Origin of the sequence: Streptomyces similanensis, from assembly GCF_039543625.1 — a bacterium.
Classification (GTDB): Bacteria; Actinomycetota; Actinomycetes; order Streptomycetales; family Streptomycetaceae; genus Streptomyces; species Streptomyces similanensis.
Genome location: NZ_BAABKC010000084.1, coordinates 1 through 52,179, shown reverse-complemented (window position 1 = coordinate 52,179; position 52,179 = coordinate 1). Strand labels below are relative to the sequence as shown.

46 protein-coding genes, 1 pseudogene and 1 riboswitch are annotated in these 52,179 nt (G+C 74.6%); of the genes and pseudogenes, 20 read left to right on the top strand and 27 right to left on the bottom strand.

Annotated features, from left to right (window positions below; all coding sequences use genetic code 11):
- Positions 1-600: SbcC/MukB-like Walker B domain-containing protein (locus ABEB07_RS26525; RefSeq protein ID WP_345670611.1), on the top strand; the 600-nt coding region annotated here is incomplete at its 5' end.
- A gap of 21 nt (positions 601-621) precedes the next feature.
- Here ABEB07_RS26525 and ABEB07_RS26520 read toward each other — a convergent pair.
- Complete coding sequence (locus ABEB07_RS26520; RefSeq protein ID WP_176148131.1) at positions 622-1,068, bottom strand: Lrp/AsnC family transcriptional regulator; 447 nt, start codon at positions 1,066-1,068, stop codon at positions 622-624.
- 124 nt (positions 1,069-1,192) lie between these two features.
- On the opposite strand from ABEB07_RS26520, the gene ABEB07_RS26515 reads away from it, so the two are divergent.
- The gene (locus tag ABEB07_RS26515; protein WP_176148130.1) at positions 1,193-1,699 is read left to right on the top strand and encodes a rhodanese-like domain-containing protein; all 507 of its coding nucleotides are present in this window, start codon (positions 1,193-1,195) and stop codon (positions 1,697-1,699) included.
- 78 nt (positions 1,700-1,777) lie between these two features.
- On the opposite strand, the gene ABEB07_RS26510 is transcribed toward ABEB07_RS26515, so the two are convergent.
- Together ABEB07_RS26510 and ABEB07_RS26505 are read right to left on the bottom strand one after the other, a co-directional pair.
- A complete protein-coding gene (locus tag ABEB07_RS26510; RefSeq protein ID WP_345670610.1) occupies positions 1,778-3,466 on the bottom strand; it encodes a DUF885 domain-containing protein in 1,689 nt (562 codons plus the stop codon).
- A gap of 42 nt (positions 3,467-3,508) precedes the next feature.
- Positions 3,509-4,048: an Lrp/AsnC family transcriptional regulator gene (locus ABEB07_RS26505; protein WP_345670609.1), complete on the bottom strand. Its 540-nt coding sequence runs from the start codon at positions 4,046-4,048 to the stop codon at positions 3,509-3,511.
- A 59-nt stretch (positions 4,049-4,107) separates the two neighbouring features.
- Here ABEB07_RS26505 and ABEB07_RS26500 point away from each other — a divergent pair, with 59 nt between their 5' ends.
- Positions 4,108-5,328, top strand: a complete 1,221-nt coding sequence (locus tag ABEB07_RS26500; RefSeq protein WP_176148127.1) for a trans-sulfuration enzyme family protein — start codon at positions 4,108-4,110, stop codon at positions 5,326-5,328.
- A gap of 534 nt (positions 5,329-5,862) precedes the next feature.
- Here the strand turns inward: ABEB07_RS26500 and ABEB07_RS26495 are convergent.
- The 3 genes from ABEB07_RS26495 to pdxR form a co-directional block, all read right to left on the bottom strand.
- On the bottom strand, positions 5,863-7,317 hold the full coding sequence (locus tag ABEB07_RS26495) for a GNAT family N-acetyltransferase (RefSeq protein WP_345670608.1): 1,455 nt from the start codon (positions 7,315-7,317) through the stop codon (positions 5,863-5,865).
- Positions 7,318-7,524: 207 nt separating this feature from the next.
- Positions 7,525-9,108, bottom strand: coding sequence for an alkaline phosphatase D family protein (locus tag ABEB07_RS26490; RefSeq protein WP_345670607.1), 1,584 nt, complete (start codon positions 9,106-9,108; stop codon positions 7,525-7,527).
- Between the two features lie 101 nt (positions 9,109-9,209).
- Positions 9,210-10,652, bottom strand: coding sequence for a MocR-like pyridoxine biosynthesis transcription factor PdxR (gene pdxR / locus ABEB07_RS26485; RefSeq protein WP_345670606.1), 1,443 nt, complete (start codon positions 10,650-10,652; stop codon positions 9,210-9,212).
- 14 nt (positions 10,653-10,666) lie between these two features.
- Between pdxR and ABEB07_RS26480 the strand changes: the two are divergent.
- Positions 10,667-11,536: pseudogene (locus ABEB07_RS26480) on the top strand (DMT family transporter); the annotation flags it as partial.
- Between the two features lie 63 nt (positions 11,537-11,599).
- Here the strand turns inward: ABEB07_RS26480 and ABEB07_RS26475 are convergent.
- Complete coding sequence (locus tag ABEB07_RS26475; protein WP_176148123.1) at positions 11,600-12,430, bottom strand: alpha/beta fold hydrolase; 831 nt, start codon at positions 12,428-12,430, stop codon at positions 11,600-11,602.
- Between the two features lie 328 nt (positions 12,431-12,758).
- On the opposite strand from ABEB07_RS26475, the gene ABEB07_RS26470 reads away from it, so the two are divergent.
- Complete coding sequence (locus ABEB07_RS26470) at positions 12,759-13,520, top strand: GntR family transcriptional regulator (protein WP_345670605.1); 762 nt, start codon at positions 12,759-12,761, stop codon at positions 13,518-13,520.
- A 118-nt stretch (positions 13,521-13,638) separates the two neighbouring features.
- On the opposite strand, the gene ABEB07_RS26465 is transcribed toward ABEB07_RS26470, so the two are convergent.
- Positions 13,639-14,796 (bottom strand): ROK family transcriptional regulator, encoded by a 1,158-nt coding sequence (locus ABEB07_RS26465; protein ID WP_345670604.1) that lies wholly within the window; start codon positions 14,794-14,796, stop codon positions 13,639-13,641.
- A gap of 222 nt (positions 14,797-15,018) precedes the next feature.
- Between ABEB07_RS26465 and ABEB07_RS26460 the strand changes: the two genes are divergently transcribed.
- On the top strand, positions 15,019-15,459 hold the full coding sequence (locus ABEB07_RS26460; protein WP_345670603.1) for a hypothetical protein: 441 nt from the start codon (positions 15,019-15,021) through the stop codon (positions 15,457-15,459).
- 66 nt (positions 15,460-15,525) lie between these two features.
- Here ABEB07_RS26460 and mug read toward each other — a convergent pair whose 3' ends face one another.
- The 9 genes from mug to ABEB07_RS26415 all read right to left on the bottom strand — a co-directional run bounded on the left by mug (position 15,526) and on the right by ABEB07_RS26415 (position 26,230).
- The gene (gene mug / locus ABEB07_RS26455; RefSeq protein ID WP_343235805.1) at positions 15,526-16,056 is read right to left on the bottom strand and encodes a G/U mismatch-specific DNA glycosylase; all 531 of its coding nucleotides are present in this window, start codon (positions 16,054-16,056) and stop codon (positions 15,526-15,528) included.
- Between the two features lie 44 nt (positions 16,057-16,100).
- A complete protein-coding gene (gene purB, locus ABEB07_RS26450; protein WP_176148119.1) occupies positions 16,101-17,543 on the bottom strand; it encodes an adenylosuccinate lyase in 1,443 nt (480 codons plus the stop codon).
- A 175-nt stretch (positions 17,544-17,718) separates the two neighbouring features.
- A complete protein-coding gene (locus ABEB07_RS26445; protein WP_345670602.1) occupies positions 17,719-18,525 on the bottom strand; it encodes an SGNH/GDSL hydrolase family protein in 807 nt (268 codons plus the stop codon).
- A 70-nt stretch (positions 18,526-18,595) separates the two neighbouring features.
- Positions 18,596-19,609, bottom strand: a complete 1,014-nt coding sequence (locus ABEB07_RS26440) for a hemolysin family protein (RefSeq protein ID WP_164585593.1) — start codon at positions 19,607-19,609, stop codon at positions 18,596-18,598.
- On the bottom strand, positions 19,606-21,024 hold the full coding sequence (locus tag ABEB07_RS26435) for a hemolysin family protein (RefSeq protein ID WP_345670599.1): 1,419 nt from the start codon (positions 21,022-21,024) through the stop codon (positions 19,606-19,608). Before ABEB07_RS26435 ends, ABEB07_RS26440 begins: the two co-directional genes overlap by 4 nt.
- Positions 21,025-21,174: 150 nt before the next feature.
- A complete protein-coding gene (locus tag ABEB07_RS26430) occupies positions 21,175-21,609 on the bottom strand; it encodes a GNAT family N-acetyltransferase (RefSeq protein ID WP_345670598.1) in 435 nt (144 codons plus the stop codon).
- 160 nt (positions 21,610-21,769) lie between these two features.
- Positions 21,770-22,657 carry an LLM class F420-dependent oxidoreductase gene (locus ABEB07_RS26425; protein WP_345670597.1) on the bottom strand — a complete coding sequence of 296 codons (888 nt, stop codon included), beginning with the start codon at positions 22,655-22,657 and terminating at the stop codon, positions 21,770-21,772.
- A 46-nt stretch (positions 22,658-22,703) separates the two neighbouring features.
- On the bottom strand, positions 22,704-25,271 hold the full coding sequence (locus ABEB07_RS26420; protein ID WP_345670596.1) for an ABC transporter permease: 2,568 nt from the start codon (positions 25,269-25,271) through the stop codon (positions 22,704-22,706).
- A 5-nt stretch (positions 25,272-25,276) separates the two neighbouring features.
- Complete coding sequence (locus tag ABEB07_RS26415) at positions 25,277-26,230, bottom strand: ABC transporter ATP-binding protein (RefSeq protein WP_345670595.1); 954 nt, start codon at positions 26,228-26,230, stop codon at positions 25,277-25,279.
- A gap of 221 nt (positions 26,231-26,451) precedes the next feature.
- Between ABEB07_RS26415 and ABEB07_RS26410 the strand changes: the two genes are divergently transcribed.
- Entirely contained in the window at positions 26,452-26,703 is a 252-nt protein-coding gene (locus ABEB07_RS26410; RefSeq protein ID WP_164587346.1) for an antitoxin, read from the top strand.
- 4 nt (positions 26,704-26,707) lie between these two features.
- Positions 26,708-27,082: a fic family toxin-antitoxin system, toxin component gene (locus ABEB07_RS26405; protein WP_164587347.1), complete on the top strand. Its 375-nt coding sequence runs from the start codon at positions 26,708-26,710 to the stop codon at positions 27,080-27,082.
- Between the two features lie 58 nt (positions 27,083-27,140).
- On the opposite strand, the gene ABEB07_RS26400 is transcribed toward ABEB07_RS26405, so the two are convergent.
- The 4 genes from ABEB07_RS26400 to bioB form a co-directional block, all read right to left on the bottom strand.
- Complete coding sequence (locus ABEB07_RS26400) at positions 27,141-27,836, bottom strand: class I SAM-dependent methyltransferase (RefSeq protein ID WP_345670593.1); 696 nt, start codon at positions 27,834-27,836, stop codon at positions 27,141-27,143.
- Between the two features lie 95 nt (positions 27,837-27,931).
- The gene (gene bioD, locus ABEB07_RS26395; RefSeq protein ID WP_345670592.1) at positions 27,932-28,660 is read right to left on the bottom strand and encodes a dethiobiotin synthase; all 729 of its coding nucleotides are present in this window, start codon (positions 28,658-28,660) and stop codon (positions 27,932-27,934) included.
- A gap of 1 nt (position 28,661) precedes the next feature.
- Positions 28,662-29,960 carry an adenosylmethionine--8-amino-7-oxononanoate transaminase gene (locus ABEB07_RS26390; protein ID WP_345670591.1) on the bottom strand — a complete coding sequence of 433 codons (1,299 nt, stop codon included), beginning with the start codon at positions 29,958-29,960 and terminating at the stop codon, positions 28,662-28,664.
- Positions 29,953-31,254 carry a biotin synthase BioB gene (bioB, locus tag ABEB07_RS26385; protein WP_345670590.1) on the bottom strand — a complete coding sequence of 434 codons (1,302 nt, stop codon included), beginning with the start codon at positions 31,252-31,254 and terminating at the stop codon, positions 29,953-29,955. Before bioB ends, ABEB07_RS26390 begins: the two co-directional genes overlap by 8 nt.
- Before the next feature lie 147 nt (positions 31,255-31,401).
- Here bioB and ABEB07_RS26380 point away from each other — a divergent pair, with 147 nt between their 5' ends.
- Entirely contained in the window at positions 31,402-32,529 is a 1,128-nt protein-coding gene (locus ABEB07_RS26380; protein WP_345670589.1) for an 8-amino-7-oxononanoate synthase, read from the top strand.
- A gap of 63 nt (positions 32,530-32,592) precedes the next feature.
- Here ABEB07_RS26380 and ABEB07_RS26375 read toward each other — a convergent pair whose 3' ends face one another.
- Positions 32,593-32,823 carry a DUF397 domain-containing protein gene (locus tag ABEB07_RS26375; protein ID WP_164589880.1) on the bottom strand — a complete coding sequence of 77 codons (231 nt, stop codon included), beginning with the start codon at positions 32,821-32,823 and terminating at the stop codon, positions 32,593-32,595.
- A gap of 27 nt (positions 32,824-32,850) precedes the next feature.
- Positions 32,851-33,711, bottom strand: a complete 861-nt coding sequence (locus ABEB07_RS26370; protein ID WP_176148108.1) for a helix-turn-helix domain-containing protein — start codon at positions 33,709-33,711, stop codon at positions 32,851-32,853.
- A gap of 278 nt (positions 33,712-33,989) precedes the next feature.
- Here ABEB07_RS26370 and ABEB07_RS26365 point away from each other — a divergent pair, with 278 nt between their 5' ends.
- Positions 33,990-34,436 carry an ATP-binding protein gene (locus tag ABEB07_RS26365; protein WP_345670588.1) on the top strand — a complete coding sequence of 149 codons (447 nt, stop codon included), beginning with the start codon at positions 33,990-33,992 and terminating at the stop codon, positions 34,434-34,436.
- A 310-nt stretch (positions 34,437-34,746) separates the two neighbouring features.
- Here the strand turns inward: ABEB07_RS26365 and ABEB07_RS26360 are convergent, their stop codons facing one another.
- Positions 34,747-35,220 (bottom strand): C40 family peptidase, encoded by a 474-nt coding sequence (locus tag ABEB07_RS26360; protein ID WP_164586119.1) that lies wholly within the window; start codon positions 35,218-35,220, stop codon positions 34,747-34,749.
- Positions 35,221-35,223: 3 nt separating this feature from the next.
- Positions 35,224-35,359: riboswitch (cyclic di-AMP (ydaO/yuaA leader) on the bottom strand.
- Positions 35,360-36,311: 952 nt separating this feature from the next.
- Between ABEB07_RS26360 and ABEB07_RS26355 the strand changes: the two genes are divergently transcribed.
- From ABEB07_RS26355 to ABEB07_RS26320, 8 genes are all read left to right on the top strand, one after another.
- On the top strand, positions 36,312-36,671 hold the full coding sequence (locus ABEB07_RS26355; protein ID WP_164585342.1) for an ANTAR domain-containing protein: 360 nt from the start codon (positions 36,312-36,314) through the stop codon (positions 36,669-36,671).
- Between the two features lie 559 nt (positions 36,672-37,230).
- Positions 37,231-37,533, top strand: a complete 303-nt coding sequence (locus ABEB07_RS26350) for an urease subunit gamma (protein ID WP_164589332.1) — start codon at positions 37,231-37,233, stop codon at positions 37,531-37,533.
- Between the two features lie 14 nt (positions 37,534-37,547).
- Positions 37,548-37,859 carry an urease subunit beta gene (locus ABEB07_RS26345; RefSeq protein WP_164589331.1) on the top strand — a complete coding sequence of 104 codons (312 nt, stop codon included), beginning with the start codon at positions 37,548-37,550 and terminating at the stop codon, positions 37,857-37,859.
- The gene (locus ABEB07_RS26340) at positions 37,852-39,573 is read left to right on the top strand and encodes an urease subunit alpha (protein WP_164589330.1); all 1,722 of its coding nucleotides are present in this window, start codon (positions 37,852-37,854) and stop codon (positions 39,571-39,573) included. Before ABEB07_RS26345 ends, ABEB07_RS26340 begins: the two co-directional genes overlap by 8 nt.
- Positions 39,574-39,584: 11 nt before the next feature.
- Complete coding sequence (locus tag ABEB07_RS26335; RefSeq protein ID WP_345670584.1) at positions 39,585-40,259, top strand: urease accessory protein UreF; 675 nt, start codon at positions 39,585-39,587, stop codon at positions 40,257-40,259.
- Between the two features lie 86 nt (positions 40,260-40,345).
- Positions 40,346-41,029 carry an urease accessory protein UreG gene (gene ureG / locus ABEB07_RS26330; protein ID WP_345670583.1) on the top strand — a complete coding sequence of 228 codons (684 nt, stop codon included), beginning with the start codon at positions 40,346-40,348 and terminating at the stop codon, positions 41,027-41,029.
- A complete protein-coding gene (locus tag ABEB07_RS26325) occupies positions 41,026-41,964 on the top strand; it encodes an urease accessory protein UreD (RefSeq protein WP_345670582.1) in 939 nt (312 codons plus the stop codon). The genes ureG and ABEB07_RS26325 overlap by 4 nt, the downstream gene beginning before the upstream one ends.
- Before the next feature lie 120 nt (positions 41,965-42,084).
- The gene (locus tag ABEB07_RS26320; protein WP_345670581.1) at positions 42,085-43,683 is read left to right on the top strand and encodes an alpha/beta hydrolase; all 1,599 of its coding nucleotides are present in this window, start codon (positions 42,085-42,087) and stop codon (positions 43,681-43,683) included.
- 96 nt (positions 43,684-43,779) lie between these two features.
- On the opposite strand, the gene ABEB07_RS26315 is transcribed toward ABEB07_RS26320, so the two are convergent.
- The 3 genes from ABEB07_RS26315 to ABEB07_RS26305 all read right to left on the bottom strand — a co-directional run bounded on the left by ABEB07_RS26315 (position 43,780) and on the right by ABEB07_RS26305 (position 50,735).
- Positions 43,780-44,517: a lysophospholipid acyltransferase family protein gene (locus ABEB07_RS26315; RefSeq protein WP_176148100.1), complete on the bottom strand. Its 738-nt coding sequence runs from the start codon at positions 44,515-44,517 to the stop codon at positions 43,780-43,782.
- A 144-nt stretch (positions 44,518-44,661) separates the two neighbouring features.
- Positions 44,662-45,528, bottom strand: coding sequence for a hypothetical protein (locus ABEB07_RS26310; protein WP_345670580.1), 867 nt, complete (start codon positions 45,526-45,528; stop codon positions 44,662-44,664).
- The gene (locus ABEB07_RS26305) at positions 45,525-50,735 is read right to left on the bottom strand and encodes a caspase family protein (RefSeq protein ID WP_345670579.1); all 5,211 of its coding nucleotides are present in this window, start codon (positions 50,733-50,735) and stop codon (positions 45,525-45,527) included. Before ABEB07_RS26305 ends, ABEB07_RS26310 begins: the two co-directional genes overlap by 4 nt.
- Positions 50,736-50,922: 187 nt before the next feature.
- Between ABEB07_RS26305 and ABEB07_RS26300 the strand changes: the two genes are divergently transcribed.
- The gene (locus tag ABEB07_RS26300) at positions 50,923-51,552 is read left to right on the top strand and encodes a DedA family protein (RefSeq protein ID WP_164582587.1); all 630 of its coding nucleotides are present in this window, start codon (positions 50,923-50,925) and stop codon (positions 51,550-51,552) included.
- Positions 51,553-51,611: 59 nt separating this feature from the next.
- A partial coding sequence (locus ABEB07_RS26295; protein WP_345670578.1) for a hypothetical protein occupies positions 51,612-52,179 on the top strand: 568 nt, incomplete at its 3' end.

Below are 52,179 nucleotides of genomic sequence, written 5' to 3'. Positions count from 1 at the left end.
GCCCGCGCGGCCACCGGCGTGCGCCGCCTGGCGCCACTGCGCGAGGAGTACGACCGGGTGGCCCGGCTCGCCGCCCTCACCGCGGGCACCTCCGCCGACAACGAGCGCAGGATGCGCCTGGAGTCCTACGTCCTCGCGGCCCGGCTGGAACAGGTGGCCGCCGCCGCCACCGTACGGCTGCGGCGCATGTCGTCCGGGCGCTACACCCTCGTCCACTCCGACGACCGGGCCGGGCGCGGTCGCAGCGGCCTCGGGCTGCACGTGGTCGACGCCTGGACCGGCCGGGAACGGGACACGGCGACCCTGTCCGGCGGCGAGACGTTCTTCGCCTCGCTCGCCCTCGCCCTCGGCCTCGCCGATGTCGTCACCGACGAGGCCGGCGGGGTCCGGCTGGACACCCTCTTCATCGACGAGGGCTTCGGCAGCCTGGACGATCAGACCCTCGACGAGGTCCTGGACGTGCTGGACTCGCTGCGCGAACGCGACCGCAGCGTGGGCATCGTCAGCCACGTCGCCGACCTGCGGCGCCGCGTCCACGCCCAACTGGAGGTGGTGAAGGGGCGGTCGGGCTCGGCGGTGCGGCAGCGGGGGCCGGCCTGACGCCCGCGGCCTTGCGTCGGTCTAGCGGCCGAGGGGACGCCTCGGCAGGGGCGAGGAGTAGACGACGCTCGTCGTCACCGATCCCAGCGCGCCGATCCGGCCGGACACCTCCTCCAGGTGCCGCATGGAGCGCGCGGCGACCTTGATGACGAAGCAGTCGTCGCCCGTCACATGGTGCGCCTCCAGTATCTCGGGGGTGACGGCGACCAGGTCGTGAAAGGGCTTGTAGTTGCCGTTCGGGTAGCGCAGCCGGACGAAGGCGAGGATCGGCAGCCCCAGCCGGTCCGGGTCGACGACGGCCGCGTAGCCCTGGATGACGCCCGCCTCCTCCAGCCGGCGCACCCGCTCGGTCACCGCGCTGGGCGACATCGACACGGCCCGAGCCAGCTCGGCGAAACTGGCCCGGCCCTCCCGCTGGAGGACGTCGAGAATGCGCCAGTCGGTGGCGTCCGGGGAAAACGCGGTCATGAGCGAGGGATAGCAGGCGGATCCCCGGCGGATCAAGAGGCGGGCCGTGGATCGCCCCTTCAGGGCGGTGCTTCGCGGCCATAGATTTCAGGCTGTCGCACCGAACCACGGAAGGACCCACCCGATGACCCTCCCCGCCGCGGCCCCCTCGACCGTCCGCGAGGCGGCCGCCCATCCCGTGCTGGGCGTCGCCCCCGCCTCCCCGGCCGAGGCCGCCGCCCACTTCCGGGCGAGCCTCGCCTTCCACACCGATGTCTCGGACGTCGCCGCCGCGCTCGCGGCCGGCGGCGAGGCCGGGTTCGTCCTGGTCGACACGCGCTCCGCCGAGGCATGGGACCAGGGCCACGTCCCCGGCGCGCTGCACCTGCCGACCGCGCTCGTTCCGCAGCGGGCCGAGGCGCTGCTCGACCGGTCCGTCCCCGTCGTCGTCCACTGCTGGGGCCCCGGCTGCGACGGCGCCGCCCGCGCCGCGCTGGCCCTCGCCGAACTCGGGTACCGCGTCAAGGAGATGCTCGGCGGCTTCGAGTACTGGGTGCGCGAGGGCTTCGCGTACGAGACCCGGGAGGGCGGCGAGCGCCGCGCGGCCGACCCGCTGACCGCCCCGGCCGAGGGCGGCGCCTGCGGCTGCTGACCCCGGACCGGCGGCCCGGGAAGCCGGGGTGGCGCAGCAGCGCGGGGCGGCCGGAGTGCGGCCGCCCCTGAGCCGGGCTCAGAGCCGCGACAGCTCGTCCAGCAGGTCGTCCAGGCCCAGTGAGCCCTGCGACAGGGCCGCCATGTGCCAGGCCTTCGCGTCGAACGCGTCGCCGTGCCGCCTGCGGGCGTTCTCCCGGCCCAGCAGCCAGGCCCGCTCGCCCAGCTTGTAGCCGATCGCCTGACCCGCCATGGACAGATAGCGGATCAGCTCGCTCGCCACGAAGTCCCGCGGGCGGCTGCTGTGCGCGCCGAAGAACTCCAGCGCCAGTTCCGGCGTCCAGCGCTCACCCGGGTGGAACGGCGAGTCCGCCGGGATCTCCAGCTCCAGGTGCATGCCGATGTCGATGATGACGCGGACCGCGCGCATCATCTGCGCGTCCAGGTAGCCGAGCCGGCGCTCCGGGTCGGTGAGGAAGCCCAGCTCGTCCATCAGCCGCTCCGCGTACAGCGCCCAGCCCTCGGCGTTGGCGCTGACGATGCCGACCGTGGCCTGGTAGCGGGAGAGGTCCTCCGCCACGTGCGCCCACTGGGCCAGCTGGAGGTGGTGGCCGGGGACGCCCTCGTGGTACCAGGTCGACACCAGGTCGTACACCGGGAAGCGGGTCTCCCCCATGGTGGGCAGCCAGGTCCGGCCCGGCCGGGAGAAGTCGGCGGACGGCGCGGTGTAGTACGGCGCCGCCGCGCCGCCGGGGGGCGCGATGCAGGACTCCACCTTCCGCACCCGCTCGGCGAGTTCGAAGTGGGTGCCGTCCAGCGCGTCGATCGCCTCGTCCATCACCTCCTGGAGCCAGGTGCGGACCTCGTCCACGCCCTCGATGTGGGCGCCGTGCTCGTCGAGGTGCGCGAGGGCGACCCACGGCGTCTCGGCGCCCGGCAGGACCTTCTCGGCCTCCTTCTTCATCTCGCCGAGCAGCCGGTGGAACTCCGACCAGCCGTACGCGTACGCCTCGTCCAGGTCCAGGTCGGTGCCGTTGTAGTAGCGGGAGAAGCGGGCGTAGCGCTCCCGGCCGACCGTGTCGGGCGCGCCCTCGATCGCGGGCGCGTACACGTCGCGCATCCAGTCGCGCAGCTCGGCGACGGCCGCGGTGGCCGCCCGGCCGGCCTCGCCCAGCTCGCCGCGCAGGGACTCGGGGCCGTCGGCGGCGAAGTCCTCGAACCAGCCGCGGCCCTGCCCGGTGTCCGACCACTCGGTGAGCTGTTCGACGAAGGTGGCCGTCGGCCGCGGGCCCGCGTACAGCTCGCGCTCCAGGCCGAGCGCCAGCGACGCGCGGTAGCCGCGCAGCGCCTCCGGCACGGCGCGCAGCCGCTCGGCGACCGCCGCCCAGTCCTCCTCCGTGTCGGTGGGGGTGATGGTGAAGGCCTCGCGCACCGAGTGCACCGGGCTGTGGATGTTGCTCACCGCCCGCAGCGGCTCGCCGGCCTCGTGCACGGCGAGCTCCGCGGTCAGGCGCTCGCGCAGCAGGCGGGCGCAGCGCCGCTCGACGTCGCTGTCCGCGCCGGGCCGGCTCTCGGCCTCCGCGAGCCGCGCCAGCGTGGTGCGCGCCAGCTCCGCCAGCGCCTCCTGGCCGGCCGGCGAGTTGTCGGGCAGTCGGCTCGAACACTCCTTCACGCCGAGGTAGGTGCCGGTGATCGGGTCGAGGGCGATGAGGTCGTCGACATAGGCGTCGGCGACCTGACGGGGCAGCGGGCTCTTGGTCTGAGACATGCCGTCCATCCTCGTACGACCACACCGTCCGCGTCAGCCCGGTTACCGGACCACGGGCGGCATTGCGTCCGATATGCGGTCCGGTTTCGCCGACAGCGTCGCCGGTTCCGCGCCCGGCGGCAGCAGCGGGCCGCAGTCCCACTGCTGGAAGATCAGCCGGGTCTCCACCCGCGCCACCTCGCGCCGGGCCGTGAACTCGTCCAGCACGAGCCGTTGCAGGTCGGCCATGTCGGCGACCGCGACGTGGACGAGGTAGTCGTCCGGACCGGTCAGGTGGAACACGGTCCGCGACTCCGGCAGCGCCCGGATCCGCTCCACGAACGGCCCCACCAACTCCCGCCGGTGCGGCCTGACCTGCACCGACAGCAGGGCCTCCAGGCCCCGGCCCAGCTTCGCCGGGTCCAGGCGCAGCTGATGGCCGAGGATCACCCCCGAGCGGCGCAGCCGGTTGACCCGGTCCAGACACGTCGACGGCGCGACCCCGATCAGCGCGGCCAGATCGCGGTAGGTGGTCCGGGCGTCGTTCTGCAGCAGCCGCAGCAGATGGAGATCCACCGGGTCCAGTACGACGGATTCGGCCATGCGCCGAACGTAGCACGGAGTCCGCGCCGCCCGGCCCGTCCGGTGTTCACCCTTCGGTCATGGACACGCCCTTCAACCCAGCGAGCACGTCCGCGTACGACGCCGTACGCCCCGCACCCCGCGCACTGGCCACCGAGGCCGTGCACGCCGGCCGTGAGGACCTCGCCCGGCAGGGACTGCACGCCCCGCCGATCGACCTGTCCACCACCTATCCCTCCTACGACAGCCGGGCCGAGGCCGCCCGGATCGACGCCTTCGCCGCCGACGGCGCCGAACTCGACGGGCCGCCGGTCTACGGCCGGCTCGGCAACCCGACCGTCGCCCGCTTCGAGACCGCGCTGGCCCGGCTGGAGGGCACCGAGTCCGCGGTCGCCTTCGCCAGCGGCATGGCCGCGCTCAGCGCGGTCCTGCTGGTGCGCTCCGCCCTCGGCCTGCGGCACGTGGTCGCCGTGCGCCCGCTGTACGGGTGCAGCGACCACCTGCTGACCGCCGGACTGCTCGGCAGCGAGGTGACGTGGACCGACCCGGCCGGGATCGCCGACGCGCTGCGCCCGGACACCGGACTGGTGATGGTGGAGTCCCCGGCCAACCCGACGCTCGCCGAGGTGGACCTGAGGGCCGTCGCCCACGCCTGCGGCTCGGTCCCGCTGCTCGTCGACAACACCTTCGCCACGCCGGTGCTCCAGCGCCCGGCCGGGCAGGGGGCGCGGCTGGTGCTGCACAGCGCCACCAAGTACCTCGGCGGGCACGGCGACGTGATGGCGGGCGTGGTGGCCTGCGACGAGGAACTCGCCGGGCGGCTGCGGCAGGTGCGGTTCGCCACCGGCGGGGTGCTGCACCCGCTGGCCGGCTATCTGCTGCTGCGCGGGCTGTCCACCCTGCCGGTACGGGTGCGGGCCGCCTCCGCCACCGCCGCCGAGCTGGTCGCCCGGCTGACGGCCGACCCGCGCGTCGCGCGCGTGCACTATCCGCGGATCGGCGGCGCGATGGTCTCCTTCGAGGTGCACGGCGACCCGCACGCGGTGATCGGCGCGGTCCGCCTGATCACACCCGCCGTGAGCCTCGGCAGCGTGGACACGCTGATCCAGCACCCGGCCTCCATCAGCCACCGCATCGTGGACGCGGCGGACCGGCGGGGCGCCGGGGTCGGCGACCGGCTGCTGCGGATGTCGGTCGGCCTGGAGGACGTGGACGACCTGTGGTCCGACCTGGACCAGGCCCTGGACCGCGGTCGCACGCAGGCGCCGGACGTGAAGGGCCTGCACGAGGCGCTGAACTGACGGACTGTGGACCTGCGGTCCGGCGCATGGATCCTGGGCCGGTGGCCCGGCCTGCGGGCCGTGGACCGGCGGCCCGACCCACGGGCCCCGGACCGGCGGCTCGGCCCACGGACTCTGGACTGGGGGTCGCGCGCGGGCGCCGGACGTGCAGGGCCCGCACGAGGCGCTGAACCGGCGGGCCCTGGACCGGCGGTCCAGCCCACGGGCCCCGGGGCCGGCGGCCCGATCCACGGGGGCGGGCCGGCGGCCCCGGGGTCCGTGACGCGGTCGGCCGGGGCGGGGGCCGAGGCCGCCGGCCGCGGGGGAGCCCGCCGGGGCGGTTCTGAGCAGGGCTGCTTCTCGGGCTGGCCCGCCGGCCGATCCATGGGCCGGGCCGGGCCGGTAGGCCGGTGCGGTGCCTGGCCGGCGCGGCCGGGCTGATTCCGCCCGGCGCGGCCGGGCTGGTGGCCGGTCCGGCGGTCGGGGTCTCGGGCCGCGGCGGGGACTTTCCGGCCGCGGCCGGGGAGGTCCGGGCCGCGGCCGGGGGGGGCCGGGTCAGTCGGGCAGGGCGGGGGAGTCGTCGTACTGGCGGCGGAGGGTGTCGTGGGGGAGCCGGGCGGGGACCGCGGGCTTGGTCAGCCGGGCGGTGATCACCAGGGTGCCCTCCTCGATCTGGTAGTCCAGCGGGAGACCGAGGCCGCGCATCGCGGTGACCATGCCGGTGTTCGACGCCTGCGTCACGGCGTACACGCTCCCGCAGCCCGCCTCCGCGGCCATCGCCACCAGGCGGCCGAGCAGTTCGGCGCCGATGCCGCGCCGCTGCCACTCGTCCTCGACGAGCAGCGCGACCTCCGTCTCGTCGCCGTCCCACAGCAGATGACCGAGGCCGACGATCCGCCCGGAGGCGGTCTGAGCGGCGAGGGTCCGTCCGAAACGCGGGCTGAGCAGGTGGTTCAGGTACCGGTCCGCGTCGCCGACCGGCCCGTGGTAGCGCATGCCCAGAGTGCGGGGCGAGCATCGCTCGTGCATCCGCCGGGCCTCCGGCAGATCGCCCGTGTCCGCCCGGCGCACGGTGATCGCGTTGCCCTCGGGCAGCGTCAGCACGTCCTGGCCCGACGGGATGCGCGGCCCGAGCAGGGTGTCCAGCTCCACCAGCGCCCGGGCCCGGGCGAACTCGGTGGGCGTGAAGGGCAGGTACGGCCGCTCGACGGTGATCACGCCGCCCTCCGGCGCGCGCAGCCGCAGCACGGTGTCCTCCATGACCCCCTCGGCCGGCACCTCCTCCGGGCCCCGGCCACCGCCCGCCGGCTTGCCGGGCAGCGAACGGATGGTGCACCGGCCCAGCAACTGCCGAAGCGCCAGCGGCAGTTCCGCGGCGTCCAGCGCGGTGCGCGTGGCCAGACCGAGGACCCGGGTCGGCGCGTCGACCAGATCGTGCGCGTCGGCCCGCTCGATCCAGGTGTCGGCGCCGCCGGCCGACGCGACCGCCTCGGTGATCCGGGACGCCTCGATCCGGTTGGGCGCGCGCAGCAGGAACTCGTCCACCGTGCCCTCGGCCAGCGGGTGCGTCTGAAGGCTCAGGATGTCGACGTGCCGGGCGGCCAGCGCCGCGCACAGCGTGGCCAGCGAGCCCGGCGCGTCCCGCACCGTCGTCCGCAGCCGCCACAGCGCGTTCGCGGTCATCCCGTCGTCCGCCGTAGCCGGGGCGGGCGACGACGGCCCGGCCGCCCGCCGTTCGGCGGCGAGCGGCCGGGCGCCGGTATCGTGCGCCGGGGGAGCGTGCCCGTGGCGCCGTGCCCACCAGGTGTGGAACGCCGCCGTCGCGATCAGCGACAGCGCCGAGATCAGCAGCAGCGCCGGCCCGCCGGGTCCGTGGCCGATCAGGTTCGCCACGCCGTCGGCCACCGCCACCGCCGTGAACAGCGCGGCCAGTTCGACCACGTCACGCCGCCAGTGGTGCACCGGCCGGCCGTGCTTCGTCCGTGTCACATCAGACAGTTCTCGAGTCATACGGCCACTGTGGAGGACCGGTGTTGCGCGGTCGCGAACGTCCTGTGACTTACTGGTAAAGCATTGATTTGCCCGGCTTTGGGCACCCTTTGCACCGCCGCGTGCGACCAGCGCCACGGACTGCGAAAACGGCGGAGCCAAAAGGGAGTTGGCGCCGCGCACCGGGGGATGACGCCGATGCGCGGCCCGGATGAAGAGTAGCGGGCGTCACTGCCCCACCCGCCCCGGCCGCAGCGTCCGGGTGAAGAGGACGGCGCCGTCCTGCTCACGCAGCCGGACCGTCAACTCCCCGCTGTCGCCGTCGATGTCGACCTCGCCGAAGAACTGGTAGCCCTCGGCCGGCGAGACGTTCGAGGCGGTCGGCGCCTTGACGAACACCCGGTCCGGACCGAACGTCCCGTCCAGCGGGCTGGCCGGGAACGCGCCCGCGTTCAGCGGCCCGGACACGAACTCCCAGAACGGCTCGAAGTCCTTGAACGCCGCACGCGACGGATCGTAGCGCTGGGCCGAGGTGTGGTGGACGTCGGCCGTCAGCCACACCGTGCCGGTGATCCGCCGGTGCTTGACGAACCGCAGCAGTTCGGCGATCTGGAGCTCGCGGCCGAGCGGTGCGCCCGGGTCGCCCTGCGCGACGGCCTCGAAGTTCGGCTTCCCCTCGACCCCGTCGGGCACCACCAGGCCGAGCGGCATGTCGGCGGCGATGACCTTCCACACCGCCCGCGACCGGGCCAGTTCGCGCTTGAGCCACGCCAGCTGGGCGCGCCCCAGGATGCCCTGCGGGTCGCTCGCCTGGTCGTCGGGCGAGTTGGCGTCGCGGTACGTGCGCATGTCGAGCACGAACACGTCGAGCAGCGGGCCGTGGTGGTGGACACGGTAGATCCGCCCGTCCGGGCGGCCGCTGACGGTGGAGATGGGGAAGTACTCCGAGAAGGCCCGGCGGGCGCGCAGCGCCAGGTCGTCCAGGCGCGTCCCGGCCGGGTAGGGGGTGCCGGCGCCGATGACCTCGCCGGGATACCAGTTGTTGCGGACCTCGTGGTCGTCCCACTGGATGATGTTCGGCACCCGCGCGTTGAACCGGCGCAGCGCCGCGTCCAGCAGGTTGTAGCGGAAGTTGCCGCGGAAGTCGGCCAGGGAGACGGCGACGTGCGACTTCTCCTCGGTGGTGACGTTGCGGTAGACCCGTCCGTCCGGCAGCGCGGCCGTGGCCTGGATCGGGCCGTCGGCGTAGATGTTGTCACCGCTGCACAGGAAGAAGTCCGGGTCCAGCTTCGCCATGGCGTCGAAGATCCGGTAGCCGCCGATGGAGTCGTTGATGCCCCAGCCCTGCCCGGCCAGATCGCCGGACCACACGAACCGCACGCCCTGGCGGCGGCGCGCCGGCGCCGTCCGGAAGGTGCCGAGGACCGGTTCGCCGGTGCGGCGCGGGTCGTCCGGGTCGGCCAGCAGCACGCGGTAGTGGATCTGCTCGCCGGCCGGGAGTCCGTGCAGCCGGGCGGTGCCCGTGAAGTCCGTGTCCGCGCCGAGCAGCGGGCCGTGCCAGCGGCGCGGGTCGCGGAACGACTCGGTCGCCGAGGTCTCGACGATCATCCGGGCCGGACGGTCCGCGCGCGCCCACACCAGACCCGAGTCGGAGGTGACGTCGCCCGCCTGCACGCCCCAGTCCGCCCGGGGACGGCCCGACAGGGCGAGCGCCGGGGCCGCGCCGAGTGCGCCGGGCAGGGTCAGGGCCGCGGACGCGGCGAGCGAGCCGCGCAGGACGCTGCGGCGGCCCGGAAGGGGACGGTGGGACATGACTGCGCCTCCAGGAACGGAATCCGGCCAGTGTTCGGCCCCACACCTACTGGGGCGGCGCGGCGCGCACGGAAACCGCGGGTGAACAACCGCCCGCGCGGTCAGCCGGCGGCCGCCTCCGCCATCAGCGCCACCCCCGCGCGGATCCGCGCGGGCGGCATGTGCGCGTACCCGAGGACCAACCGCACGCCCGCGACGTCGTCCGCGCCGTCCGCGCCCGCGTGCGTGTACGACGCGAGCGTGCGCACCGCGATCCCCGCCGCCGTCACGCGGGCGAGGAACCGCTCCTCGGGGCCGTAGCGGGCGGGCAGGCCGGCGATCAGGTGCAGCCCCGCGGCGATCCCGGACAGCCGCGCGCCGGGGAAGTGCTCGGCCAGGGCGGTGACGAGCGCGTCCCGGCGCTCCCGGTAGGCGCGCTGGCAGCGGCGCAGCTGCCGGTCGTAGTCGCCCCGCTCCACGAAGTGCGCGAACACCGCCTGGTCGAGCGTCGGATGACCGAGGTCAGTGGTCCGCTTGCGCGCCACGATCTCGTCGGCCAACGCGTCGGGCACCAGCAGCCAGCCCAGCCGCAGTCCGGGGGCCAGCGACTTGCTGACCGAGCCCGCGTAGACCACCCGCTCCGGGTCCAGGCCCTGCATCGCGCCCACCGGCGCCCGGTCGTAGCGGAAGTCGCCGTCGTAGTCGTCCTCGAAGACGTAACCGTCCACCGACCGCGCCCAGTCGAGCAGTTCGGCGCGGCGCCGCGCGGTGCAGGCGATGCCGGTGGGGAACTGGTGCGCCGGCGTGGTCACCACGGCCCGTACGCCCGACCGGTACAGCGGGCCGAGGGCCGGGCCCCGCGCGTCCAGCGGGAGCGCGACGGTGCCGACGCCCGCCGCGGCGTACAGGGCGCTGTGCTGCGGGCTGCCCGGGTCCTCGACCCCGACGGCGCGTATCCCGCGCGCGTGCAGCACCGCGCCGAGCAGGGCGGCGCCCTGCGCCACCCCGGAGACGACGACCAGGCGTTCGGGGTCCGCGACGGCGCCCCGGCGCCGGGCGAGCAGTTCGGCCAGGGCCGTACGCAGCCGGGGCAGCCCGCGCGGATCGGGATAGCCGAGGTCCTGGTGCGGCAGCGCGGCCAGCACCGAGCGGTGCGCGGCGGCCCAGGCGGCCCGGGGGAACAGCGCCAGGTCGGGGGTGCCGGGCACGAAGTCAGCGCGGGAACCGGGGGAGCGGGGAGCGAGGTCGCGCGCGCGGGTGCGGGCGGCCCGCGCCGCGCCGCCCACCCAGGTTCCCGCGCCGCGCCCGCTGCGCAGATAGCCCTCCGCCGTCAGCTGCTCGTACGCCTCGGTGACCAGCCCGCGCGAGACGCCGAGGTCGGCGGCGAGGTCACGGCTGGAGGGCAGCCGGGTGCCCGGCGCGAGCCGCCCCGAGCGGACCGCCTCGCGCAGCGCCGCGCGCAGGGAGCGGCCGCGCGCGCGGGCCGGCGCCGTCGCGGCCGGCAGCAGCAGCTCCCAGGCGGCCGAGCCGGGCCGCCCGTCCTGATTGGCCTCCGAAGACGTCATGGAAGTGGACCTTAATGCGGGCCGCCGCGCTCCCTAGCGTCGCTGCCATGAACGCCACCACCTCACGCGGCGCGCTGCTCGCCGCGTTCGCCTGCGTCCTCGTCGGAGGGTCCTTCACCGCCAACAGCGTCCTCGGCCACTACCCGTACGCGGGCGGCCAGTTCCTGCGTTACGGCCTGGCCTGCCTGCTGCTCCTGCCGCTGGTCCGGCGGGAGGCGGGGCCGCGGCTGCGGGCGCTGGAGCCGCGCCAGTGGGCCCGGCTGGCGCTGCTGGCGGCGGTGGGCATGGTCGGCTTCAACCTGGCGGTCCTGGCCGCCGAGCGGAGCGCCGAACCGGCCGTGCCGGGCGTCTTCGTGGGCTGCGCGCCGGTGGCCGTGGCCGTCCTCGTCCCGCTGCTGGAGCGCCGCCGGCCGCAGCGGGCCGTGCTGCGAGGAGCGGCGCTGGTCGCCGCCGGGGCGCTGACCGTGCAGGGCTGGGGCCGGACCGACGGCGCGGGCATCGCCTTCTCGGCGTGCGCGCTGGCCGGCGAGGTCGGCTTCGCGGTCCTCGCGGTGCCCGTGCTGCGCCCGCTGGGCCCCCGGCTGCTGTCCGCCGTGGTGTGCGCGGTGGCGGCGGGGGAGTCGGCGCTCGTCGGCGTCCTGCTGGACGGCGGCGCCTGGCTGCGGACGCCCGACGCCCACGAGGCCGCCGCGCTGCTGTGGCAGGCGGCGGTCGTCACCGTCGTCGGCTTCGTGTGCTGGTACATGGGCATGCAGCGGATCGGCGCCGAGCGCGCCACCCTCTTCTCCGGACTCATCCCCGTCGCCGCCGCCTGCACCGCGCCCCTGGTCGGCACCGGCTCGTACGGCCCCGCCCAGGCGGCGGGCAGCGCCCTGGTGGGGGCCGGAGTGGCCCTCGGCTCCGGGGCGCTGACCCGGGCCGGCCGCCGCCGGCCCGCGGCCGCCGGCTCAGCGGCTGCCGTCGAGGAGCACCCGCGCGACCAGCGCCGGGTCGTCGTTCATGGGGACGTGTCCGCAGCCGGGCAGCCGCACCAGCCGGGCGTGCGGGACGATCCGCTTGGCGCGCACCCCCTGCCGGGGCACCAGCAGCCGGTCCTTGAGGCCCCAGGCGACGGTGACCGGAACGCCGGTGACGTCGTGCGTGAACCGTACGCCGACGCCCGCGCGCAGGGTCTCCTCGAACCCGGAGGCCCCGGCCAGGGCCAGGGTCTCGGCGACCACGGCCTCGGGTGAGCGGCGGGCGGGCCGGGCGTAGATGGTGCTCGTGAGGAGGGTCCGGCCGGCCGCCGAGCGGGAGAGCCGCTCGACCAGCGGCAGCGGCGTGCGCGCCGCGATGCCCCGCATGGCCTGGAGCACGCCGAACGCGTAGCGCCGCTCGGCCTCGGTCCAGAACCCGGCCGGGGACAGGGCGGTGACGGACCGGGCGCGCCCCGTGCGGCCCATCTCCAGGGCCAGCAGCCCGCCCAGCGAGTTGCCCGCCACGTGCGGCCGGCCGATCTCCAGCGCCTCGCACAGGGCGCCCAGCGCGGCGTTCATGGTCGGCAGGTCGTGCCGGAGTCCGTCCGGCAGCGCGGGCGAGGCGCCGAAGCCGGGCAGGTCCACGCTGATCACGTCGCGTTCGCCCGCGACGAGGTGGATCACCGGGTCCCAGGCCTGCCGGTGGTGGCCGATGCCGTGCAGCAGGAGCAGCGGCTCGCCGGCGCCCACGCGCGCGTAGGAGAGCGTCACGGGCTGCGGCCCGTGCGCGGAGGGAACCTTGAAGGAGACGGTGGCGGACATGGGTGCTTGCTCCTCGTCGATCGCTGACGGTTGCCGGATAGACAGCTTGTCAACAATTACTACCGACGGGTAGCCCCCGGCCGCTCCCGATCCCTCCGCGCAGCCCCCGACCGCCCCGCGGCCGGGGGCGTCTCCGCGATGTCACGTGTGCGACGCCGTGCGAACGCCCCGTGAACGCTGTGCGGCACACGCGCCGTACGGCGCGCAAGAGCCGAGGATTGGTCTTGACCAAGGGTGGGGGCGGCCCTATCGTCGCAGAGAAGTACAACAACCTTTAATAAACAAGGGCGCTAAACGCCGCCGGACTACGGCGATTGCGGAGGACAGGGTGGGGAGCACTCAGCTGGAAACGGTGCCGGAGCCGAAGTACTGGCATCTCAAGACCGTGCTCAGTGAGGCACTGGACTCCGAGTTCGCGGTCGGTGAGATCCTGCCCAACGAGCGGGATCTGGCCGCCCGCTTCGGCGTGGCCCGCGCCACGCTGCGCCAGGCACTGGAGCAGCTGGAACTGGAGGGCAGGCTGCAGCGCCGCCGCGGCGTCGGCACGACCGTCGCGCCGCCGCGGATGGGGGTCGCCGTCGGCACCGAGCAGCACGCCTGGCCGGGCGCGGCCGGAGACGCCTGGCAGTCCGCGGACTGCGCGCAGGCCGCTCCGCCGGCCGCCGTCGCCGCCATCCTGGAGACCGACCGGAACGAGGTGGTGCACACCGTGCGCCGGTCCCGGATGAGCCACGGGCAGCCGGTCGCGGCCGAACTGCTGTACATCCCGGCGTCCTCGGTGCCCGGCCTGACCGCGATCGACGCGCCGTCCGGACCGGCACGCGCGCGTGCCGTGCTGCGCGAACTCCAGCACCTGGAGCTGGAGGGCCAGGAGCGCGCCGTGGAACTCGGCTCGGCCCGCGCGGACGACGCCAAGGAGCTGGACCGGCTGCCCGGCGCGCCCGTCCTCGTCGTCACCACCCGCTTCGTCGCCGCCGGCCGCGTCGCCGCGCTCTCCGTGGCCACCTACCGCGCCGACACCTGTCGGCTGACCTTCGGCGACTCCGGGAGCGTGGAGATCCACCACGGCCCCGAGCGCCAGGCCTCCTGACGCGAGGCCGCCCGGCCGCCCGACCGAAGACGACAGCCGCCGCGCCCCCCGGTCGTTCCGGGGGGCGCGGCGGCTGTCGTACGAGCCGGGTGTCCGCCGGAGCGCGGCGGGCCGCAGGTCAGCGGCGGGCCGTGACCGTGCTCTCCACAGCGAAGAGCTGTTCCTCCACGTGGTCGAGGGCGAGGCGTACCGCGCCCGTCGCCACGACCGCCTCGCCCAGCAGCGAGAGGGTCACCCGAGGGGGCCGCAGGCAGTAGCGGGCCAGCTCGCTGCGCAGCGGCTCCAGCACGCCGTCGAGACCGGCCGCCCAGCCGCCGACGACCACCAGCTCCGGGTCCAGGGCCAGCACCAGCGCCGCCACGTCGTGGACGAGCCGCTGGATGAAGCGGTCCACGGCCGCCAGGGCCCGCCGGTCGCCCTGCCGGGCCAGCGCGAAGACCTTCGCCACCGCCTGCTCGTCCAGCGGGTGCAGCGGCTCGTCCGTGGTCGACAGCAGCGTCTCCGGGGTCTCCCCGCGGCCCAGCAGGTGCAGCGCGCCGATCTCGCCCGCCGCCCCGCCGTACCCCCGGTGCAGCCGGCCGCCGATCAGCGAACCCGCGCCCGGACTCAGCCCGGCCAGCACGAACACCACGTCGTCGGAGTCGGTGGCGGCGCCCTTCCAGTGCTCGGCGACCGCCGCGGCGTTGGCGTCGTTCTCGACCAGGACCGGGCACTTGAAGGACCGGCCCAGCCGCTCGCCCAGGTGCAGACCGGTCCACCCGGGCAGCGCGGTGCCCAGCCGTACGGTGCCGCTCGCGTCGACGATGCCCGGCGTGCCGACGCCGACGGCGCGCAGCGCGCTGCGCGGCACCCCGGCGCGGCGCAGCAGCTCGGCGATCGCGGTGCGCAGCCGCTCCAGCCGCTCGTCCGCGTCGGCCGTCTCGGCCACCTCTTTGGCCTGCGCGCCGACCACCCGGCCGTCCAGGTCGGCCAGCAGCGCGGCGACCCGGTGCGCGCCGATCTCCAGGCCGAGCAGATGGCCGGCCTCGGCGCGGAAGCGGAACCGCCGGGCGGGCCGCCCCTGCCGCCGGGCGGCCCCCTCCTCGGCCGCCGTCTCCATGACGAGGCCCGCCCCGATCAGGTCGTCCACGACGCCCTCGACCGTGGGCCGGGACAGCCCGGTCACCCGGGTGATCTCGGTGAGCGTCGCACAGTCGGTGGCGCGCAGCGCGTGCAGCACCACCGCGGAATTGATCCTCCGCAGCAGCGAGGGATCCCCGCCGGTCAGCCGCCCCAACGTCCGTCCTCCCAGCTCGTGCGCGTGTGGGGCGGATGGTACTCGGCGCGGGCCGGGGCGGCGAGCGCCGGGTGACCCGCGCGGCGTCCGCCGCCCCGGGCGCGGGACCGGGAGCGCTCGGGCCCCCGCCGGGTCTCGGGGCCGTCCGCCGCCCGGCGGCGGGCCCCGGCGCGAGCCCTGACGCACCGCCAATTGTCAGTGCCGGCCGCTTTACTGGAACCCATGGACATCGCTGAGGCGCTCGCCGTGATCGACCGGCTGTGCTCCGGGGCGTTCCCCGCCGCGCGCACCCGGACGGACACCGGCTGGGCCGGGCCCGGTTACCGCACGGCGGAGCTGGCGACGAGCGAGGACTTCTGGGAGGACGACGGCACGCGGTGGCGGGAGACGGCCGACCAGTACGCGTGCGACCGCGACGGACTGGCCGAGCGGCTCGCCGAACGCTGGGGCCCGCCCCAGGAGTTCAGCCTGTACGGCGTGCTCCTGCGGAGCGCGCAGGAGGAGGCGCCGCAGCCGTGGGGTCCGCTCAGCGGTCAGGTGCCGGACGTCCAGCTGTGGAGATCGCCCGAGGCCGGCCGGTGGATAGTCCTGGGCGTCGGCCAGCAGGGCCGGGAGCTGCCGTTCCAGCTGCTCGCGGTCGTCACGGACGTGGACCCGCCGTGAGCGGCCGCGAGGCCGCCCACGGCCGTTCCGGATCCCGCGTGGGCGAGCCGTCGGGCCGCCCGGCCGTCACTCGCCCCGGCGGGCGGCGGGCACGTCCGGGCCGTCCTGCGCCGCCGCCCGCAGCAGCGCGAACTCCCGCGCCATCGTCTCGGTGGTCCAGTGCGCGTTCAGACCGCTCGGGTTGGGCAGCACCCACAGGCGGGTGTCGCCGATCGTCCGTTCCTGCGGCCCCACCCGGGCCGTGCGGTCCTCGAAGGCGGCCCGGTACGCGGTCACGCCGACGACCGCCAGCCAGCGGGGCCGCAGCCGCGCCACCTTCAGCGCCAGCAGCCGGCCGCCCTCCCGGTACTCCTCGCGGCTCAGCTCGTCGGCGCGGGCCGTGGCCCGGGCGACGACGTTGGTGATGCCGAGCCCGTACGACAGCAATTCGCCCTGCTCGGCGGGCTTGAGCAGCCGCGGGGTGAACCCCGAGCGGTGCAGCACCGGCCAGAACCGGTTGCCGGGGCGGGCGAAGTGGTGGCCCGTCGCGGCCGTCATCAGGCCGGGGTTGATGCCGCAGAACAGCACGCCGAGGCCGTCCGCGACCAGGTCCGGCACCAGCCGGTCGCGGGCGGCCTCCAGCTCGGCCGGGGTGAAGCGGGTCAGAGGATCGCCCCCGGCGCGTAGGCCGCAGCCTCCGGGTGCTGCTTGACGATCTCCTCGATCCGGCCGACGACCGCGCCGACCTGGTCGGCGGCGGCGCCGGTGAAGGACAGCTTGTCCGCCATCAGCGCGTCCAGGCCCGCGCGGTCCAGCGGCAGCCGCTCGTCGGCGGCGAGCTTGTCGAGCAGGTCGTTGCGCTCGGCGCCCCGCTCCCGCATGGCGAGTGCGGTGGCGACGGCGTTCTCCTTGATCGCCTCGTGGGCCACCTCGCGGCCGACGCCGGCCCGCACCGCGCCCATCAGCACCTTCGTCGTCGCCAGGAACGGCAGGTAGCGGTCCAGCTCGCGGGCGATCACCGCGGGGAAGGCGCCGAACTCGTCGAGCACCGTCAGGAACGTCTCCAGCAGACCGTCCAGCGCGAAGAACGCGTCCGGCAGCGCGACCCGGCGCACCACCGAGCAGGACACGTCGCCCTCGTTCCACTGGTCGCCCGCCAGCTCGCCCGTCATCGAGGCGTAGCCGCGCAGGATCACCATGAGGCCGTTGACCCGCTCGCAGGAACGGGTGTTCATCTTGTGCGGCATCGCCGAGGAGCCCACCTGGCCCGGCTTGAAGCCCTCGGTGACCAGCTCGTGCCCGGCCATCAGCCGGACCGTCTTGGCGAGCGAGGACGGCGCCGCCGCCAGCTGCACCAGCGCGGTGACGACCTCGTAGTCCAGGGAGCGCGGGTAGACCTGGCCGACCGAGGTGAACGCCTGCGAGAAGCCGAGGTGGTGGGCGACGCGCCCCTCAAGATCGGCCAGCTTCGCCGCGTCGCCGCCGAGCAGGTCCAGCATGTCCTGGGCGGTGCCGACCGGGCCCTTGACGCCCCGCAGCGGGTAGCGGACGAGCAGTTCCTCGACGCGGCCGTGGGCCACCAGCAGCTCGTCGGCGGCGGTGGCGAAACGCTTGCCCAGGGTGGTGGCCTGCGCCGCCACGTTGTGCGAGCGGCCGGCCATGACCAGCTCGCCGTACTCCGCCGCCAGCTTCGCCAGCCGCGCCAGCACCGCCACCGCGCGGTCGCGCACCAGCTCCAGCGAGAGCCGGATCTGGAGCTGCTCCACGTTCTCCGTCAGGTCGCGGGAGGTCATGCCCTTGTGGACCTGCTCGTGCCCGGCGAGGTCGTTGAACTCCTCGATACGGGCCTTCACGTCGTGCCGCGTGACCTTCTCGCGCTCGGCGATCGAGGCCAGGTCGACCTGGTCGAGGACGCGCTCGTAGTCGGCGATCGCCGCGTCCGGCACCTCGATGCCGAGGTCCTTCTGGGCGCGCAGCACGGCGAGCCAGAGCTGCCGCTCCAGCCTCACCTTCTGCTCGGGCGACCAGAGCGTGGCGAGCTCGGCGGAGGCGTAGCGTCCGGCGAGGACGTTCGGGATGCGGGGCTTGGCGGGCGCAGAAGTCACGTGACCAGAGTTTACTGGCGATTCGTGCAGGCCAGCGCCGCGGGGGTGTTCGTCGGAAGCTACGAGAGGCCGACGGGCGGCCCCGGCGGCCCCCGGTCCCGCCGGTCACACCGCTTCCGGTCCCGCCGTCACACCGCTTCCGGTCGCGCCGGTCGCACCGCTTCCGGTCGCGTCGTCAGGCCGGTCCGGCGTCGGCCGCCGGGTGCGCCAGTTCCTCGTAGGGCAGCAGCTCGGGGCGCTTGGCCGGGCGGCCGTCGCCGGAGGAGCGGCCGGTCAGGCGGCGGCCTATCCAGGGCAGCAGGTGCTGCCGGGCGAAGCGGGCGTCGGCGGTACGGCGACTGACCCAGCCCGGCCGCGCGCTCGCGGCCATCGGCGTACGCCACTCGGCGTCCTCCGCCTCCAGGCCGAGCGCCTGCCACACCGCCTCGGCGACCCGGCGGTGCCCCTCGGCCGTCAGGTGCAGCCGGTCCACGTCCCACAGGCGCGGGTCGGCGAGCGACGGCGCGCCGTACAGGTCCACGACGACCGCGCCGTGCCGGTCCGCGAGGTCGTCCACATGGGCGAACAGCTCCTCCATGCGCGGCCGGAACCGCTCCAGGACGGGACCCTGCCGGCCGGGGCTGCGCATCAGCACCAGCCGCTCGCAGGACGGCGCCAGCCGCTCCACCGCCTCGGTCAGCAGCCCCCGCACCCTGCCCATGTCGCACTTGGGCCGCAGGGTGTCGTTGAGGCCGCCCACCAGCGTCACCACGTCGGCCTTCATGGCCGCGGCCACCTCGACCTGCTCGTCGACGATCTGTCCGATGAGCTTGCCGCGCACGGCGAGGTTGGCGTACCGGAAACCGGGGGTGCGGGCGGCCATCCGGCCCGCCAGGACGTCGGCCCAGCCCCGGTAGGAGCCGTCGGGCAGCAGGTCCGACATGCCCTCGGTGAACGAGTCGCCGACGGCGACCAGGCTGCTGTATGTGGGAATCGTCTGCATGGCGTGAGCGATGGTAACCCGTCGCGCCCGGCGCATACCAAGCGGTCGGTCCGGCGATGTCGGACCCGGCTCAGACCCGCTGCCCGAACAGTTCCTGGAGCACGTCCTCCATGGTCACCAGACCCGCCAGCCGCCCGTCCGAGCCCAGCACCGCCGCCAGGTGCGTACGGCTGCCGCGCATCGCCGTGAGCACGTCGTCCAGCGGGGTGCCCTCCCGGACCCGGGCGATCGGCCGCATGTCCCGCAGCCGGAACGGCTCGGTGCGCGGCGAGGCGTCCAGCGCGTCCTTCACGTGCAGGTAGCCGATGATCCGGCGGCCCTCGTCGACCACGGGGAAGCGGGAGAAGCCGGACTCGGCCGACAGCCGCTCCAACTGCTCCGGGGTGACCCCGAGCCGGGCGTAGACGACCCGCTCCAGCGGCAGCACCACGTCGCGCACGGGCCGCCTGCCCAGCTCCAGCGCGTCGTGCAGCCGCTCCTGCGCCCGGTCGTCGATCAGCCCGGCCTCGCTGGCGTCCTTCACGATCTGCGCCAGCTCCGCGTCCGTGAACGTCGCCGAGACCTCGTCCTTCGCCTCCACCCGCAACAGCTTGAGCAGCCCGTTGGCGAACGCGTTCACCGTGAAGATCACCGGACGCAGCGCCCGGGACAGCGCGACCAGCGGCGGGCCGAGCAGCAGCGCGCTGCGCACCGGCTCCGCCAGCGCGATGTTCTTGGGCACCATCTCGCCCAGCAGCATGTGCAGATACGTCGCCAGGGCCAGCGCGATCACGAACGACACCGCGTGACCCGCGCCCGCGGGCACGCCCACCGCGTGGAACACCGGCTCCAGCAGATGGGCGATCGCCGGTTCGGCGACCACGCCGAGGACCAGGGTGCACAGGGTGATGCCGAGCTGCGCCGCCGCCAGCAGCGCGGAGACGTGCTCCAGGCCCCACAGCACGCTCTTCGCGCGCCGGTCGCCCTCCTCGGCGTACGGCTCCACCTGGCTGCGGCGCACCGAGATCAGCGCGAACTCGGCGCCCACGAAGAAGGCGTTGACGACCAGGGTCGCCAGACCGATCAGGATCTGTACGGCGGTCACCGGCCGGCCCTCTTTCCGTCGCTCGGGTCCATGTCGTGCGCCGGACGGTCCGCGCGCACCGCGATGCGGCGCCTGCCGCGCCGGGTGGGAACCTCCTCGACGGGAGCGTCGTCCAGCGGGGCGTGCAGCAGCACGCGCGCGGCCCGGCGGCCGCCCGCGTCCACCACGTCCATATGCCACCCGGCGACCTCCAGCGCGTCGCCGCTCGCCGGTATCCGGCCCAGCTCGGCGGCGACCAGGCCGGCCAGCGTCTCGTACGGGCCGTCCGGGACCCTCAGGCCGACGCGGGCCAGCTGGTCCACGCGCGCGGAGCCGTCGGCCGAGTACAGGGCGCGGCCCTCCGCGTCGGCGCCGGCCGGGGCCAGGTCGGGCGTCTCGTGCGGATCGTGCTCGTCGCGCACCTCGCCGACGACCTCCTCGACGATGTCCTCCAGGGTCGCCACGCCCGCCGTGCCGCCGTACTCGTCGATGACGACGGCCATCGTGCGCCGGCCGGAGAGCCGGTCCAGCAGCCGGTCCACGGTCAGCGACTGCGGCACGAGCAGCGGCTCGCGCATGATCTCCGAGACGCGCAGGTGCAGCCGCCGCCGGGCGGGCACCGCCAGCACGTCCTTGACGTGGGCCGTCCCGACCACGGAGTCGAGACTGCCGCGGTAGACGGGGAAGCGGGACAGGCCGGTCGCCCGGGTCGCGTTCGCGACGTCCTCGCAGGTCGCCTGGGCGTCCAGGGCCACCACCTGGACCCGCGGCGTCATCACGTTCTCCGCGGTCAGGTCGGCGAGGTTCAAGGTGCGCACGAACAGCTCGGCGGTGTCCGCCTCCAGGGCGCCCTGCTTGGCGGAGTGCCGGGCCAGCGCCGCCAGCTCCTGGGGACCGCGCGCGGAGGCCAGCTCCTCGGCGGGCTCCACGCCGAGCCGGCGCACCACCCGGTTCGCCGTGTTGTTGAGGTGGGTGATGAACGGGCGGAAGGCCGCGCTGAACCAGCGCTGCGGAGTGGCCACCCGGCGGGCGACGGCCAGCGGCGAGGAGATCGCCCAGTTCTTGGGCACCAGCTCGCCGACGACCATCAGGAAGACCGTCGACAGGGCGGTGCCCAGCACCAGCGCCAGCGAGGCGGCCGCGGAGCGGGACATGCCGAGCGCCTGGAGCGGACCGGAGATCAGCTTGGAGATCGACGGCTCGGCGAGCATGCCGACCACCAGGTTGGTGACGGTGATCCCGAGTTGCGCCCCGGAGAGCTGGAAGGTCAGGTTCCGTACGGCCTTCAGCGCGCCGGGCGCGCCGCGCTCGCCGCGCTCCGCCGCGCGCTCCAGGGCGCCGCGCTCGACCGTGGTCAAGGAGAACTCGGCCGCGACGAAGGCGCCGCAGGCCAGGGACAGCAGTACCGCCACGAGCAGGAGGAGCACTTCGGTCATCGGGTCACCCCTCTTCCATGGTCGGTCAGGACAAGGGGGATCGCGCGACGGTGCTCACCGGGAGGCACGCCCATGGGCGGACGCTCACAACCTTTCATGGAGGGCCGAGTGCTCCACCCAGGGTAAAGGATGGGCAAAGAAGCCGGTAGATCAGTCCGTCCGGGCGGTCAGCGGCTTCACCCAGCGCCGCCAGTGCTCCTCGGGCGCGTACCCGGCCGCCCGCCAGGCGTGGTGCGCCCGCTCGTTGCCGGTGAGCACCATGGCGTCCCCGCGCCGCCCGCCCAGCCGCGCGAACCGCTCCTCGGCGGCGGCCAGCAGCGCCGTGGCGATGCCCTGCCGGCGGCGGCCGGGGTGCACCGCGAGCCGGTACAGGTGGCAGCGCCAGCCGTCGAAGCCCGCGATGACCGTGCCGACCAGGTCCCCGGTGTCCTCCGCCAGCAGCAGCGCCCCCGGGTCGCGGGCCACCAGCCGGGCCACTCCGTCCCGGTCGTCGCTGATGCTCGTGCCCTCCGCGGCCGTCCGCCAGAAGGCCAGCACCGCGTCGATGTCGTCGCCGGTCGCGGGGCGTATGCGCAAGTCCCTCATGCGGGGATCCCATCACGCGGGCCGAGCGCGGAACGGGAATTCCGGCATCCGGACACGAGGACCCCACCGGCCGCCGCCACCGCACCAACACCGCCGGGACCGGCCCCACCGCGCCGCCGCCACGACACGCCCGCCCCGCCCCGGCGCGGCCGGCGCCCAATCACGCCTCGCGCAGCGCCGCCATCACCGGCGCGAACGTCTCCATGTCCGGCTCCAGGACGGTGAGGTAGGAGAAGCCGAACCGCTCGCGCTGGGCCCGCACCCGCGCGACGATCCCGTCCAGCGTGCCGACCAGCACGATGGGCAGCGTCAGCGCCTGGTCCAGGGTCAGCTGCGGCTGGCGCTCCAGCAGCGGCCCCAGCGCCGCGGCGGGGTCGTCGGTGACGGCGACGGTCTGGATCAGCAGGTTCAGCTCGGCCGGTTCCGCGCGGTCCGCCGCGTACTCCCGGTACCGGGCCACCCGCTCCGCCAGTTCGTCGGCCGTCAGCGGGGCGAGCCCCGTGGGGCTGCCGGCCGACGGACGGGCTCCGGTGAACGCGGCGATGTCCGCGTGCCGCGCGGTCAGCCGCAGCATCCGGTCGCCGTTGGCGCCGATCAGCAGCGGGATGCGCGGCCGCTGCGCCGGTGCGGGCCGGTGGCCGGGGGAGCCGAGCAGCCGCTCCAGCTCCTGCACCGTGCGCCGCAGGTGGTCCACGCGTTCGGCCGGCGAGCCGAACGGCAGCCCGGCGCTCTCGTGCTCCTCGCGTACGTACCCGGTGCCGAGCCCCAGTTCCAGGCGGCCGTCCGTGAGCGCGTCCGTCGTCGCCGCCTCGCGGGCCAGCAGCGCGGGACGGTGGAAGCCGGCGTTGAGCACGAACGTGCCCACCCGGGGCCGCTCGGTGGCCTGCGCCGCCGCCACCAGCGCCGGGAACGGCGCGACCCAGCCGAGATGGTCGGGCACCAGGAGCACGTCGTAGCCGAGTTCCTCGGCCCGCCGGCACTTGGCGCGCCACTCGGCGGCGGACCCGGGATTCAGCAGGTTGATTCCGAAGCGGAACGGTCGCGGCATGAACTCTCCCAGGAATCAGCGCAGTTGAATACCTCGCGCGATTCCATCACTCGTGCGCGATCGCCGCCAGCACGTTCATGCGCGAGGCGCGCAGGGCCGGCAGCAGGGCCGCCACCACCCCCACGGCCGCCGCCCCGGCCACCACCGCGACGATCGTGCCCCAGGGGAACGCCAGCGCCGTCATGCCCTCAAGGGCCAGCACCCGCTGGACGCACACGCCCCACAACAGTCCCAGCGCCAGCCCCAGGACCGCGCCGAACACCGCGATCACCACCGACTCCAGCCGGATCATCCGGCGCAGCTGCCGGCGGGCCAGCCCGATCGCCCGCAGCAGCCCGATCTCCCGGGTCCGCTCCACCACCGACAGGGCGAGCGTGTTCACCACGCCGAGCACCGCGATGACGATGGCCAGCCCGAGCAGCGCGTACACGAGCCGGAGCAGCACCGCGATCTGGTCGTGCACCAGCTTCTTGTAGTCGGCCTGGTCGCGGACCTGCACGTTCGGATAGGGCGCGAGGGTCTTCTCCAGCCGGGCGCGCAGCGGGCCGGCCCCGGTGCCGGGAGCGGCGTTCACGTACAGGGCGGAGTCCAGGCCGCCGGGCGCGTACCGGTCGAGCGTGCCGAGGCCGAGGAGCAGACCGCCCTTGAGGCCGAACGCCTCCGCCTGCTCCTGGTCGGTCAGCGCGGCCACCGTCAGCCGGGCCCGGCGGCCGCCCTGGAACTCGGCGGGCAGCACGCTGCCGATCCGCACGCCGTGCGTCCGGGCGAAGCCCGCGTCCATGGCCAGGTGCCCGGGGGCCAGCGCCGCCGCCGTGTTCCCGGCCGCGTACTTCAGATGGGACACGGCGTCCAGCCGGGGGCCGTAGCCGGAGGCGGCCGTCTCCACCCGCCCGCCGTCCGGCAGTCGGACCGCGATCGCCGCCAGCCGCTGCCGTACGACCACGCCCGTGCCGGCGGTGGCGCGGACCCGGTCGCCGATCTCCGGGGAGAACGGGATGTAGGTGCGGTTCTGCACGATGTAGTCGGCGCCGAGCGTCTGGTCGATCCGGCGGTCCACCGACCGGGTCATGGAGGCGCCGGCCACGGCCATCCCGCCGACCAGGGCCAGGCCCACCGTCAGCGCCGCCGCCGTCGCCCCGGTCCGGCGCGGATTGCGCAGGGCGTTGCGCTGGCTCATCCGCCCGACGGAGCCGAACAGCGCCGGGAAGGCGCCGCCCAGCACCCGGATCAGCGGGCGCGCCAGCAGCGGCCCGGCGACCACGGTCGCGATCAGGGTGAGCACGACACCGGCGCCCAGCAGCGCGACGGCGGGCGCGGTCCTGGTCGCGACGGCGCAGCCGGCGAGCGCGCCCGCCCCGGCGGCGCCGACGACGGCGCCCGCGAGCGCCCGCGTCCGCAGCGGCCGTCCCGTTCCGGAGACCTCGGCGTCGGCGAGCGCCGCCATCGGGGAGACGGCCGCCGCGCGCCGGGCCGGAAGACCGGCCGCGAGGAAGGTGACGCCGACGCCGACGGCGTACGCCGCGACGGGCGTCGACCAGCCGATGACCATCCCCGCCGATCCCAGCCGCACGCCGAACGTGCCCACGAGCCGCATGAGACCGGCCGCGAGCCCGATCCCGGCCGCCAGACCCAGCGTGGCGCCGGTCAGGCCGAGCAGCAGCGCCTCGATGTGCACCGAGCGCCGCACCTGCCCGCGGTCGGCGCCCAGAGCGCGCAGCAGGCCCAGTTCGCGGGTGCGCTGGGCGATCAGCATCGAGAAGGTGTTGACGATCAGGAAGACGCCGACGAGGACCGCGATCCCGGCGAAGCCGAGCATCACGTACTTGATGACCTTCAGGAACCCGCCCAGGTTCGCGGCGGCCGACTTGGCCTGCTCGGCGGCGGTGCGCACGTCGTACGTCCCGGCGCCCAGGGCCGCGCCGACGCGCCGCTTCAGCTCGGTGTCGGTGACGCCGCCGGCCGCGTCGACCGAGATGCCGGTGGCGCGGGCGGTGGAGCCGAGGAGCTTCGCCTGCGCCGTCGGCGTGTCCAGGAAGACCAGGGCCGAACCGGGGTTGGTGGTGGTGAAGGCGGCGATGCCGGCCACCCGGACCCGGAACGTGCCCGTGGGCGCCTGCACCGTCAGCACGTCGCCGATCCGCACTCGGCGGCGCCCGGCGGTGTCCGCGTCCAGGACGGCCTCGCCGTCGCCGTGCGGGGCGTGACCGGAGGTCAGCCTGACGCCGCTGCGCCCGGTGGCCTCCCAGCCGCGGGCGATGGTGGGGGCGCCGGTGGTCGGTCCGACGGGCTGGTTCCGGCGGTCGACGACCACCACGTTCTCGACGACCGCGTCCACGTGGGCGGCCGCCACGCCGGGCACCTTCGCCAGCCGGCCGGCGAGCGAGGCGGGCAGGGTCCGCACCGCGCCGGTCCGCACCGGCGGGGCGAGATCCCGCCGGGGGGCCACCGTCACATCGGCGGCGGTGGAGGCGAAGAGGCGGTCGAAGGTGCGGGTGACGGTGTCGGAGAAGATCAGGCTGCCCGCCACGAAGGCCACCGACAGCACGACGGCCAGGCCCGACAGCAGCAGCCGCCCCTTGTGCGCGAGGAAACCGCGCAGAGTCGCCCTGAGCACGCCGGTCAGGCCTCCTCTGCGACGGCGTCGCAGACCCGCGTGAACCGGTCGTCGGACGTCCGGCGCAGGATGCCGGGGCGGCCGACCGGGGCCGGGCCGCCGGGCTGGTCCCCGTCCTGGGCGAACCGGCGCATCCGGGCGAGCACCGCCTCCGCCGTCGGGTGCTCCCGCTCGTCCACGATCCGTCCGTCCGCGAGGAAGAGCACCAGGTCGGAACGGGCCGCGGCGTTCGGGTCGTGGGTGACCATGACGACCGTCTGGCCGAGGCGGTCGACGGCGTCCCGCAGGAAGCCAAGCACCTCCGTGCCGGCCCGCGAGTCCAGATTGCCGGTCGGCTCGTCGGCGAAGATCAGCTCGGGGCGCGCGGCGAGCGCCCGGGCGCAGGCCACCCGCTGCTGCTGGCCGCCGGACAGCTGCGCCGGCCGGTGCCCCAGCCGGTTCCCGAGGCCCAGGGTGTCGACGACCTGGTCCAGCCACTCCCGGTCGGGGGCGCGGCCCGCGATGTCCATCGGCAGGGTGATGTTCTCCAGCGCGCTGAGCGTGGGGATCAGATTGAACGACTGGAACATGAACCCGATACGGTCCCGGCGCAGCCGGGTCAGCTCGCGGTCCTTCAGACCGGTGATCTCGGTGCCGCCGATCCACACCTGACCGGCCGAGACGGTGTCCAGTCCCGCCAGGCAGTGCATCAGGGTGGACTTCCCGGAGCCCGAGGGGCCCATCACGGAGGTGAACCGGCCGCGCGCGACGTCCACGTCCACCGAGTCGAGCGCCAGCACGGCCGTCTCGCCCGCCCCGTACGCCTTGGTCAGCCCGCGGGCGCGGGCCGCGACCCGGTCCGAGTCGTCCGGCGCATCCGGCGCGTTCGGTCCGTCCGGCCGTGTCCGGTCCGGTGCCGCGGCGTGTGCGGACACGGCGGCCTCCTCGGTGCTCCCGCGACCCTGAACGTCCTGGCTCATGAGACTTTTGTCCCCCGTCGAGCGTAATGTCAGCGCGCACGCGACCGGTATCCCCCGTGCGGCCGAACCGCGGTCCCACAGCGGGCCGGTCCGGATCCGGCCCCGTCCGGCCCCGTCCGGCCTGGTCGCCGCCCTGGGGGCGCGCGCCGCCACGGTGGGCGCTCCCGGTGCGCGAGCTGTGCGCCTTGCCCGTGCTAGCGGACCGGCGCTAGCGTCGAGGTATGGCGAAGACCCAGCTGAACGTGAGAGTGGACGAGGGCACCGCCCGTGCCGCCCGGGAACGCGCGCTCGCCCGCGGCATGAGCGTCAACCGCTACATCGAGGAACTGGTCCGCCAGGACACGGGGGAGGTCGGCCACACCTTCGTGGAGGCCGCGGCGGACTTCATGAAGAGTTACGAGAACGTCTTCGCCGAGGAGTTCGGGACGGACCGCGAGGGCCGCCGCGCGCACCGGAGCGAAGGCCGTCACTGATCCCTTGAACGATCTCAGAATCGACCTCGCCTGGCTGCTCATGCTCGCGGAGCGGATGACGCCCGGGGACCCCCAGGTCACCGACTGGGGCGCCCTCGTCGCCGCCGTGGCGCGGCACCGGGCCGAGATCTTCGACGTCCCCGTCTACGACACCCCGCACGCGCGGGCCGCCGCGCTGCTCCAGCTCCTCGTGCACGTCCCCGCGCTGGAGCGCTCCAACGCGCTGTTCGCCTCCGCGGTCGCCTACGCCTACCTGGTCGCCAGCGGTCTGAAGGTCGTCACCTCGCCCGAACAGGTGCGCGATCTGGCCCGGCTGGTCAAGAGCGGCGAGGCGTCGGTGGACGACATCGCGCGCGAACTGCGCCAGTGGAGCCTGTGACCGGCCGGCCACGCCCCCTTCCGGCGACGATCCGACGATCCGCCGGCCGGCCGGACGGTCAGGTGGCCCCGTCCGCGGCCGGCGGCCGCCAGGCGGCGCCGAGCGAGCAGTACGAGGCCGGCAGGACGGGCCCCGTAGGCGGCACCAGCACCCGCCGGTAGGGGCCGAGCCGGAACCCGGCGTCGCGCAGGGCGGCCACCGGATCGCGGGCCGGACGGCAGCCGCCGCTCAGCAGCGGCCACACCGTGCGGTCCAGGGCGCGCTGGGTGAGGGCCATCGCCCGGCCGCCGCCCCTGCCGTGCTCGAAGAACCGCACCTCGCCGCCCGGCCGCAGCACCCGCCGCACCTCGGCCGGCGCCCGCGGCACGTCGCGCACGCCGCACAGCACCAGCGACAGCACCACCGCGTCGTAGGCCCCGCTCTTGACCGGCAGCGCCTCCGCGCAGCCCGGCACCACGTCGACCGGCACCTCGGCGCGCAGCGCCGCCGCCACCGCCCTGCGGCGCAGCAGGCGCTCCGGTTCCACCGCGACGACCTCCGAGACGGCGCCCGGGTAGTGCGCGAAGTCCAGCCCGTTCCCGGCGCCGATCTCCAGCACCCGCCCGGACAGCCCGGTAAGCAGTCGCTCCCGCACCCCGGCCACGCCCATCCGGGTCTCCGCCGCCACGCTGAACACGGCGTAGCAGCGCGCGAACAGCGGATGGCGGACGGGATCGGGCGGCATCGTGCGCGAGCCGGTGGACCGTAGCGGCATGGCTGCCTCCGCGAGCGCGAGCAGGACGGGCCCGCGGCGAGTCTCCCCCCGCGCCGGCCCGGCCACACGCGCGGCCCCGCGAAGGGCGCCGTCGGTTACGCGAACGGCGGCGGCGCCTCCCGCACGGTGAACGCCGCCGCGTCCCACCGGCCGCCGAGGCGGGGCGCCAGCCAGTCGAGCGCGGCCGTCCGGAAGGCGTCGGGCGCCAGCGCGCCGGCCCCCTCGGGCAGCGCGCCCAGCAGCGGCGCGCCGGCCACCTGCGGCAGGTCGGCGATGTTGCAGCGGTCGGCGAGATCCGGCTCGGCGGGCCAGCTGCCGATCACCACGCCGAGCAGGTCCAGCTCGCGCGAGCGCAGCTCACGGGCGGTCAGCTCGGTGACGTTCAGGGTGCCGAGCCCGGCGGTGGCGACCACCAGCACCGGCGCCCGCAGCAGCTGCGCCGCGTCCGCGAGCGTCCCGCCCGCCTCGTCGAACCGTACGAGCAGCCCGCCCGCGCCCTCGACCAGCACGAGGTCGTGCTCGGCGGCCAGCCCGGCCGCGGCCTCGGCCACCTCCTGCGGGCGCACCGGCGGCCGGCCGGACCGCAGCGCTGCCGTGCCGGGCGCCAACGGCTCGGGATAGCGGGCCCCCTCGGTCCAGGTCACCGGACCGGCCAGCCGCACCACCTCCGCGCCGTCGCCGCGCTCGTGCGGGCCCACGCCCGTCTGCGCGGCCTTCAGCACGGCCACCGACCGGCCGGCCGCCGCGGCCGCCGCCGCGACGGCCGCCGTGGTGACGGTCTTGCCGACCTCCGTGCCCGTGCCCGTGATCACCAGTACCGGCATCTCATCCCTCCCGCGCCGCCGCGCACACCGCGCGCGCGATCCGCGCCACGTCCACGTCGCCCGTGACGTACGGCGGCATCGTGTACACCAGGTCCCGGAACGGCCGCAGCCACACGCCCTCGCGCACGGCGGCCCGGGTCGCCGCCGCCATGTCCACCGGGTGGTCGAGCTGGACCACGCCGATCGCGCCGAAGACCCGTACGTCCGCCACCCCGGCCAGTTCCGCCGCCGGGGCCAGTCCCTCGCGCAGGCCCGCCTCGATCCGCTTGACCTCCGCGCGCCAGTCCTGGCCGAGCAGCAGTTCGATCGAGGCGCACGCCACGGCCGCCGCCAGCGGGTTGCCCATGAACGTCGGACCGTGCGCCAGCACCGGCACCTCGCCGCGGGAGATCCCGTCGGCCACCCGCGCGGTGCACAGCGTCGCCGCCATCGTCAGATAGCCGCCGGTCAGCGCCTTGCCCACGCACATCACGTCCGGGGTCACGGCCGCGTGCTCCGCCGCGAACAGCGCGCCGGTGCGGCCGAACCCGGTCGCGATCTCGTCGAACACCAGCAGCACGTCGTGCGCGTCGCACACTTCGCGCAGCACCCGCAGATACGCGGGGGAGTGGAAGCGCATGCCGCCCGCGCCCTGCACCACCGGTTCGACGATCACCGCGGCCAGCTCGTCCGCGTGCCGTTCGACCAGATCGCGCAGGTGGGCGGCGTACGCCTCCTCGTACCCGGCCGGCGGGGCGTCCGCGAAGACCTGGCGCGGCAGTGCGCCGGACCACAGCTCGTGCATCCCGCCCTCGGGGTCGCACACGGACATCGGCTGCCAGGTGTCGCCGTGGTAGCCGCCCCGCCAGGTCAGCAGCCGCCGCTTGGCCGGGCGGCCGAGCGAACGCCAGTACTGGAGGCACATCTTGACGGCGACCTCGACCGACACCGAGCCGGAGTCGGCGAGGAAGACGTGTTCGAGACCGTCGGGCGACATGTCGACGAGGAGCTTCGCCAGGCGGACGGCGGGCTCGTGGGTGAGCCCGCCGAACATCACGTGGCTCATCCGCTCCAACTGCGCGCGGACGGCCTCGTTGAGCACCGGGTGGTTGTAGCCGTGGATCGCGGCCCACCACGAGGACATGCCGTCGACCAGCTCGCCCGAGCCGTCCGCGAGGCGCAGCCGTACCCCGCTCGCCGACTCCACGACGAGCGGTTCCTGACGGCCGGGCATCGGACCGTACGGGTGCCACACGTGTCGCCGGTCCAGGTCGAGCAGCCCGGCGACACCCGGTCCGTGCGGGGCGGAAACCTCAGGCATTGGGCGCGAGGTCCGTTCCGGCGCCCCGGCGGCGCACCGTCACCAGGTCCGTGCGGGGCTCGCCGGCCTTCGGCTCGGCGGCCGCGGGGACGGTCTCGGGCGCGCCGGCGGAAGCGGGGGCGGTCTCGGGCGCGGCGGAACCGCAGACGCCCGCGCCGCCGTGCGAGCCGCACCCGGCGTCCGCGTGCGAGCCGCAGCCCGCCCCCTGGTGGGTCCCGCACCCGGCGGCGCCCTCCGGCGCCCCGTCGGCCGCTGCCGCCGCGTGCGCACCGCAGCCGCCGCCCTGCTCCGACCGGTGCTGAGGCAGCGTCACCTGGCCGGCGCCCTCCACCTCGAACCCGGCGTCCGCGATCATGTCCAGGTCCGCCTTGCCGGCCTGGCCCTCACTGGTCAGGTAGTCGCCGAGGAAGATGGAGTTGGCCAGGTGCAGCGCGAGCGGCTGCATGGAGCGCAGATGCACCTCGCGGCCGCCCGCGATCCGGACCTCCACGTCCGGGCAGACGAACCGCACCATCGCGAGGATGCGCAGGCACCGCTGCGGGGTCAGGTTCCACTCCTTGGCGAGCGGGGTGCCCTCGAACGGGATCAGGAAGTTCACCGGAACCGAGTCGGGGTCCAGCTCGCGCAGCGAGTGGACGACGTCCACCAGGTCCTCGTCGCTCTCGCCCATGCCGGCGATGAGCCCCGAGCAGGCCGACAGACCGGCCGCGTGCGCCTTGTGCACCGTGTCCACCCGATCGGCGTACGTGTGCGTCGTGGTGATGTCGCCGTACGTCGACTCGGAGGTGTTCAGGTTGTGGTTGTAGGCGTCGGCACCGGCCGCGCGCAGCCGCTCCGCCTGGCCGTCGGAGAGCAGCCCGAGGCAGGCGCACACCTCGACGCCCTCGTTCTGGTCCTTGATGGCCTTGATGGTCTGCGAGACCCGGTCCACGTCCCGGTCCGTCGGACCGCGCCCGCTGGCCACCAGGCACACCCGCTTGGCGCCGCCGGCCAGCCCCGCGGCGGCGGCCTCGGAGGCCTGGTCGGGCTTGAGCCAGGTGTACTTCAGGATGTCGGCCTTCGAGCCGAGCCGCTGCGAGCAGTAGGAGCAGTCCTCGGGGCACAGGCCGGACTTGAGGTTGACGAGATAGTTGAGTTTCACCCGCCGCCCGAACCAGTGGCGGCGCACCCGGCCGGCCGCCGCCACCACGTCGAGCAGGTCTTCGTCGGAGGTGGCCAGCACGGCCAGAGCTTCCTCGCGGGTCGGCAGTTCGCGCCGAAGCCCCTTGTCCACCAGCGTGTTCAGCAGGTCCATGAAAGCCGATCCTGGCCTACCGGACGGCCCGGGGCCAAGGAGACTTCGCACAACAGACGCGGATCGACGTGTGGGTATCGCCACACCATGGGCGGCCGGTCGTGCCGCTAGGGTCTGTCCACTGCCTACAAAAGCCCCGGAGGAACCATGGCGTTCGGCTGGATCGACGAGCAGGCGGACGCGCGCCGCCGCGCGGGGCTCGTACGGACCCTGCGTCCCCGGCCCGCCGACTCGCCCCTGCTCGATCTCGCGAGCAACGACTACCTGGGCCTGTCCCGCCATCCCGAGGTGACCGAGGGCGCGGCGCGCGCGGCGCGCACCTGGGGCGGCGGCGCGACCGGCTCCCGGCTGGTCACCGGCACCACCGAGCTGCACACCGAACTGGAGCGCGAACTGGCTCGGTTCTGCGGCGTCGAGGCGGCGCTCGTGTTCTCCTCCGGCTACGCGGCCAATCTCGCCGCGGTCACCGCGCTCGCCCCGCACGGCTCGCTGCTCGTCTCCGACGCGGGCAACCACGCCTCGCTCATCGACGGCTGCCGGCTGGCGCGCGCCACCACCCAGGTCGTCGCCCACGCGGACCTCGAGGCCGTCCGCAAGGCGCTCGGCACGCACGAGGGTCCGGCGGTCCTGGTCTCCGACACGGTCTTCTCGGTCGACGGCGACGCCGCCCCGCTGGCCGCCCTCGCCGAGGTCTGCCGGGAGCGGGGCGCCGGGCTGCTCGTCGACGACGCCCACGGCCTGGGCGTCCTCGGCGACGGCGGCCGCGGCGGCGCGCACGCGGCGGGCCTGGCCGGGGCCGACGACGTCGTCGTGACGGCCACGCTCTCCAAGTCCCTCGGCAGCCAGGGCGGAGTCGTGCTCGGACCCGCCCGGGTGATCGACCATCTGGTCAACGCGGCCCGCACGTTCATCTTCGACACCGGCCTCGCCCCGGCCGCCGCGGGCGCGGCGCTGGCCGCGCTGCTGCGGCTGCGCCGCGAGCCGGAGCGCGCCCGCCGGGCGCGCGCGGTCGCGGACGACCTGCACGCGCGCCTGACCGCCGCGGGTCTGGAGGCGGTGCGTCCGGACGCCGCGGTGGTCTCGGTGCGCGCGCCGTCCGCGGACGGCGCCGTGCGGTGGGCGGCCGACTGCCGTGCGGCGGGCCTGGTGGCGGGCTGCTTCCGCCCGCCCTCCGTGCCCGACGGCATCTCACGGCTCAGGCTGACCGCCCGCGCCGACCTCACCGGTGCGCAGATCGAACGCGCGGTGCGGGTGATCGGCGAGACACGACCGTGAGCCGGCGTGGCACGACCATGGGCCGGCCTGGCACGGTCGTGCGCCGCCGTCGGCGGGGTGCGGTCAGAAGCGGTGCGCCGCGGCCGTGAAGTCCGCCCAGCTGCCGGGCGAGAAGAGCAGCGCGGCCCCGGCCGGGGCCTTGGAGTCGCGCACGGCGAGCAGTCCGGCGCCCGGCCCCGAGGCCGGTCGGGCGGTCTCCACACAGTTGTTCGCCCCCGTGCTGTAGCTGCTGCGCAGCCACCGCACGGCGTGGAGATCGGCGCTGGAAGGTACGTGCCGCGGCGGAGCGGACATGGTGCCTCCTTGTTCGGTCGCGCGCCCTCACCTGCTCTGGCGCAGCCCGGCGATGAAGTCCGACGAATCCTCGGCCGACAGGGCGTGGAACCGAAGAGCGTCGAAGGCCTCGGTATAGGCCTCCAGGTCTTCTTTCCGATCGAGGTGGAGGCTACTCGTCAAGTGGTCGAGAACGACCACATCCAGATCAGTAGTGTGAGAAAAAGAGAAGATGACGAAAGGGCCGGTGACGCCGATGTGCGCCCCGGCCGAGAACGGCAGCACCTGCAACCGCACCTGGGGCAGGCGCGCCGCCTCCACCAGCCGCTCCAGCTGACGCGCCATGACCTCCGGCCCGCCCACCTCCCGGTGCAGTACGGCCTCGTCCAGCACCGCGTTCAGCTCCAGCGGCGGGTCGGCCCGCAGGACGTGCTGCCGGGCCAGCCGCACCTCCACCAGCGCGTCCAGACGCTCCTCGTCGAGTCCGTCCACGGCGGCCCGGGTCACCGCGCGGGCGTACTCGGCCGTCTGGAGCAGCCCGGGCACGACCGTGGTCTCCAGGGTGCGCATCGCGGTCGCCTGCGACTCCAGGCTGATGAAGTCCCGGTAGGTGGGCGGCAGTACGCCGCGGTAGGCGTGCCACCAGCGGTGCCGGCCGTCGCCGTCCTCGGAGCCCGCCAGCGCCAGCAGCAGCCGGCGCAGCTGCGCGTCGTGGACCGCGTAGGCGTCCAGCAGCAGCCGTACATCGGCCGGTTTCACCCCACTGGTGCCGGTCTCGATCCGGCTCACCTTCGACTGGTGCCAGCCCACCAGCCGGGCCGCCTGCCCGCTGGTGAGACCCGCGCCGGCGCGCAGCGTGCGCAGTTCGGCGCCCAGCTTGCGGCGGCGCACCACGGGACCGTGCTGCATGGCTCTCCTTACTCCCCAGGGCGCCCCGCGACGGACCGCGGCCACCCGCGCCGCCCCGGGCGGGACCGGTTCCCGGTCGGCTCGGCGCGCGCCGTCGCACACGGTCGGCCGTCGCAGAGTTCACCGCTTCGAGCGACAGATATATGCATATCTCGGTGGATCGCCACCGGGACCCGTGCGGTGATGGCAGTCTGACGGCGAAGCACCAGTCCGGGACCGTACTCGAACCATCCGCTCCGTGTCGGACCACGGCCCCGTGGGAAAGGGACGACATCGCCATGGCAGATCTCCTGGAAGCATCCGTCACTCTGCCGAGCGATCCCGCCTCGGTGGCCGCCGCCCGCGCCTACGCGGTGGGCACCCTCGTGGAGTGGGGCCTGCCGGCCCGGGCCGAGACCGCGGACACCGTGCGGCTCATCGTCTCCGAACTCGCCACCAACGCCGTCCAGCACACCCTGGGGCAGTCGCCCACCTTCACGGTCGACCTCGCCCTCGAACGGGACGAGCTGCTGCGCATCGGGGTCACCGACAGCCATCCCCGGTTCCCGAAACGGCTGCCGGCCGCCGTCCAGCAGGACAACGGCCGGGGCATGGTGATCATCCGGTGGCTCGCCGCGGAGTGCGGCGGCAGGCTGAGCGTGCGCCGCACCCGCGAGGGCGGCAAGACGGTCTGCATCGAACTCCCGTGGACGCCCGGCGCGCAGGAAGCGCCGCCGGCGCGCTGAGCGCGACGGCGGCCGCGCGACGGTCCACGCCCTGCGCCCGCTCCGGGCCACGCCGCCCGGCCCGCGTTCCCCGGCGCACGGACGACGGCTCGCGGACGGCGGACGCACGAGGGCCGGTCCGGCTCGGCGGGCACCGGTGGGTGCCGTGCGGCGGCGGCCGACGGCCCGGGACCGTGACGGCACGGGCGGCCGCGGCAGCGGATTCCCGCGACGGCGACGGCGACCGCGACGACGACCGCGGCGGCTCGTGGCCGCGGCGGCGGGTCGGCGCGCGGGCGCCGACGGATGGCCGGCGCCGCCCTCGGGCGGGTCAGTTGACCCGCCCGTACCACACGCTCTTCGTCCAGATCTTCTGCAGCCGCACCACGTCACCGGTCTTCGGCGCATGCCAGATCTTGCCCCCGCCGGCGTAGATGCCGACGTGGTAGACGTACGAGCCCGAGTGGAAGAACACCAGGTCACCGGCGCGGCGGCTGCCCGCCGAGATGTGGCGGGACTTGTTGTACTGCTGCTCGGCCGTGCGGGGCAGCTTCTTGCCCGCCCGCTTGAACGAGTACAGCGTGAGTCCCGAGCAGTCGAACCGGCGCGGTCCCGTGGCGCCCCACTGGTAGGGGGAGCCCTTCTTGGACGCCGCGATCTGGAGCGCCTTCGCCGCGAACGTCGCGGCCGAGGCGTCGGAGGCGCCGCCGGGCACCACGATCGAACCGCCGACGGCGGCGATGGTCAGGGCCGAGGCCGTGCCGGCCCGGGCCATGAACGACGGGACACGATTGAGCGCAGTCATGCGCAACCCTTCGTCAGCCGCCTGTGAAGGATGACCTGTCGGATTCGGGCTGGCGAAGTTGCCCGGCCGCGTTGTCGCGGCTTCACCCCAAGGGCTGCTCGACCCGGCCATGGTGTGACCGTTCCGGCGACCCGTCGTGCTTGGGTCCTCCACTCCTGCCGATCCACTTCCGTCGACCGGTCGTCCGTGCGGCGGCAGGACTCGGCGTCCGCCCGGACCGCCCCGCCGCTGTGGCGGGGGCTTGTCGTCAGACAGGGATCTTCACCTACGGATGTCCGAAAATCCCAACGGAACTATGGATTTGTGTTGTTACTCACCACTCACCCGTTCGGGTGGACATCCGCTCGTTCGAACGACTGTGTCCTCCCGTCACGACGCCCGGACCAGCGGCGGAACGCCCCATTCCGCCATCCGTGCAGGCGCGTTGCGCAACCGCGAGGTCCCCGAAAAAGGGTGTGTATCTACGCCGAAAGGCGGTACCTCATTTGGTCCGTTTCGGCTCCCGCCCGGGAGCGTCGGCCCCGTCGCCCGCGTGTGGTCGAGCCGGGGATGCCTGTGCGTCCGTCAACTGCCGTGCCGCGCGGGCGGGGTGACCCGGCTGGTCGGGCACTCGCCGTCGAGCGCGCGCGGCGCCCGCGCCGGGGTCGCCGTGCGCGGCGCGGTCTCGCCCCGCCGGCGCATCGGCGCGAGCGCGTCGGGCGAGCGGACCCACCGCGGCCAGGTAACGGCCGATCAGCTCCGCCTCGGCGCGCGGTCTGCGTCGGCGGCCTCGGCTCCGGGGGCGGCCCGGCGGGCGGCACGGACGGTTCGGGCGGATCCACCGGCGGCTCGTCCCGGGCCCGGCGGCCGCGGGTTCCCGCGCATGTGCCCGGCGGCCCCCGGGCGGACCCGGCGGACGGTCGGCCGGTCCACGGCGCGGCCCGCCACGAGAGGGTCGTCGGCCCCCGGGCGGAGACGCCGGCGCCGAGGACGTACCGGCCCTGTGCCCCCGGCGGGACCCTTCGGCCGGCCGGTCTCCGGTCGTGCGCGTCGTTCTCCTGGAGCAAGCTGGAGGTGGAACTCCGGCCGCTCGACGACCCAGGGGATCTGCAATGGTGTTCTTCGCGATGTCCAGGCGGCACCCCCTCCAGCTGCTGTCCACCACCGACCTGGTGCTGGAGCACGAACGGCTGCACGAGGAGATCGACCAGCTGCAACGCGCCCTGACCTCGCACGCCGTCATCGACCAGGCCATCGGCGCCGTGGTGGCCTTCGGCCGGATCCCGCCCGACGACGCCTGGCGGGTCCTGCGGGAGGTCTCCCAGCGCACCAACACGAAGGTGCGCACGGTCGCCGAGCACGTCCTGAAGTTCGCGCAGGGCGGCGCCCTGTCCGACACCGAGCTGGAGGAGCTGAGGCGGGCGCTCGACCGCCACTCCGCGCACTTCTCCGCAGGCCGCGCAGGGTCCTGATCCGCCCGAGCGAGCCGCCCGCGCCCTCGCGCGCCGCCGGTACGCGCCCCAGCCCGCCGCCGGCCGGCCCTGCGCCCGCCGTCGGTACGCCGCCTCACACCTGCTGCCGCACGCCCCGCTTCTGCCGCCGTACGCCCCCGCGCCCGCCGCCTCGCACGCCCCGCGCCCGCCGCCGTACGCCCCCGCCGCCCAAGCGGCCCGCGCCCGTCGTCGTAGGCCCCCGAGAACCGCCGTACGCGGCCCCGCCCCGGCGGTCCGTGCGTGCGGCGGCGGTGACCGTGCCACGGACGTGCCGTGCCACGGACGTGCCGTGCCACGGACGGCGCAGCGGGGCGCCCCCGGTATGCCGCAGCCCAGCTGCCGGTCATGGGACGACCAAGGTCTGGTTAACGTCGTTGAAACTCCGACGAACTAGCCTGCCGATCCATGCCACCTGCGGTTTTTCCGTCTGGATTGTTCGAGGATCGAGCGATTCCTCCCTGTGTTAGACCTGTGCCGTCGTGGTGGCTGCGGCAGCCGGGCCCCGTGCGGTCCGGAGCGATGACTGTGAGGTGGGCCCATGCAACTGACCCCGCACGAACAAGAGAGACTGCTCATCCATGTGGCGGCCGACGTGGCCGAGCGGCGCCGGGCCCGGGGGCTGAAGCTGAACCACCCCGAGGCGATCGCCCTCATCACCTCGCACATCCTGGAGGGCGCCCGCGACGGCCGTACCGTCGCCGAGCTGATGTCCTCCGGACGCAAGGTGCTGACCAGGGACGACGTCATGGAGGGCATCCCCGAGCTGATCCACGACGTGCAGGTCGAGGCCACCTTCCCCGACGGGACCAAGCTCGTCACCGTCCACGAGCCGATCGTCTGAAGGGGGAGGAAGCGGTGATTCCCGGAGAGATCCTGTTCGCCGACGGCCCGATCGTCTACAACGAGGGCCGCGAGGTCACCCGGCTGACCGTGCTGAACGCCGCCGACCGCCCCGTACAGGTCGGCTCGCACTACCACTTCGCCGAGGCCAACCCCGGCCTGGAGTTCGACCGTGCCGCCGCGCACGGCAGGCGGCTGGACATCGCCGCCGGGACCGCCGTGCGCTTCGAGCCCGGCATCCCCGTCGACGTCGCCCTCGTCCCGATCGCCGGCGCCCGGATCGTGCCCGGTCTGCGCGGGGAGACCGGAGGCGCCCTCGATGCCTGAGATCTCCCGCCCCGCCTACGCCGACCTGTTCGGCCCCACCACCGGCGACCGCATCCGGCTCGCCGACACCGATCTGCTCGTCGAGATCGAGGAGGACCGCAGCGGCGGCCCCGGGCTGGCCGGCGACGAGGCCGTCTTCGGCGGCGGCAAGGTCGTCCGCGAGTCCATGGGCCAGTCCCGCGTCACCCGCGCGGAAGGCGCCCCCGACACCGTGATCACCGGCGTCGTCATCGTCGACCACTGGGGCATCGTCAAGGCCGACGTCGGCATCCGCGACGGCCGGATCACCGGCATCGGCAAGGCGGGCAACCCCGACACCATGGACGGCGTCCACCCGGACCTGGTCCTCGGTCCGGAGACCGAGATCATCGCGGGCAACGGGCGGATCCTCACCGCCGGCGCCATCGACGCCCATGTCCACTTCATCTGCCCCCAGATCGCCGACGAGGCGCTCGCCTCCGGCATCACCACCCTGGTGGGCGGCGGCACCGGACCGGCCGAGGGCTCCAAGGCGACCACCGTCACCCCCGGCCCCTGGCACCTGGCCCGCACGCTGGAGGCGCTGGAGGCGTACCCCCTCAACATCGGTCTGCTCGGCAAGGGCAACACCGTCTCGCACGACGCGATGCTGTCCCAGATCCGCGGCGGCGCCCTGGGTCTGAAGCTGCACGAGGACTGGGGCTGCACGCCCGCCGTCATCGACGCCTCGCTCACCGTCGCCGACCGGACCGGCGTCCAGGTCGCCCTCCACACCGACACCCTCAACGAGGCCGGTTTCGTGGGCGACACGCTCGCCGCGATCGCCGGCCGCGGCATCCACAGCTACCACACCGAGGGCGCGGGCGGCGGGCACGCGCCGGACATCATGACCGTGGTCTCCGAGCCGAACGTGCTGCCCAGCTCCACCAACCCCACCCGGCCGTTCACCGTCAACACCGCCGAGGAACACCTCGACATGCTGATGGTGTGCCACCACCTCAACCCGGCGGTGCCCGAGGACCTGGCGTTCGCCGAGTCGCGGATCCGGCCCTCCACCATCGGCGCCGAGGACGTGCTGCACGACCTGGGCGCCATCTCGATCATCTCCTCCGACTCCCAGGCCATGGGCCGGGTCGGCGAGGTGATCCTGCGGACCTGGCAGACGGCGCACGTCATGAAGCGGCGGCGCGGCGCGCTGCCGGGCGACGGGCGCGCCGACAACCACCGGGTGCGCCGCTATGTCGCCAAGTACACGATCAACCCGGCCGTCGCGCAGGGCCTGGACCGCGAGATCGGCTCGGTGCGGACCGGCAAGCTCGCCGACCTGGTGCTGTGGGAGCCCGCGTTCTTCGGGGTCAAGCCGCTCCTCGTCATCAAGGGCGGCCAGATCGCGTACGCGCAGATGGGCGACGCGAACGCCTCCATCCCCACGCCGCAGCCCGTGCTGCCGCGCCCGATGTACGGGGCGGTCGGCCGGGCGCCCGCCGCCAATTCGCTCAACTTCGTCGCCCCGCTCGCGATCGAGGACGGACTGCCGGACCGGCTGGGCCTCGGCAAGCGCTTCGTCGCCATCGCCTCGACGCGCGCGGTGACCAAGGCGGACATGCGGGAGAACGACGCGCGGCCCGACGTCGCCATCGACCCGGACAGCTTCGCCGTGCGGGTGGACGGCGAGCTGATCGAGTCCGTGCCGGCCGCCGAACTGCCCATGGCCCAGCGTTACTTCCTCTTCTGAGGGCGGCGCCGATGACCAAGGCGGCACTTCTCGTCCTGGCCGACGGCCGCTTCCCCGCCGGCGGGCACGCGCACTCCGGCGGGGCCGAGGCGGCGGTCCGGGCCGGGCGGATCACCGGGGCGGCGGACCTCGCTGACTTCTGCCGGGGGCGGCTGCACACGGCGGGGCTGGTCGCGGCCGCCCTCGCCGGCGCCGCCGCGCTCGGCTGCGACCCCGTGGAACTGGACGCGGCGGCGGACGCGCGGACCCCGTCGCCCGCCCTGCGGCTGGCCGCCCGCAAGCTGGGGCGGCAACTGGTGCGGGCCGCCCGCGCGACCTGGCCGACGCCCGAACTCGACGCCCTGGCACAGGAGTTCCCCAAGGGGGCGCATCAGCCGGTGGTGCTCGGGCTCACCGCGCGGGCCGCCGGACTCGGCCCCGAGGAGGCCGCGTACTGCGCGGCGTACGAGAGCGTGAGCGGACCGGCCACGGCGACCGTGCGGCTGCTCAGTCTCGACCCGTTCGACGCGACGGCCGTACTGGCCCGGCTGGCACCGGAACTGGACCAGGTCGTCGAGCGCGCGGTGGCCGCGGCCCGGCGCGCCGCACTCGACGGCCCCGGTGCGCTGCCCGCCTGCTCCGCGCCGCTGCTGGAGATCGCGGCCGAGGCGCACGCCGCCTGGCCCGTACGGCTGTTCGCTTCGTAGGCCCCGTCCCTTCCCACCTCTCCCGCCTCTCTTCCCGACCTCGGGGGCCGCGCCCTCCGCTCCCGGCCGATCACTGGAGCCCTGCCATGCATCTCGACCACTCCCACCCGGCCACCCCCGCCGTGAGCGCCGACGCGCATCGGCCCGACGGCACCCGCCGGGCCATCAGGATCGGCCTCGGCGGGCCCGTGGGGTCCGGGAAGACCGCGACCGTCGCCGCCCTGTGCCGGGCGCTGCGCGACGAACTCTCGCTCGCCGTCGTCACCAACGACATCTACACGCGCGAGGACGCCGAGTTCCTGCTGCGCGAGGCGGTGCTGCCGCCCGAGCGGATCACCGCCGTGGAGACGGGCGCCTGCCCGCACACGGCGATCCGGGACGACATCTCGGCCAACCTGGAGGCGGTCGAGGACCTGGAGGACGCGGTCGGACCGCTGGACCTGATCCTCCTGGAGTCCGGCGGGGACAACCTCACCGCGACCTTCTCCAAGGGGCTCGTGGACGCGCAGGTCTTCGTGATCGACGTGGCCGGCGGCGACGACATCCCGCGCAAGGGCGGCCCCGGCGTCACCACCGCCGACCTGCTCGTCGTCAACAAGACCGACCTCGCGCCGTACGTCGGCTCCGACCTGGCGCGGATGGCCGCCGACGCGAAGGCCGCCCGCGGCGAACTGCCGGTCGTGCTGCAGTCGTTGCGCGGCGAGGCGGGCGTGGCGGACGTGGCCGACTGGGTGCGGGCGCGGCTCGCGGCCTGGACGGCACGGGCATGACGACGACCGCCACCACCGCCACGACGACCGTCACCACCGCCACGACGGCTACGACGGCCGCGACCGCCACGACGGCCACGACCGCCGCGACGGCCGCGACCGACGCCGCCCGGCGGACGGCCGCCGCCCCGGTCGCACCGCCCACCACGGCCGCGGGGGTACGCGCCACCGCGCGGATCGTCGCCCGCGACGACGGCCGGGGCGGCACCTGCCTTCCCGTGCTCGCGGGCGAGGGGCCGCTCGCGCCGCGCCGCACCCGGGGCGGCGCCGCCGAGGCGCGGGTGCTGCTGGTCGGCGCGATGAGCGGCCCCCTCGGCGGCGACCGCCTCACCGTCGACGCCCGGGCGGAGGCCGGGGCCCGGCTGCGGATCGGATCGGCGGCGGCCACCATCGCCCTGCCCGGCCAGGTACCGGCCCCGGCCCGCTACGACGTCCGGCTCACCGTCGCCGACGGCGGCGAACTGCACTGGCTGCCCGAGCAGTTGATCTCCGCCCGGGGCAGCGACCTGCACGTCGCCACGCACGCCGACCTGGCCCCGACCGCACGGCTGGTGCTGCGCGAGGAGCAGGTGCTCGGGCGTGCGGGCGAGCGGCCCGGCCGGCTCACCAGCCGGCTCACCGTCCGGATCGGCGGCCGGGCCGTGCTGGACCAGGAGCTGTCCTGCGGCCCGGGCGCACCGGGCGGCTGGGACGGCCCCGCGGTGCTGGCCGGACACCACGCCGTCGGACAACTCGTCCTCGTGCGCCCCGAGTTCGCCCACACCCCGGTCACGTCCCGCCTCCTGGGCGAGGGCGCAGCCCTGGTGCCGCTGGCCGGACCGGCCGCTCTGGTCAGCGCCGTCGCCCCCGACGCGCTGCGGCTGCGCCGCCTGCTGGACGCGGCGCTGGGCGAGCTGGAGGCGGCTCTCGGCGGCCCGCCGGAGGAACTCCGCTGAGCGGAACACGCCGCGTCGGTTATCGGATTGGCAAAGAAGGTCAACGACCCCTGTCCTCAGCCACCTCACAGCCGGAAGGATCCCCGTACCCATTCGTAACGATGTACGGGGAGGTCCCACTTGAGGGACATCAGACCGAAGAACCGGTTCCTGGCCCTCGGTTCGGCCGGTGCGCTCGTCACGGCGACCCTGATAGCCGGCGCTGTGGCGGCCCCCGCGGCCAGTGCGGACAGCCGCCGCGGCCAGGACAGCGAGGCGCGCGGCGCCGCCGTCGCCGCGGACCGTGCCGCCAAGGCCGGCATCGACTGGCAGGGCTGCCCCGCCGACTGGGGGCTGGCCAAGCCCATCCAGTGCGGCTACGTCTCGGTGCCGCTCGACTACGCCCACCCCTACGGCAAGCAGATCAAGCTCGCCGTGGACCGCATCGGCAACACCGGCACGAAGCAGGAGCGCCAGGGCGCCCTCGTCTACAACCCCGGTGGTCCGGGCGGCTCGGGCCTGCGCTTCCCGACCCGCGTCACCGGCAAGAACCCGCTGTGGACCAACGTCTCCAAGGCCTACGACTTCGTCGGCTTCGACCCGCGCGGCGTCGGCCACTCCGCGCCGATCTCCTGCGTCGACCCGCAGGAGTTCGTCAAGGCGCCCAAGATGGACCCGGTGCCCGACTCCGAGGCCGACAAGCGCGCCCAGCGCAAGCTGGCCCGCGAGTACGCCGACGGCTGCCTCGACCGCTCCGGCGCGGCGATGCTCCGGCAGATGACGACCCCGAACACCGCCCGCGACCTGGACGTCATCCGGGCCGCGCTCGGCGAGAAGAAGATCAACTACCTGGGCGTCTCCTACGGCACCTACCTCGGCGCCGTCTACGGCACCCTGTTCCCGGACCACGTCCGCCGGATGATCGTCGACAGCGTCGTCAACCCGGACCGCGACAACATCTGGTACCAGGCCAACCTCGACCAGGACATCGCCTTCGAGGGCCGCTGGAAGGACTGGCAGGACTGGGTCGCCAAGAACGACGCCGCCTTCCACCTGGGGACCACCCGCGACGCCGTCCAGGCCAAGTGGCTCCAGCTGCGCGCCGCCGCCAAGAAGAGCCCGATCGGCGGGGTGGTCGGCCCGGCCGAGCTGCTCGCCTTCTTCCAGAGCGCCCCGTACTACGACTCCTCGTGGGTCCCGGTCGCGACGGTGTTCAGCAAGTACTTCGCCGGCGACACCCAGGCGCTCGTCGACGCCGCCGCCCCGGACATGTCCGACACCGCGGGCAACATCTCCTCGGAGAACGGCAACGCCGTCTACACGGCCGTCGAGTGCGCCGACGCCAAGTGGCCCACCAGCTGGCACAAGTGGGACCGGGACAACACGCGGCTGAACGCGAAGTACCCGTTCCTGACCTGGTCCAACGCCTGGATGAACCTGCCCTGCGCCACCTGGCCGGTCAAGCAGCAGAGCCCGGTGAACGTCAAGACCGGCAAGGGCCTGCCGCAGGTGCTGATCGTGCAGTCCACGCGCGACGCGGCCACCCCGTACGTGGGCGCCGTCGAACTGCACAAGCGGTTCAAGGGATCGCGTCTGATCACCGAGAAGGACGCCGGCTCCCACGGCGTCACCGGCCTGGTCAACCCGTGCGTCAACGAGCGGGTGGACGCCTACCTGCTCAGCGGCAAGGTGGACGCCGCGGACGTGACCTGCGCCCCGCACGCCACGCCGAAGCCGTAACGGCACGCGCCCGAGTGCGTATCCGCCAAGGGGCGGCCGGTGACTCCGGCCGCCCCTTCGCCGTCCGTACGGCGCACCCGCCCTGCGGCGACGGCGTCACCCCAGCGGCGGGTGCGGGAAGCCACGCCCGCGCCCGGTCTTCGGCGCGGCCGCCCCGTCCGCCTGCCCGGCCTTGGCCACGGCCGCGTACGTGTCGACGTACTCCTGCCCGGACAGCGCCAGGATGGCGTACATGATCTCGTCCGTGACGGCGCGCAGCACCGCCTTCTGCTCCGTCATGCCGGCGAAGCGGGAGAAGTCCAAGGGCGCGCCGAAGCGGATGACGACGGGCCGGATCCGCGGCAGCACCCGGCCCGGCGGCTGCGCCTCGAACGTGCCGATCATCGCGCACGGGACGACCGGCACCCCGGCCCTGATGGCCATGACCGCGACCCCGACCTTGCCCTTGTAGAGCCGGCCGTCGGGCGAACGGGTGCCCTCCGGGTAGATGCCGAGAAGCTCGCCCCGGCGCAGCACCCCGAGCCCCTCCCGGATCGCGGCCTGCCCGGCCTCCTTGCCGGAGCGGTCGACCGGGATCTGCCCGGCGCTGCGGAAGAAGGCGGCGGTGAGCCGGCCCTTGAGCCCGGGCCCCGTGAAGTACTCCGCCTTGGCCAGGAAGGTGATGCGCCGTCTGAGGATCGCGGGCATCAGGAAGTGGTCCGAGAACGACAGGTGGTTGCCCGCGACGATGGCCGCACCGGACGCCGGCACCTGCTCCAGCCCCTCGATCCGCGGCCGGAAGACGACCCGCAGCAGCGGTCCCAGCAGGACGTATTTGAGCACGTAGTAGAACAAGAAGGTCGCTCCTCACTCGCCGGAACAGGCTTGCTTCGGAACCGCGGTGGGCCGGGCGCGGGTGTGTCCGGACCGGAGGCCGGCCCGCGCCCACCCTCCTCATGTGTAACCCCTTACGGGCCGGGCGATGCCGGTCCGGTGCGGTCAGGCGGAGGCGCCGGGGCGGCGCAGGGAGCGCGTCACGGCCGCCCCCGTCTCGCGCGCCGTGAGGTACGGACGGACGTCGTGCGCGCGGGCCCCGTTGTGCACGGGCACGTCCGTGACCCGCGCGCCGAACGCGGGAGCCAGCTCCTTGGCCAGGGCCACCGCGTCACCGGAGTCGGCGATATTGGTCCACTTCCTGACCGGCGCGGGCCAGCGCGCGAAACCGCCGGCGGGAGCGGGTTCGAGCCGGTCGAAGACCATCTTGCGCACCCCGAGCGGCGACCCCAGCGTGATGAGCGTCAGGTCGGGCCACTCCGGGTGCGCGCACAGGCCCTCGTAGGCGATCACCGATCCCAGGGAGTGCGCGATCACCAGTTCCGTCCGGTCGGTGACGCAGCGCGCGAACTCGGCCTGGACACCGGCCCGCACCGCGGGTTCGGTGAAGTAGCGCCGTACCTGACGGGCCGCGTGGATCAGCAGGCTCTCGCCGAGGCCGGCGAAGAACGCCGAGTGGCTGAGCGCGTCGAGGGCACGTTGGACCGGACGGGGGGTGCGCAGCCGGGCCGGCTCCTCGGGACCGGGCACCCGTGTCTCGGCCGCCGAGGCCGCCTCCCACCAGCCGAGCAGCAGCTCCTCCTCCAGACCCTGTTCGACGTCGGAGGCGTCGAGCACGGGCGGGCCCAGGGTGCGGCGGCCGGCCGGCCGGAACACATGGCCCCAGAAGGCCATCGACACCTCGGCGCGGTCGACCGGCTCGGCTTCCGCGCGTTTCAGTCCGTCGCACAGCGCCGGGTACCAGTCGAGGAGAAGGCTCTCCTCTCCCTTGGTCTCCTGCGCGATTCCGTGGACGAGTACGACACGGCTCATTCGGTGGTCAGCTCCTTCGCGGGCGACGGCAGGTGCAGACGCAGGGCCGCGAGGCCCATGTCGGTGGCCACGCTGACCCGCCCGCTCTCGTCCAGGGCGAGATCGTTGATCCCGCTCCCGATGTCCAGGGCCAGGTTCCAGGACGGCGAGCGCAGGTCCCACACCCGCAGCTGCCCGTATCTGTCGCCCGCCACGAGCACGGCCTGCTCGCCGGTGGACACGGCGGCGAGCGCGGTGACGGCCGAGGGGAACGGTTCGGGCTCCAGCGCCACGGGGCCCGGACCGGCCAGGTCCCACAGCCGCACCCGGCCGCCGGCGGTGCCGCAGACGGCGAAGTCCCGGTCGAGCCGGACCAGCTCCAGCGACGCGGCGCCCATCTCGTGACCCTCCAGTGTGGCCGTGGCGTCACCGGTGGCGAGGTCCCAGAGCCGCACGGTGCCGTCCATGGAGGCGCTGACCAGACGGGGTTCGCCTTCGGCGGGGTCCCAGAAGCGCAGGGCGCGGACGTCCGAGGTGTGTCCCCTCATCACCGGACCCACGGGAGCGCCGGTCGCCGGGTCCCAGGAGTGCACGTCGTACCAGCCGTCCGTCGCCGCCGCGACCCAGCGGCCGTTCACCGTTCCCAACGCCGGGTTGTCCTTGGCCGGGCGGTGAGTGGCCAGCCGCCTGCGCTCCTCCAGCGACCAGACCTCGATGGTGTTGTACGAGCCGCGCAGCAGCAGCATGCGTCCGTCCACCTCGGCGGCTGCGATCCCCTGGTTGCCGAAGGAGGCGCCGGTAAGGGCGTTGCCGATCGGCCGTCCGTCACGCAGATTGTGCAAGCGCAGGGTCCCGGTGCCGTCCTCGGCGGCCACCGCGTCGAGCCCGGAAGCCGTGCGCAGCATCAGGGTCCGGTCCACGCCCCGGTCCGACCGGCACATCGGCTCCCCCCACGGCTGGAACACGTCGAGGTTCCAGATGCGCACCATGGATGTGGCCGTGGTGATCAGCACGTCCACCGTGCCGATCCGACCGAACACCGGCTTGAGCGCGCGGTAGTCGTGGTAATACTCGAGCGATTCCCGGTACTGCTCGCCGGTGGTCAGATCCCACAGGCGTAGGGTGCCGTCCCACGACTGGGTGGCCAGCATCTCCCGGCCGGCGACCCGGCCTACGTCGACTCCCATGACCCGGTCGGTGTGACCGCGGAAGGGGCCCGCGACGCGTTGCGCCGTCCCCACGTCCAGGACATGCACGTTGTACCCCTCGACCTCGCACACCACCAGCGGACGCGCCCGGCTGAACGCCACACCCACCGGCCGGGCGGACTGGGAGTAGTCCTCCAGGAAGAGGTGCGCCCGGGTGGCGCCGCCGGCCTCCCGGACGTAGCAGTGCCCGGAGGTCGTGGCCAGGACTATCAGCAGAGCGTTGCCGTCCTGGTCCAGCGCGAGCCTCGACACGCCGCCGATGTGCCCGCCCAGCGGAGCGCCGACGGGCCGGCCGGTTGCCGTGTCCCAGACTCTGACCGTGCCGTCCTGGCTGCCGCTGACGACCACCGGACGGCCCTCCAGTTTCCCGGCGGCAAGGCAAGTGACGGTGTTGGTATGGCCGGTCAGCACCGGCCCCACGGCCGCTCCGGTGGACGCGTCCCACAGCCGCACGGTGGTGTCGTCGCCGCCGGTGGCGGCGAACGCCCGCCCGTCCCGCACCCAGAGGGCGACGGCGAGGATCGAGCCCGTATGCCCTTGCATCGCCGGACCGGCTTGGCGGCGGTCGGCGAGGTCCCACAGCCGTGCGGTGCCGTCCCGGGACGCGGTCACCGCCAGCGGCCTGCCGTTCGGCGTCGTCACGAAGGCGAGCGCGTTGATGGAGTCGACGTGTTCCTGGTCCGGCTGCTCGGTGGTCAGGTCCCAGATCCGTGCGGTGCGGTCCTGGCTGACGGTCACGGCGAGCGAGCCGGCGTCCCGGATCTGTAGGGCCGCTCCCGTAATGGACTCGACGTGGCCGCGCAGGGGACGGCCGATCTGCTGGAGTGTGGCCAGGTCCCACAGCCTTACGTCGCCCTCCCCGCTGGTGAGAGCCACGGCCGTGTCCTGGAACCGGCCGGTCGCGATGGACTTGACCGTACCGCCCCACTTCGACATGTGGCCGAGGACCGGCTCGCCGATCTGGCGCCGGTCCGTCAGGTCCCACCGGCTGAGCAGACCGCTGGAGTCGCCGACGAGCACCACCGTGCGTCCGTCCACCTCCGCCACCCGCAGCGCCGTGATGTCGCCGGGGGTGCCGAGCAGGGGCAGTCCGTCGATGCGGGCGTCCCCGCCGTGCGGCACGTCGCTCAGGTCCCAGACGTACAGCGCCCGGTCCTCGCCGCCCGTCACGGCGATCGGCCGGCCGTCCAGGTCGCCCAGGTCGGCGTCGTTGACCGTGCGCCGGTGCGCGGCGAGCGCGGTGCCGAGCTGACGCCGGGTCCGCAGGTCCCACAGCCGGGCCGTGCCGTCGGAACTGGCCGTGAGCGCCACCTCGCTGCCGCCGACGCGTCCGGTGACGACGCTCTCGATCCGGTTGGTGTGGCCGGTCAGCGGGGCGCCGAACTCCTGGCCGACCGACAGGTCCCAGATCCGGACGGTGCCGTCCTCGGCGCCGGTGAGCACGATCGTGTAGTCGTCGAGGTCGCTGACCGCGACGGCGCTGACGGCGATCCCCACGGACAGCGGCACGCCGATCCGCCGCTGTGAGATCAGGTCCCACACCAGGGCCGTGCCGTCCTGGCTGCCGGTGACCGCGACGGGCCGGCCGTCGAGTTCGCCGACCGCCGTGCACTCGATGGACTTGGTGTGGCCGCTGAGGAGCCGGTGGACCCCGCTGGCGGACCACCAGGCCCAGGTGGCCGACCAGGGCATGGCCACGCCCAGCGCGCCGATCCGGTCGGCCAGGTCGTCCGCGCCGCAGCGGCGGGCCGACAGCTGGAGGTCGGCGGCCCGCTCGCCGAGCGGCCGGTCGGTGGTGAGGCGGTGGGCCACCTGCTCATAGGCGCCGCGTACCTGCCGGGCCGGGCCGTGTCCGCCCACCGAGGCGAACGCCCGCAGCAGGGCGAGCGGTTCGGCGGCGAGGAGGAAGCCCGGGTCCGCCATCAGCGTGTCCAGGGCGCCGGCCGCCGCGGCGTGGGTGGCCAGGTGCATACGGACGTAGGGCGGGGCGGCGAACCAGTCGGGCCGGCCGTCGGCGGCGACGGGGACCAGCGCGGTCAGCGCCTCGCCGACCGTGCGCTGGACGTCCACGGCGGGCCGCCCGGCGGTGGCGCGCAGGTGCTCGGCGAGCGCCTTGTGGTACAGCCGGTAGGCCGACCGGCGGTCGTCGTCGATGACCTCGGCGATGTACGCCTCGGCGACGTCCAGTGCCCAGGTGACGTCCTCCTCGGTACAGGTGACGCCGGACAGGGTGCTGCTCAGCTCGGTCCACAGTCGCCCTCGCGGCAGCCCCTTGCCTTCGGAGAACGCCAGCGCCAGCAGCATCCGCCGCACTCGCGGCTCGTCCCGGCCGAAGCGGGCCAGGTAGTCGTCGAAGGCGCCGCCGATCTCGCTGGGCAGGGCGTCCGACCATCCCGGCCGGGTGGCGTCGACCGCCGTTCGGTCCGAGCGCAGGGTCCGCGCGGTGGTCCGCGCGTACAGGTAGACGCCGGCCGCTCTGGCGGCCACACCGCGCGCCACGGTCCGGGCGAGTTCGGGATCGTCCCGGTAGGGGGTGCGGACCTCGGGCTCCTCGGCCGCGACCAGCACCCGGGTGACGTAACCGGTCACGTCGTCCTCGCCCGCCCGGTACTCGGGCAGGTCGAGGTCGAGGATGGCGAAGGTCGGCCCGAGCGCGGTGATCAGCTCGTGCCGGGTGCCGACGAGGAGCCGTACCCCGCGGATCTCCGACATCGGGCGCAGGAGCTCCCGGCTGATCCGGCGCGGCTCGCCGTGGCCCCCGGCGTCGGCGGCGGTGTCGGAGCCCGCCTCGTCCACGGCGTCGACGACGATCACCAGCGGAGGTCCCTGCCGGCCGCGCCGGGTCAGTTCCTGGAGCAGGGCCGCCGAACCGTCCGCCTCGATGTCCAGGGCGTCGCCGATGCGCTCCACGACCTCTTCCAGCCGCTTGTGACGGGCGTGCACGGCGGCCGCCACCAGACCCGCCGGCACCACCGTGGCGGGGTCGACGTCCGAGAGGTCGAGGGCCGCCCGGTACCCCGCGTCGGACAGGGCGACGATGCGGCCGAGCACGGCCGACTTGCCGCAGCCCGGGCTGCCGGTGACGATCCGGCCGCGGCCGTCGTGGTCCGGGTCGACGAGCCAGGACACGAGTTCCTTCAGGACGTTGGAGCGTCCGCTGAAGTAGAGGCCCTGCTCGGATTCGAACTCCACGCCGCGCGAGCGCGGTCCGAAGTGCTCCGTGAGGTCCCGGCCGGCGACCCGCCGCTGGACCTCCAGGTCCGTGCCGAGCGGGGGCAGCTCGGGACGGTAGCCGGCGTTGGGCAGGAACGGGGCCAGGCCCGTGACGAGGCCGCTGGCGAGTTCGGCGCGCTGGGCGCGTCCGTCGGCGTCGAACCGTTCGTTGACGGCTTTGACCAGCTCGGTCAGATCGAGGTACTGCTGACGCTGCCCGGTGCGTTCGGTGGTGGTCTCGACGGCCGCGGCGAAGGCGGAGGTGAACTGCCCGTCGGCGGCGATGTCCTTGCGCCGGGCCGAGGCGAGGAACCACAGCCCGGTGGTGGCGGGCCCATTGGGGCTGCCGTAGACCAGCCGTTGCAGCGCGACCGCCGTGGCCTCCGCGCTGCCCGCTCCGCCCGCGCAGGTGTCCAGGATCAGCAGCAGGTGGCGTAAGTCGCCGTTGCACAGGATCCGGACGAGATCCTCGGTGGCCAGCGCCGTGGCGGCCAGGTCGTCGGGGGAGGAGTCCCAGCAGAACAGGTAGTGCCGGTCGCCCGGAGCGGTGGCGCCATGGCCCGCGAAGTAGACGACGACGATGTCGTCGCCGGTCAACGCCGTGTCGGCGGCCCAGTGGCGCAGCTTCTGCCGGATCTGCTCGGCGCCGTCGTACTCGCCGAGGCCCGGCAGCGCCGACTCGTAGCCGAAGCCGCCGAAGAGCCGGGCCGTGGCCTGTTTGTCCGACTGGACGAACTCCAGTTGATCCGCTCGCGGAAGATGCTGATACCGGCCGCTGCCCAGCGCGACGAAGAAACGCCGTTCCACCCGATCCGCCCCCGCCACGTCCTGCCGGAGCGCGCCGTTCCCCACGGCGCCGCCCGGTTCCGAGCCGTCCTGCCGACGACTGTATAGGCGGGCCGGTCTCCCGGTCAGGGCTGTGCGCGACTTCCGAACGCGCCGGAGCGCGCGGCGGCTGCCGGGCCCGTGCGCCGGGCGACGTACGGTGGTGACCATGCCTCCTCCGCTTCCGGGTCCGCTGGAGCACCTGGCACCGCTGCTCGGCCACTACGGCTACTGGGCCGTCGGTGGCGTCGTCTTCGTGGAGGACTTCGGGATCCCCGCGCCCGGCGAGACGATCCTGATCGCGGCGGGCGTGTACGCGGGGGCGGGCGAGCTGAACGTCGTGGCCGTGGGGCTGATCGCGTTCACCGCGGCCGTGGTCGGGGACAACATCGGCTATCTCATCGGCCGCCTGGGCGGCCGCGCGTTCGTGCACCGCTGGGGCAAGTACGTCTTCCTGACGCCGGAGCGGTTCGCGTCGGCCGAGCGGTTCTTCACCCGGCACGGCGGCAAGATCGTCACCGTGGCCCGCTTCGTCGAGGGGCTGCGCCAGGCCAACGGCATCATCGCGGGCACCAGCGGGATGCACTGGCTGCGCTTCCTGGCCTTCAACGCGCTCGGCGCGGCGCTGTGGGTGGGCATGTGGGTGACCCTCGCCTACTTCGCCGGCACGCACATCGGCGCCGTCTACGACACGATCAGCCGGTACGAGGCGTACGTGCTCACCGGGCTCGGCGTCCTCGTCGCGGCGCTGGTCGTCCGGCACCTGCTGCGCCGCCGGCGCCGGAGCCGGGAGTCCTGACCTCCGGCACGCCACGGGGGCGCCCGCGGCCGGTGCGGGGGAGTCCGTACGATGGGCGCGTGTCGTCCGGCGCCCGCCTCCGCTCCGCGACGAGCCGCGCCGGCCGGGCGTCGCTCGTCCTGGCCGTGCTGGCCGTGCTGGCTGGGGTGTTCGCGATGCACGCGCTGTCGCCCGCCGGGATGCCGGCCACGGGCGAACACGGCGCCATGACCTCCCTCGCCGCGGCCGGCCACGACGCGGGTGCCATGACTTCGTTCGCGGCGGCCGGGCACGAGACCGGTGGTATGGCTTCGTCCGCGGCGGCCGGCCACGAGACCGGTGGCATGGCTTCGTCCGCCGCGGCCGGGCACGAGACCGGTGGCATGATCTCCTTCGCCGCGACCGGCCGCAACACCAGCGCTACGACCTCCTTCGCCGCGACCAGGCACGACGCCGGCACCATGTCTTCCCTCGCCGCGGCCGGCCACGACGCCGGGCCAGTGCGGCATCCGGCGGCCGGCGCCGATCACGCGGCCCCGCGCCCGGACCGGGCCTGCCGCCCGTCGCCCGGCGCCACGGACGGCGGCGGTGCGGCGATGACGCATGCCGGCGGCACCTGCGCGGCGGCCGGCACCTCGGCGCCGTACG

Bases quoted from the DNA above. Each gene is read 5' to 3' on its own strand.
- ABEB07_RS26400 (WP_345670593.1), bottom strand. From the start codon at position 27,836: ATGCCGCTACGGTCCACCGGCTCGCGCACGATGCCGCCCGATCCCGTC.
- ABEB07_RS26370 (WP_176148108.1), bottom strand. From the start codon at position 33,711: ATGCAGCACGGTCCCGTGGTGCGCCGCCGCAAGCTGGGCGCCGAACTG.
- ABEB07_RS26500 (WP_176148127.1), top strand. From the start codon at position 4,108: ATGGACACGCCCTTCAACCCAGCGAGCACGTCCGCGTACGACGCCGTA.
- ABEB07_RS26510 (WP_345670610.1), bottom strand. From the start codon at position 3,466: ATGTCTCAGACCAAGAGCCCGCTGCCCCGTCAGGTCGCCGACGCCTAT.
- ABEB07_RS26445 (WP_345670602.1), bottom strand. From the start codon at position 18,525: ATGCAGACGATTCCCACATACAGCAGCCTGGTCGCCGTCGGCGACTCG.
- ABEB07_RS26335 (WP_345670584.1), top strand. From the start codon at position 39,585: ATGACCAAGGCGGCACTTCTCGTCCTGGCCGACGGCCGCTTCCCCGCC.
- ABEB07_RS26415 (WP_345670595.1), bottom strand. From the start codon at position 26,230: ATGAGCCAGGACGTTCAGGGTCGCGGGAGCACCGAGGAGGCCGCCGTG.
- ABEB07_RS26355 (WP_164585342.1), top strand. From the start codon at position 36,312: ATGGTGTTCTTCGCGATGTCCAGGCGGCACCCCCTCCAGCTGCTGTCC.
- ABEB07_RS26300 (WP_164582587.1), top strand. From the start codon at position 50,923: ATGCCTCCTCCGCTTCCGGGTCCGCTGGAGCACCTGGCACCGCTGCTC.
- ABEB07_RS26325 (WP_345670582.1), top strand. From the start codon at position 41,026: ATGACGACGACCGCCACCACCGCCACGACGACCGTCACCACCGCCACG.
- ABEB07_RS26495 (WP_345670608.1), bottom strand. From the start codon at position 7,317: ATGACTCGAGAACTGTCTGATGTGACACGGACGAAGCACGGCCGGCCG.
- ABEB07_RS26375 (WP_164589880.1), bottom strand. From the start codon at position 32,823: ATGTCCGCTCCGCCGCGGCACGTACCTTCCAGCGCCGATCTCCACGCC.
- ABEB07_RS26340 (WP_164589330.1), top strand. From the start codon at position 37,852: ATGCCTGAGATCTCCCGCCCCGCCTACGCCGACCTGTTCGGCCCCACC.
- ABEB07_RS26310 (WP_345670580.1), bottom strand. From the start codon at position 45,528: ATGAGCCGTGTCGTACTCGTCCACGGAATCGCGCAGGAGACCAAGGGA.
- ABEB07_RS26505 (WP_345670609.1), bottom strand. From the start codon at position 4,048: ATGGCCGAATCCGTCGTACTGGACCCGGTGGATCTCCATCTGCTGCGG.
- ABEB07_RS26460 (WP_345670603.1), top strand. From the start codon at position 15,019: ATGGACATCGCTGAGGCGCTCGCCGTGATCGACCGGCTGTGCTCCGGG.
- ABEB07_RS26360 (WP_164586119.1), bottom strand. From the start codon at position 35,220: ATGACTGCGCTCAATCGTGTCCCGTCGTTCATGGCCCGGGCCGGCACG.
- ABEB07_RS26350 (WP_164589332.1), top strand. From the start codon at position 37,231: ATGCAACTGACCCCGCACGAACAAGAGAGACTGCTCATCCATGTGGCG.
- bioD (WP_345670592.1), bottom strand. From the start codon at position 28,660: ATGCCGGTACTGGTGATCACGGGCACGGGCACGGAGGTCGGCAAGACC.
- ABEB07_RS26425 (WP_345670597.1), bottom strand. From the start codon at position 22,657: ATGCCGCGACCGTTCCGCTTCGGAATCAACCTGCTGAATCCCGGGTCC.
- ABEB07_RS26520 (WP_176148131.1), bottom strand. From the start codon at position 1,068: ATGACCGCGTTTTCCCCGGACGCCACCGACTGGCGCATTCTCGACGTC.
- ABEB07_RS26410 (WP_164587346.1), top strand. From the start codon at position 26,452: ATGGCGAAGACCCAGCTGAACGTGAGAGTGGACGAGGGCACCGCCCGT.
- ABEB07_RS26515 (WP_176148130.1), top strand. From the start codon at position 1,193: ATGACCCTCCCCGCCGCGGCCCCCTCGACCGTCCGCGAGGCGGCCGCC.
- pdxR (WP_345670606.1), bottom strand. From the start codon at position 10,652: ATGACGTCTTCGGAGGCCAATCAGGACGGGCGGCCCGGCTCGGCCGCC.
- bioB (WP_345670590.1), bottom strand. From the start codon at position 31,254: ATGGACCTGCTGAACACGCTGGTGGACAAGGGGCTTCGGCGCGAACTG.
- ABEB07_RS26365 (WP_345670588.1), top strand. From the start codon at position 33,990: ATGGCAGATCTCCTGGAAGCATCCGTCACTCTGCCGAGCGATCCCGCC.
- ABEB07_RS26435 (WP_345670599.1), bottom strand. From the start codon at position 21,024: ATGACCGAAGTGCTCCTCCTGCTCGTGGCGGTACTGCTGTCCCTGGCC.
- ABEB07_RS26390 (WP_345670591.1), bottom strand. From the start codon at position 29,960: ATGCCTGAGGTTTCCGCCCCGCACGGACCGGGTGTCGCCGGGCTGCTC.
- ABEB07_RS26490 (WP_345670607.1), bottom strand. From the start codon at position 9,108: ATGTCCCACCGTCCCCTTCCGGGCCGCCGCAGCGTCCTGCGCGGCTCG.
- ABEB07_RS26475 (WP_176148123.1), bottom strand. From the start codon at position 12,430: ATGTCCGCCACCGTCTCCTTCAAGGTTCCCTCCGCGCACGGGCCGCAG.
- ureG (WP_345670583.1), top strand. From the start codon at position 40,346: ATGCATCTCGACCACTCCCACCCGGCCACCCCCGCCGTGAGCGCCGAC.
- ABEB07_RS26430 (WP_345670598.1), bottom strand. From the start codon at position 21,609: ATGAGGGACTTGCGCATACGCCCCGCGACCGGCGACGACATCGACGCG.
- ABEB07_RS26380 (WP_345670589.1), top strand. From the start codon at position 31,402: ATGGCGTTCGGCTGGATCGACGAGCAGGCGGACGCGCGCCGCCGCGCG.